We start from the raw sequence: 57,671 nt of genomic DNA, 5'->3' as shown, positions 1-57,671 counted from the left end.
GCCTCACTCGAACCGGCTGCGGGCGTTCTGGGCACGTCACAAAAGTCCAAACACGGTCGGGCCGTGTTGAAGTCAGCGCTCGACCTGTTCGGTCGACGGCCACAGGGCGGGGACCTGACCGCCTTCATCGACCTGTTGGAAGAGTTCCCCGAGGACGCCAGCGAGATGCGCGATGCGGTGCGCATCGCGGCCGGACTGGCCGAGAATCTCAAGGCCGCCGCCGCGAACGATCCGATGTTCGCGGGAGCGGGTACCCCGGTCGATCCCGCTGTTCTGCTGACTCCGGCAGAGGGCAAGAAGGCCAGGGTCTCGGTGATCAACCTCGCCGGCCTGACCACCGACGAGCAGAAACAGAGCTTCGTCAACCAGCTGCAGATGGGTTTGTTCGCCTGGATAAAGAAGAACCCTGCGGGCGACCGGCCGCTGGGTGGGCTGTTCGTGATGGACGAGGCGCAGAACTTCGCGCCCTCGGACAGGACGACCGCTGCGACACACAGCACTCTCGCTCTGGCATCGCAGGCACGCAAGTACGGGCTCGGTCTGGTGTTCGCCACCCAGGCCCCGAAAGGCCTGCACAATCGAATCGCCGGCAATGCGTCCACTCAGTTCTACGGCCTGCTCAACAGTCCCTCGCAGGTCGAGGCAGCCAAAGAGATGGCGCGGGTGAAGGGTGGCTCGGTTCCCGACGTCGGACGCCTGCCTGCCGGTCAGTTCTACGCGGCCGTGGAGGGCGCAGAGTTTCGTCGTACGGCCACCCCGCTGTGCCTGTCCTACCATCCGAAGAGTCCGCCGACCGAGGAAGAGGTCATCGAGCTGGCGCGCCAGTCGTGACGCCCTCGACAGTGGCACACTGGATTCGATGAAAACCCTCGCACGCGGGGAGAACTGCCCCGCTCCTGCCGGTCCCCTGACGGTGACGCTCGCGGCGTCGACCTCGGTCGATGTCTCCGCGCTGCTTCTGGGGCCGGACGGGCGGGTGCGTTCGGACGCGGACCTGGTGTTCTACAACCAGCCATCAGCCCCCGGTGTCGAGTATCGCCGTGCATCGACCGGGCACCTGCTGATGTTCGACGCCACCGCCGTCCCCGCCGGCGTCGATACCGTGGCCGTGGCGGCGTCTCTCGACGGAACGGGGCCGGCCACATTCGCGGCTGCGGGACCGACGGCGGTGACGGTGTCCGATGCGTCGAACACAGCGCTGGTGGCATTCGCTGCCGATGCACTCGGAGACGAGAGCGCGCTGGTGTGTCTCGAGTTCTACCGCCGCGGCGAGCAGTGGAAGATCCGTGCCGTCGGCCAGGGTTATGCAGATGGCCTGGCGGGGTTGGCCACGGCCTTCGGCATCAGCATCGAAACGGACGAGCGACCGGTGCCCGCCGAGCCGTCCTCACCCATCACCGATCCCACAGTGAATTCACCTGCTCGACAAGGAGTCCTGGCCATGAGAAGTGAATTGTTCACGCCCGCCCACGCCGAGGTTCCCGGCTCGGGCATACAGAAGCAGGGCAGCAAAATGTGCCGAATCGGGATGAACGGTGACGTGATGGCCCGGGCCGGTTCGATGGTCGCGTACCAGGGCGATCTCCGGTTCGAGGCGAAGGGCTCGGGTGGTATCGGCCGGGCGCTCAAGCAGGCGCTCTCGGGCGAGGGTGTCCCTCTGATGAAAGTCACAGGCCGGGGCGACCTCTTTCTCGCCAACGCAGCTCAGGACGTCCATCTGATCGACCTGGACGGGTCCGACGGTCTGACCATCAACGGTGCCAACGTTCTGGCTTTCGAGTCCACGCTGAGCTACGACGTCAAGCGTGTGCAGGGCGCTGCGGCAGGCGGTAACGCGGGCTTCTTCAACTGTGTTTTCACCGGCCGCGGACGGATCGCCATCACGACGGACGGCATTCCGGTGGTGCTGAACGTCGATCAGCCCACATTCGCCGATCCGCAGGCTGCGGTTGCGTGGTCGTCCTCGTTGCAGACGAGAGTCAAGAAGAACGATTCGTTCGGTCTCGGCACGCTGATCGGTCGATCGACCGGTGAGCGGTTCACCCTCGAGTTCGCGGGCCAAGGGTTTGTCGTCGTACAGCCGTCGGAGCAGCCGCCGGGCGGGATGATCGGTGGCAGCGGCAGTGGTGAGCAGGCCGGTGTGGGCGGCGCGCTCGGCGGCTTGTTGGGCAGATAGGCTGCGCGGCCGGAACACAGAAATGCCCGCTCCCAGGAAGGGAGCGGGCATTTGTGTGCAGGTACTACTTGGCCTTTTCGAGAACCTCGACCAGTCGCCAGTGCTTCGTGGCGGACAGCGGACGGGTCTCCATGAGCTGAACGCGATCGCCTACGCCGGCATCGCCCTTCTCGTCATGTGCCTTGACCTTGGTGGTGCGACGGATGATCTTGCTGTAGAGGGGGTGCTTGACCCTGTCCTCGAGCTCGACCACGATCGTCTTTTCCATCTTGTCGGATACGACGTAGCCGATCCGAACCTTACGGTTGTTGCGCTCTTCAGTCACAGTGTTTTCCTCGCTCATGCTGCGTCACCTGCTGTGTCCTCGGAAGGACCAGAGGCCAAGCCGAGCTCACGTTCACGAAGCACCGTGTAGATACGCGCGATTTCGTGGCGCACCACGCGCAGTCGACGGTTGTTGTCCAACTGGCCGGTAGCCATCTGGAAACGAAGGTTGAACAGCTCTTCCTTCGACTCACGCAGCTTGGTGACCAGCTCTTCACCGGTGAGCTCGCGGAGCTCTGCGGCTGGGGTTCCGGTAGCCATCAGAACTGCTCCTCCCTGGTGATGATGCGTGCCTTGATGGGCAGCTTGTGGATGGCGCGAGTCAGTGCCTCACGCGCGATGGTCTCGTCGGGGTACGACAGCTCGAAGAGCACACGACCCGGCTTGACGTTGGCGATCCACCACTCGGGCGAACCCTTACCGGAACCCATGCGGGTCTCGGCAGGCTTCTTGGTGAGCGGGCGGTCCGGGAAGATGTTGATCCAGACCTTGCCGCCACGCTTGATGTGGCGAGTGATCGCGATACGAGCGGACTCGATCTGACGGTTGGTGATGTAGGCGGGCTCGAGAGCCTGGATGCCGTAGTCACCGAATGTCACCTGAGTTCCGCCCTTGGCGGCACCCGAACGCTTCGGGTGGTGCTGCTTGCGGTGCTTGACCCGGCGGGGGATCAACATGCGTCAGCCCTCCTGAGTGGGCTCGGTCGAGGCCGGAGCCTCGGTTGCGGATGCCGCGCGGCCGGCCTCGGTGCTGGTCGCCGTGGTGCCCGAGGCACCGCTGCGACGCGGACGAGTGGGACGCTCACGACGGGGACGGTCTGCACCGGCGGCCGGAGCCGCAGCGGCAGCGAGTTCACGCCGTCCGCCGACGATGTCGCCCTTGTAGATCCAGACCTTCACGCCGATGCGGCCGAAGGTGGTCTTGGCCTCGTACAGTCCGTAGTCGATGTCGGCACGGAGGGTGTGCAGGGGAACGCGTCCCTCGCGGTAGAACTCCGAGCGCGACATTTCGGCGCCACCGAGACGGCCGGAGCACTGAACACGAATGCCCTTGACGTTCGGCTGACGCATGGCCGACTGGATGGCCTTACGCATTGCGCGACGGAATGCGACGCGGTTGCTGAGCTGCTCGGCAACACCCTGGGCCACGAGCTGAGCCTCGGACTCGGCGTTCTTGACCTCGAGGATGTTGAGCTGAACCTGCTTGCCGGTCAGCTTCTCGAGAGCTCCGCGGATGCGGTCGGCCTCGGCGCCACGACGACCGATGACGATGCCCGGACGTGCCGTGTGGATGTCCACGCGAACACGGTCACGGGTGCGCTCGATCTCGACCTTCGCGATGCCTGCGCGCTCCATGCCGGTGGCAAGAAGCTTGCGGATCTCGACGTCTTCCTTGACGTACTCCGAGTACTGCTTGTCTGCGTACCAGCGCGACTTCCAGTCAGTGGTGATACCCAAGCGGAAGCCGTGCGGGTTGATTTTCTGACCCACTACTGAGCCCCTTCCTTGGACGCCTGGCCCTTACGACGGTTGCGAGACGTTCCGCCGGTCTTGGGCAGGCTTTCGACGATCACCGTGATGTGGCTGGTGCGCTTGCGGATCCGGAATGCCCGGCCCTGAGCGCGCGGCTGGAATCGCTTGAGGGTTGCACCCTCGTCGACGAATGCAGTGGCGACGATCAGTGTGCTGGGATCGAGATCCAGGTTGTTCTCGGCGTTGGCCGCTGCGGAGGCGATCACCTTGGCGACCGGCTCGCTTGCTGCCTGCGGCGCGAACTTGAGGATGTTGAGCGCGTCCTCGACGGAGCGCCCGCGAACCAGATCCACGACGCGACGTGCCTTCATCGGCGTGACGCGAACGTGCTTCGCTACGGCCTTGGCAGTCGGATTGGCGGTGGGGGTGAAGTTGGTCATCGCCTCTTCGCCTTCCGGTCGTCCTTGATGTGACCCTTGAACGTGCGGGTCGGTGCGAATTCCCCGAGCTTGTGGCCGACCATGGAGTCGGACACGAACACCGGCACGTGCTTGCGACCGTCGTGGACGGCGAAAGTGTGACCGATGAAGTCGGGCAGGATTGTCGATCGACGGGACCAGGTCTTGATGACCTGCTTGGTTCCCTTGTCGTTCTGGACGTCAACCTTCGCGAGGAGGTGATCGTCTACGAACGGGCCTTTCTTCAGGCTGCGTGGCATTCTGAACTCCCTCCTAGCGCTTGTTCTTGCCGGTACGACGACGACGGACAATCAGCTTGTCGCTCGCCTTGTTCTTGCGGGTACGGCCTTCCGGCTGTCCCCAGGGGCTGACCGGGTGGCGTCCACCGGAGGTCTTGCCCTCGCCGCCACCGTGCGGGTGGTCGACCGGGTTCATCACGACACCACGAACGGTCGGGCGCTTGCCCTTCCAGCGCATGCGGCCGGCCTTGCCCCAGTTGATGTTCGACTGCTCGGCGTTGCCGACCTCGCCGACGGTAGCGCGGCAGCGCACGTCGACGCGACGGATTTCACCGGACGGCATACGCAGCGTGGCGTAGGGGCCTTCCTTACCGAGGAGCTGGATGCTCGCTCCGGCGGAGCGGGCCATCTTGGCGCCACCACCCGGACGGAGCTCGACCGCGTGGATGGTCGTACCCGTCGGGATGTTGCGCAGGGGCAGGTTGTTGCCGGGCTTGATGTCGGCATTGGCACCCTGCTCGATCGGCGAGCCCTGGGCGATGCCCTTGGGTGCGACGATGTAGCGCTTCTCGCCGTCTGCGAAGTGCAGCAGTGCGATGTTCGCGGTGCGGTTGGGGTCGTACTCGATGTGAGCGACCTTGGCCGGCACGCCGTCCTTGTCGTTGCGACGGAAGTCGATGAGACGGTACGCACGCTTGTGACCGCCACCCTTGTGTCGGGTGGTGATACGACCGTGTGCGTTACGTCCACCGCGACCGTGCAGCGGGCGGATCAGCGACTTCTCGGGGGTCGAACGCGTGATCTCAGCGAAATCGGAAACGCTGGAGCCACGACGGCCCGGGGTTGTCGGCTTGTATTTACGGATTGCCATGAGTCTTCTCGTCCTCTATATCCGAAGAGTCCCAGTCGCTTACGCGACCGGACCTCCGAAGATCTCGATGGGCTTGCTGTCGGCGGAGAGCGTTACGAGCGCGCGCTTGGTGTCCTTGCGCTTGCCGTAACCGAACCGGGTCCGCTTACGCTTGCCCTGACGGTTCATCGTGTTGACGCTGGTCACGGTGACGTCGAAGATCTTCTCGACGGCAATCTTGATCTGCGTCTTGTTCGAGTCCGGGTGCACCAGGAACGTGTAGGTGCCTTCTTCGATCAGTCCGTAGGACTTCTCGGAGATGACCGGTGCCAGCAAGATGTCGCGGGGATCGGCGATCGTGGTCACTTGCTTGCCTCCTCGTTCTTTGCAGGCCCAGCGATGAAGGTGTTCAGCGCTTCCACGCTGAAAACGACATCATCGGCGTTGAGCACGTCGTAGGTGTTGAGCTGGTCGGGTGCAATAGGGTGCACGCCGTCCAGGTTCTGAACGCTCTTCCAGGCTGCGATGTCCTCGCGGCCGACGACGAGCAGGACCTTCTTGCGGTCCGAGATCTCGGCGAGGAACGTCTTCGCACCCTTGGTGGACGGAACCTGTCCGGCAACCAGTTCGGTGATGACGTGCAGACGCTCGCTGCGGGCCCGATCGGAGAGGGCTCCGCGCAATGCGGCGGCCTTCATCTTCTTGGGGGTCCGCTGGCTGTAGTCGCGCGGCTGCGGTCCGTGGACCGTGCCACCGCCGACGAACTGAGGAGCGCGGGTCGAACCCTGACGGGCGCGACCGGTGCCCTTCTGCCGGTACGGCTTCTTGCCGCCGCCGCGAACCTCGCCACGAGTCTTCGTGGAGTGGGTTCCCTGACGAGCAGCTGCAAGCTGTGCGATGACGACCTGGTGCAGCAGCGCGATGTTCGCCGGAGCGTCGAAGATCTCCGCGGGGAGATCGACGGTGCCGTTGGTCTTGCCGCCGGCTTCCTTGACATCGAGCGTCAGCTTGGTCTCGGTGTTCTTCTCGAGGCTGGTCATGCCCGTGCACCACCCTTCAATGCAGACTTGACGATCACGACGTTGCCGCGACGGCCCGGGATCGCTCCCTTGATCAGCAGCAGACCGTTCTCGCTGTCCACCTTGTGGACCGAGAGGTTCTGCGTCGTGACGCGGTCGCCACCCATACGTCCGGACATGCGCATCCCCTTGAAGACGCGACCGGGCGTTGCGCAGCCACCGATGGATCCGGGACGACGGTGCACGGCCTGTGCGCCGTGGCTCGCGCCCTGACCCTTGAAGCCGTGACGCTTCATGGTTCCGGCGAAGCCCTTGCCCTTGCTGGTGCCGGTGACGTCGACGTATGCGCCGTCCTCGAACACTGCAGCGGTGAGCTCCTGGCCGACCTCGAACTGCGAGGCGTCGGCAACGCGAATCTCCACGATGTGGCGACGCGGCGTGACACCTGCCTTCTCGAACTGGCCGGTGGTGGGCTTGTTCACCTTGCGCGGGTCGATCGCACCGAATGCGACCTGGACGGCGCTGTAGCCGTCACGTTCCTGGGTGCGGATCTGGGTGACCACGTTGGGGCCTGCCTTGATCACGGTCACCGGAACGACGCGGTTGTTCTCGTCGAAGACCTGGGTCATTCCGAGCTTGGTGCCCAGAATTCCTGTTGCAGGCCGGTTCTTGTTATCAGTCATCGTTGTCTCCGCGCTCACTGGATGTTGACGTCGACACTGGCCGGGAGGTCGATGCGCATGAGCGCGTCCACCGTCTTCGGTGTCGGGTCGAGGATGTCAATGAGCCGCTTGTGAGTACGCATCTCGAAGTGTTCGCGCGAGTCCTTGTACTTGTGCGGCGAACGGATGACGCAGTACACGTTCTTTTCTGTCGGCAACGGCACCGGTCCGACGACGCGGGCACCCGTACGGGTGACCGTTTCGACGATCTTGCGCGCTGACGCGTCGATCGCCTCATGGTCGTAGGCCTTGAGCCTGATGCGGATCTTTTGTCCCGCCACGCTTAGTGTCCTTTTCTTGCCGCTTGGTCGTAGAACGGGCCGTTCGGCCTGCTCCACCTCGTCTGCACAGTCCCCGAGCCGTGGGAAACCCACCGACTCGAACTGCCTTCGTGCACACACGACAGTGAAAAACGTTGACGACCAGGCGTGACCTGATTCCGTTGCCGCTCTTCATCTGTCATGGTTCTCCGGTCCACGCGGTCGGGCGTGTCGCGATTCCGCTCATTCTTCTGCGCTGAAACTTTCGCCTCAACCATCCGAATCGAACGAAATCCGCACCGATCGAGCTGGTGTTCCGGACGCGCTCACGTGGAGCGCTGGTCTCATGTTCTTGCTCAGTCGGCTTTTCGGCCGACTCACCTGTTTCAGGCCGCACGCATGCGCGTCCCGTGTCCAGGCAACCCGACCAGTATGCCGCAGACCGGGCATCAGATCAACTCGGGGCCGATCGATTGCCATCGCACTACCTTACCGAGCAGTAAGGTAGCGCCATGACCACCGTCGAGAACACTACCGGCGCGACCTATCGCGCCTGGTCGAAGCTACCGAACAACACTGTCGGCTCCACGCTCTTCTCCGTAGGTATGTGCCTACGGGTTCCGTACTTCGCATCCGTGCTGCCCCGTGTCGTCGCGCTCGAGCCGGGGCGCTGCGAGGTCACTGCCCCCAAGTGGTTCGGCATTCGAAACCACCTGGGCACCTTCCACGCCATCGCGGCCTGCAACCTCGCCGAGGTCGCGATGGGCATGCTCGCCGAGGCGACCGTCCCCACCTCGCACCGATGGATCCCCAAATCGATGACGGTCCAGTATCTGACGAAGGCCACCACATCGCTGCGCGCGGTCGCCGCACTCGACGAGGTCCCCGACTTCGGGACGGTCACCGATGGCATCGACATCGTCGTGCCGGTCGCGATCCGCGACACCGCCGGCATGGAGGTGGTGCACGCGGACATCACCATCTGGGTCTCCGCCGCATCGCGTTGACATACTCGACCGATGAACTCGGTGACACGGTCGGAGCCCGACAACTCCGTGATTGTGGTCGGAGGTTCGGGAGCGGTCGGACGTCTGATGGTCGACCTGCTGCGCGGTGACGGCGCTTCGGTCACCGTCGTCGACATCCACGACGGTCCCGACGCCTTTCCCGTCACGGTCGGTGACATCACCGCGCCCGACGAACAGCTCGCCGCAGTGCTGGCACGTGCGGCGACGGTCATTCTGGCGGTGCCCGAATCCGTGGCCCTGGCGGCGGACCTGTCTGCTCTGCGGCCCGACGCTCTGCTGGTGGAGACCCTGTCGGTCAAGTCCGGCTTCTCGCGCCATGTGCAGGGCGCACGTCCGATCGGTGCCGTGATGGGAATCAATCCCATGTTCGCCCCGTCGCTCGGAATGGCCGGACGTCCCGTCGCCGCCGTCGTGCACCGACCCGGCCCGCCGGTGGATCTCTTCCTCGAAGGAATCTCGCGATGGGGCGGTCGAGTAGTGCTCCTCGACGCTGCACGCCATGATCGCCTCGCCGCCGCGACGCAGGCCCTGACACACGCCAGTGTGCTGGCGTTCGGCCTGGCTCTGGCCGAATTGGACCTTCCCTTCGACGACATCGACGCCGTTGCGCCTCCCCCACACGCGACGATGCTTGCGGTGCTGGCGCGCATCACCGGCGGTGAACCCGAGGTCTACTGGGACGTACAGGCAGGCAATCCGCACGCCGCCGATGCCAGGGCGGCGCTGCAACGCGCGACGCAGACGGTGAGCGAGACCGTCGATTCCGGCTCCGAGGCCGACTTCGCTCGCCTGTTGACGCAGGCCGAAGCCGCTCTGGGCGGGAACGGAGATCAGTATCGAGCATTGTGTGCGGAGATGTTCGGTATCGTTCGAGGCAGCGGCGGTAACCGATAGCCGCAGTCGGACGAGCGGAAAGCGGAGGCACGCGATGCTGGAGCAACCGTCGTTGCCGGAATTCGACTCCGCCGATGTCGTGGAGAGCGCCGTCGTCGCGCGGTTGGCGAAGAACTGGTCACAACGCGCGACGGTCAAGAAGCCCGAACCCGAGCTGGACGATCTGTTCGACGTCGCCAAGCAGGATTTTCCCGACGCTCTGATCCCGTTCGGTGAACACGACACCTTCACCGGTGCCACTCCCCAGCAACAGAATCGACTTCGGGCATGGGGCTGGATCGCGTTCAACAAGAACGTGATGGACGTCGAGCAGCATGTCGTTCATCCCGGTTTCGCACTGTTGGCGCAAGACGTGTTCGAGACCGGGATGGGTGACACCCTCGCAGTTGCGGTGACCCAGGCCATGGTGGACGAGCAGTACCACACCCTGATGCACCTCAACGCGAGCGCAGCCACCAGACGCGGACGCGGTTGGTCTCTGTCGGAACGCTCTCTGCCGTTCAGCTCCACCGTGCGCCGGCAACGCGCGGCACAGGCGAACAGTGACGACCCATGGTCGGCAGCGATCAGCTCCCTCGCGTTCATGACGGTTGCAGAGATCTCCATCACGTCGTACCTGGACCTGATCGAGGACGACGACGTCATTCAGCCCATCAATCGGGCAACGGTCAAGCTGCACAACCGCGACGAGTACTGCCATGCGTCCATCGCCGACGACATGGCCGCGATCGTCTTCGAGCGACTCGGTCCCGACGACCGGCAGAAGTTCCTGGACGGCCTCGTCGATGGCATGGACGCGTTCTCGAGCAGCGACTTCTCCACCTGGGGACGCATTCTCGAGCTCGAAGGCGTGCTGGGAGCCGAGGCGATGCTCGCCGATGTCGAGCAGGACAAGAGCCGGCGCGCGTTGGTTCAGGACTACAGCGGGTTGCGGTCTCTGTGCCGAAAACTCGACGTCGAGAACAGTATCGATATCGACTGGGGCTGACTGCGGAACTCACGCAACGACGCCCCTCCACGTAACATCCACGGCGAATTTCGCTATCAAGTAGTGGCCCTCGACTCCACAGGGTCCGGTCCCACCACTCCCCCCGACAGCTCGGAGATTCGATGTCGTCAGCTCAACACGCAGCCGTACACGTGGAGGACGTACACAAGTCCTTCGGCGATGTGCAAGCGTTGCGCGGCATCAGCTTCTCCGCGGAGCGGGGAACAGTTCTGGGCATTCTCGGCCCGAACGGTGCAGGCAAGACGACGACCGTGAAGGTGCTCTCCACCCTGATCGCACCCGACAGCGGCAGAGCCTTCGTGGCGGGTCACGATGTCGCAACCGACGCTCCGGCAGTACGCCGCTCGATCATGATGACCGGGCAGTACGCGGCGCTCGACGACACACTGTCCGGCCGCGAGAACATCGAGCTCTTCGGTCGTCTGATGGGTCTGGACAAGAAGGCCGCGAAGGCCCGCGCCAAGGCGCTGCTCGACGAGTTCGACCTCTCCGATACCGGCAAGCGCCCCGTGCGCGGCTACTCGGGTGGTATGCGTCGCCGCATCGACATCGCCTGTGGCCTCGTCGTGCGGCCGGAGGTCGTGTTCCTGGACGAGCCGACCACCGGACTCGACCCACGCAGCCGGCAGGGTGTCTGGTCGCTGGTCGAGGCGCTCAAGGCGCAGGGCATCACCGTTCTGTTGACGACGCAGTACCTCGAAGAAGCAGACGTTCTGAGCGACAACATCATCGTCATCGACAAGGGCACGGTCATCGCAGAGGGCACGTCGGACCATCTCAAGGCCATGACCGGCGGCAGCTACTGCGAGGTCGTTCCCCTCGATCCCGGCCAACTCCGTGCGGCCGCCGAAGCCCTGGGCGACATGGTCCCCGCGGCAGTTCACGCCGAGATCACCGCGGCCTCGGACCGGCTCTCCGTTCCTGCACCCGACGGCGCGGCGACTCTGTCGGAGATTCTGCGCCGTATCGATGCGAGGGGAATCGTGCTCGCCGACATTGCTCTGCGCCGCCCGTCGCTCGACGACGTGTTCCTCACCCTCACCGGGCACTCCCAGACGAGCACCACACCGTGACGGCCACTACGCGAGGCGTCGCCGATTCGAAGGCCAGAGCCGTCCGACGGACCGATGTCGGTTCGACGGCTCAGCAGCCGAAACGGCGGTCGAGGACGAAGCCGTCGGGATTCGTGCAGTGGCAGGCCCTCACCGGCCGTGCCCTGTGGACCATGCTGACCAAGGGCGAGTTGCTGGTCGCAGTCATCGCCCCGCTCATCTTCACCGTCGGCTTCTATCTGCCTCTCAAGTTCGTCATGGGCTTGCAGGGCATCGACTACGCCCAGTTCCTGATGCCGATCATCGTGCTGCAGGCCATGGCGTTCACCGCGATCTCGGCGGCACAGCGTGCCTCGGCCGAGGCGATGAGTGGCCTGAACTCACGGTTGAAGACCATGCCCGTCGTGCGGGGTGTGCCACTCGTGGCACGAATCTCGAGCGGTGTCGTCCGCTCGTTGGTCTCTCTCGTATCCGCCCTCGGTTTCGGTTACGTGATCGGTTTTCGCTTCACGGCAGGGTTCGGTCAGGCCCTGTTGTTCTGCGCACTCGCCATGCTGATCAGCACCACGTTGTCGATCGGGGCCGATGCGATCGGAACTCTGTCGAAGAGTCCCGAAGCGACCAGCCAGGTACTGACCCTCCCCCAGCTCATTCTCGGTATGGCGTCGTGCGGGTTCGTCCCGGAGAGTGGATTCCCGGAACTCATCCGACCGTTCGTACGCAACCAGCCGATCTCGCAGTTCTCCTTCGCAATGCGCGATATGGCCGAAGGCGGAGTCACCTTCCAGGTGTTGTGGCCGTCGCTCGCGTGGGTGACCGGCTTGATCCTGTTCTTCGTACCGCTCGCCATCTGGGCGAGCTCCAGGCCAGAGTGAAGAGTCCGACATGACGATGTCCGAAGCGTCGGTGAACACGACCCGCGTATCCAGCTTGACCTTCCCCGAACCCAACATGGTGCTGGGCGAAAGGTCTGTCCGTGCTCTCTGGACCCACAGTCTGATCCAGGCCAAGCGACTGTTGACGCGATGGATGCGCGATCCGTCGACGATGATTCAGGCGTTGCTGTACCCCGCCTTGATGCTGGTCATGTTCCGTGTCGTGCTCGGAAACTCGATTTCCGCGGCCACCGGAGCTCCGGCGATCTACGGCCAGGTGCCGATGATCGCTCTCGTCGGAGCGATGTTCGGATCGATCGTCAGCGCGGTCGGCCTCAAGGGCGAACGTAAATCGGGTTTGCTGTCGCGCTTCTGGACGACACCGACGCATCGTGCCGCCGGTCTGCTGGGCAGGATGATCGCCGAAGCAGTTCGAGTACTCGTCACCACCATCGTCATCACTTTGGCGGGTGTCGCGATGGGGTTCCGATTCACTCAGGGAATTCCGGCCGGCATCTTGTTGATTCTGGTGCCGATCGTGTTCGGTATCGGGTTCGCGGTCATGGTGACATTCCTGGCCACCGTCGCCGGCGACGCACCCCTGGTCGAAGTCGTGTCGATCTTCGCCACACTTCTGATGTTCTTCAACGCCGGCTTCGTACCCGTGCTGGCCTACCCACCTTGGCTTCAACCGGTCGTCGCGGCGCAGCCGATGTCGGTCGCGGTGGATGCAATGCGAAACCTGGCAATGGGTGGTCCGGTCCTGACACCGGTGTTGCAAACTCTTGCATGGTCACTCGGAATGGCAGTCGTGTTTCTGATCCCCGCAATCCGCGGCTACAAGAAGGCATCTTCGGAAGGCTGACCGAAGTGGCTCCGGTCAACCCACGGCCCCGATCGGAAGTGACGTCGTGAACGATGCGTACACCGCACATCCGTCGATTTCGGTGATCATTCCTGTGGGCTCGCTCGATCCCCTGCTCGACGCCCAGTTGCAGGCGTTGGCGGAGCAAGATGTCGACTATCCGTTCGACGTGCTGATTTCGGACAATGCCGGCGACGGACGAGTCAGCGATCACGTCGCTTCACATCCCCTACGAGATCGACTGCAGTTGACCTGCGTAGACGCGTCACAGCAGGTCGGGGCGGCGCACGCACGCAATCGCGGTGCCGAGAGCGCCTCCGGCGACCTGTTGATGTTCTGCGACGCGGACGACGTGGTGCACCCATCGTGGCTACGAACGCTCGCCGAGCTCGCTCGGACGTTCGACGTGGCGGGTACCGCAGTGGAGACGCACACGCTGAACAGTGCGCGAGCGTTGTCCTGGACTCCGACCACACCGCCCGAGAACCAGGGCCGTACGGATTTCCTGCCGTTCGCGATCGGGGCCAGCATGGCCTGTTGGGCGTCGGTCTATCGCGATGTCGGTGGCATGGACAACCGGTTCAGGGCCAGCCAGGACGTCGAATTCTGCTGGCGCGCGCAACTGTCCGGCTACACCCTCGGTTTCAGTACCGACACTGTCGTGGCCTACAGACTGCGCGCCGAGCTCCGACCCATGCTGCGCCAGTCGTTCCGGCTCGGATTCGGCTTCGCCAAGCTGCGGGGAATCTATCGGCCCCAGGGGTGCCCGGCCATGAAAGTTCGTACGGTCCTGTCGTGGTGGACAGCCCTGTTGGTTCGCAATCCGCTGCTACCGACGGCATGGACCGGGCTGGCCCGTGGTCACTGGTCGAGGGCCCTCTTCATCCGGGTCGGCGAAATTCGCGGGGGCATCGCCTATCGCGCGTTCAGCTGGTGACGTCGGACACACCCACTGGCTCACCGACCCACCCGGCCTGCAGTCTTGATCCGCGCGACTGTAACGGATGGATGACCGATGTTACGGTCGACAACACAGGCCTGCCGAAACCGGCGGCGCGTCCCACGCCTTCACACGAGATCGAGGCCATGTCGAACACGCTTTCCCGAGTGCTGCCCACGGCGGTTGCTGCCGCCGTCGCCGGTGCCCTGTGCCTGACCGGGGCGGGAACGGCGACTGCAGCACCCTCCCCCACCGGCACCTCGGTATCGGCCACCCCCGCACTCGAGGGTGCCAACGACTTCGGCTGTGTTCCCAGCGCGGCCCATCCCCGTCCGGTTGTGCTCGTCCACGGAACCAAGATGGATGCGTCCACGTGGAAGATCCTGGCACCGCAGTTGAAGAGCGAGGGCTACTGCGTCTTCGCCCCCAACTACGGCGGCGTCTCGCTCCTCCTCGACCCGGGCACGACCATCTGGGGCTCCGGCGACATCGCTGAGTCAGGCCGACAGATCGGCCGTTTCGTCGACGAAGTACTCGCGGCAACCGGTGCCGAGCAAGTCGACATGGTCGGCCATTCGCAGGGCGGCACCGCCACTCGGCAGTACATGAAGTTCGATGGCGGCACCGATGCGCAGGACCCAGCCCGCAACAAGGTTCACACGCTGGTCACCCTCGGTGCCACCAATCACGGCACGACCTTCGGTGGTCTGCAGCAACTCTCCGAATTGCTCACCTCCCTCGGTCTGCCCGGCGACGCACTCACCCCCCTGACATACAACATGGCGGGTGCCCAGCAACTCGTCGGTTCGACGACGCTTACCAGCTTGAACGAGGGCGGAGACGTCGAACCCGGGGTGGAGTACACCGTCATCGCCACGCGCAACGACACCGTCTCGACGCCGCCCGCGAACACCTTCCTCAAGTCCGGCGACCCGGCGATGGTGCACAACGTCTGGGTTCAGGACGTGTGCCCCGCGGCGACGACGTCCCACGTCGGTCTCGTCACCGACCCGGCGCCTCTGTACATGGTCAAGTCGGCGCTCGATCCCGAGTACGCAGCGACGACGGCTGCACCCTGCTGACACAGCGCGAACCGTCACCACCGGGGCCTCACGACATCGCGTCGTGAGGCCCCGGTCGTGTTCGACGGTCTACCGGTCCAACTCGGACTGCAACACCGGTCCGATTTCGGCGAGCGCAGACTGCGACGCCATCTGCCAGTGGGTGGAATGCACGGGCAACACGTTCACGCCCCCGTCGACCGCGTCCTCCCACGTCGACGCGGCAACGGTTCCGGTCGGATCGTCGACGACCGACGCAAAGAGGATCGACCGCCCGACGAATGTCCGTGGCACGTACGAGTCGATCAGCTCCGCCGAGCGGGCGATCCCGTCCAGTATCCTGGCTATCCGATCGCGGGATATCGCGTCGAACGGAGCAGGCATCGATGCCAACAGTTCCGCCACAGAATCGACCGTGAGCTCTTCGATCTCGATATCGGTGTCCGCTCCGAGGCCCAGGCCGCCGAGCATCTCTCCGGCAGACACGGGTCGGTCCACGAGGTGCTCGGTCCTGCCCGCGACGAACGAGTCCATCATCGCCAGTGTTGCTACCGACTCGCCTTCGTGCTGCAGTTGCACAGCCATGGCGTGCGCGATCGATCCGCCCATCGACCAACCGAGCAGGTGGTACGGGCCGGACGGCTGCACGCTGCGAATCTTGTTCACGAACAGGGCGGCCCACTGTTCGATGGATTCCGGCAGGGGTTCGGCACCGGAGAGGGCAGGTGACTGCAACCCGTAGATCGGACGGTCCTCGCCCAGGTACGCCGACAATCCACCGAAGGCCCAGGAGAGCCCCACGATGGGATGGATGCAGAACAGCGGTGACTCGGAACCACCGACTCGAAGGGGAATCAATGTCTCCAGCCCGCTGGATTCGGCCTCCTCGATCGGCGACGTCGTCGCTGCCGTGATCCGCGCGGCGAGCGAGGCCACGGAGGCGTCGACGAACAACCAGTTCAGCGGTATCGGTCCGCCGCCCACGGCCGCTCCGAGCTTGGACACCAACTTGACCGCCAGCAGCGAGTTGCCACCCAACGCGAAGAAGTCGTCGTCCAACCCGACACGCTCGACACCCAGGACGTCCGAGTACACCGCCGCGATCGATTCCTCGACCGGTGTCCGCGGAGCCCGGAACTCGCGGATCTCGAATTCCGGGACGGGCAACGCCCGACGGTCCAACTTGCCCGCCGCGTTGAGCGGCAAAGCGTCGAGCACCACGAACGCGGACGGCACCATGTACGACGGCACCGCCGACCCCAACTCCGACCGGACCGCCTCGACCTCGATGTCGGCTCCGACCGCGGGCACCACGTACGCCGCCAGCGACTCCCCCACCGATAGCTGCGCAACCACCACAACGGCCTGACTCACCGCCGGAGACGCCGTCAAGGCAGTCTCGATCTCCCCCAACTCGATTCGCTGCCCACGGAACTTGACCTGGAAGTCCGTCCGACCGATGTACTCGAGCCGCCCGACATCCATCGACCACCGAACCAGATCGCCGGTGCGATACATTCGCGCCCCAGCATCGCCGAACGGGTTCGCAACGAAACGCTCGGAAGACAAGTCCGGCCGCGCAACGTAACCCCGAGCCAACTGCACCCCGGCGAGGTAGAGCTCGCCCGGCACACCCGCAGGCACCGGATGCAACCGCGAATCGAGAACGTGGACAGAGGTATTCCACTCCGGCACCCCGATGGAGACCGAACCATCCACCGCGACGTCCTCGGAGACATCGCGATAGGTGACACTCACCGCCGCCTCGGTGGGTCCGTACAAGTTGTGCACCCGAGCATCCGACACCGCGCGGCACGCATCCACGGTCCGCGCGGGCAACGCCTCACCGATCACGAAGATGTGCCGAAGCGAAGAGATGGACTGCGCAGCAACCGATTCGGCGAACACCGTGAGCATCGACGGCACGAAATCCGTCACCGTCACACCATGACGGGCGATATCGGCCGCCACGGCCTCCACATCACGCTGCGCGCCCGGGGCCGCCACGATCAGCCGACCCCCGGTACGCAGCGGCAGGAAGAACCCCCACAACGACACGTCGAACGTCGTGGCCGTCTTCTGCAAGTAGACGTCCGAGGCGTCGAGACCGTACTCCTGCGCCATCCACGCCATCTGGTTGACGATGGCGCGATGCTCGACGGCCACCCCCTTGGGCCGACCGGTCGACCCGGACGTGAACAGCACGTACGCCAGATCGGCACCGGAGGGACGGGGGAATGCCACCGACCCGACCGGCGGCGGATCCGTGATGTCGAGAACCGGAATCGCTGTCGCCGTGGCGAAGTCGTCTCGCGCCGTCGACAGAACGACAACCGGCGACGCCGTGTCTAGAATGTAGTCGTTGCGCTCGGACGGCTGATCCGGATCCACCGGAACGTACGCCGCACCGGACCGCAGCACGGCATACATGCCGACCACAAGCTCGATCGACCGACGCATGGCCAACCCCACCGACACACCCGGCCCGGCACCGTGCTCCTGCAACAACCACGCAGTCGCATCCACCCGGTCCGAGAACTCCCGATACGTCAACGACTGTTCGCCGAACACCAACGCCACCACATCAGGCGACTCGGCCACCACCCGGTCGAAACCATCCAGCAGCACCTCGTCCGGATCGACAGCCACCGCGATGCCGTGGCCCCGCAACGAGAGTTGTTCACGCTCAGCCAAATCGAGAACGTCGATGTCACCGACCGCGAGTTCGGGTCGAGCGGTCACGGAGTCGAGAACGGCCACCAGCCGGTGCCCGAAGGCCGTCACGGTCGGCTCGTCGAACAGATCCGTGGCGTACATCAACTCGACGGCGAGCCCTGCGCCGTCGCCCCGCTCGGTGAACGTCACCTGGAGGTCGAACTTGGCCGATGCCACGCCGGACCCGAACGCCTCGACGGCGAGATCGGGCAGCTCGAACGAACCCTGCGAGAAGTTCTGGAAGAACAGCGCAACCTGCACCAGTGGGTGTCGTCCTTGCGAACGCACCGGATCGAGTACCTCGACCAGACGCTCGAAGGGAACGTCGACGTTGTCGAACGCCTCGAGGTCGGCCGTACGTACCGTGTCGAGAACCTCGACGAACGAGGCATCCGAGGCAACAGGGGTTCGAAGCACCACCGTATTGACGAACATGCCCACCAGATCGTCCAGCCGCGCGTCACCACGGCCACCCACCGGTGCTCCGACGGCGATGTCGGCCGTACCCGACAGTGTCGCCAGCAACACGGCCAACGCGGCGTGCACCACCATGAACGGGGTCGACTCGTTGGCCCGGGCGCATTCGACCACTCGGGTGTGCAGCTCGGGATCGATATCGAACGACACCACCGCCCCTCGTCCCGACGCGACTCGTGGACGCGGCCGGTCGGCGGGTAACTCCAGTTGTTCGGGTAGGCCGTCGAGCGCGTGCTGCCAGTACTGAATCTGCTTGCTGGCGACGGATTTCGGGTCCGACTCCGAACCCAGCATGTCGAGTTGCCACAGCGTGTAGTCGACGTACTGAACCGGCAGCGGCGTCCACTGCGGTGCCGATCCACTGCGTCGCGCGAGATATGCCGTCATGACGTCCCGAGACAGCGGAGCCATCGACAGCCCGTCGGCCGAGATGTGGTGTGCCACGAACGCCAATACGTACTCCGGCATCGGACCGGCGGGGTCGGTGACCTCGAACAGCCGAACGCGGAACGGAATTTCGACCGTCACGTCGAACCCACGGCTGAAGAATTCGGTGACGTCGGCCAAGGCGCCGTCACGGGTGACGGTGACCACGGCCGTGTCGACCTGCGCATCGGCCTCGTCGAGCACCTGCTGATAGCCGCTGCCGTCGATGTCGGGATAGATGGTGCGCAACGATTCGTGGCGACCGACCACATCGAGGACGGCGGCCTGCAGTGCATCGATGTCGAGGGAACCGCGCAGCAGCAGAGCAACCGGCACGTTGTTGATCGCCGACGCGGTGTCGAGTCGGTTCAGGAACCACATGCGTTGCTGAGCGGACGAGAGCGGAATGTGTTGCGGCCGAGCCCTGGAGGCGTCGAGCTGGGCCCGGATCGGAGCGTCGACCGAGTCGGCTGCGTTCGCGAGCGCCTCGACGGTGGACGACTCGAACACCGAACGCGCAGGCACGTGCACGCCGAGTGCCGAACCCAGCCGCGCAGCGAGTTTGGTGGCGATCAGCGAATTGCCGCCGAGCGCGAAGAAATCGTCGTCGAGACCGACTCGCTCGACCCCGAGCAACTCGACGAAGATGTCGGCTACCGCCTGCTCGGTAGGGGTCGCCGGGGCGCGGAACTCGGCGACCTCGAACACCGGCTCCGGCAACGCATCTCGGTCGAGTTTGCCGGTGGGAGTCAGGGGAATCGTATCGATCCGCGTGATCACCGAGGGCACCATGTGCGCGGGCAGACTCCGCCCGGCCTCGTCCAGCACCCGGTCCAGGTCGACGTCCGTCCCTGCCACCGGCAGTACGTAGGCTGCGAGAACGGTTGCGCCAGTAGGACTGCGGTGACCGAGCGTCACAGCGAAATCGACCCCGTCCTGCGCTGTGAGAACGGCGTCGATTTCACCGAGTTCGATTCTGAAGCCTCGGATCTGGACCTGAAAGTCGTTGCGGCCCAGATATTCGATGGCACGTCCGGACGCCACTTCCCGCCACCGCACCAGGTCACCGGTGCGGTAGAGCCTGGCTTGATTCGGATCACTCTCGGCTGCATAGGGATTGGCTACGAATCGCGCCGCGGTCAGCGCAAATCTTCGATGGTAACCCCGCGCAAGGCCGGCACCGGTCAGATACAGCTCCCCCGGCACCCCTGCGGGTACCTGCCGCAACCGGTCGTCGAGCACGTGGTAGCCCATGTCTTTGGTGGACGGCCCGAGCAGCACGGCTTCGCCGGCGTTCAACGGCGGCGAGATATTGCACACCATCGACGCTTCGGTGGGGCCGTAGACGTTGTGAAAACGTCTGCCCGGTGCCCACTTCGACATCAGCTCCGAGGTGAAGGCCTCGCCGCCGATCGCAAGCACCCGCATGTCGGGCACCTCAGCCGGGTCGAGCGAGGCCAGCGCTGCCGGGGTGACGAACGCATGGCTGACGCGGTGGCGGCGGAGCATGTCAGCCAGATCGGCACCGCCGTAGACGCCGGGTGGGACGATGACCATCGTCGAGCCTGCGCCCACGGCCATCAGTAGCTCCAGCACGGATGCATCGAAGCTGGGGGACGCGAAATGCAGTGTGCGCGAATCGGAGTCCAACCCGTAGGTCTCGACCTGAGTGGAGGTCAGCGGAGCCAGTCCGGCGTGGGAGACGGCGACGCCTTTCGGCAGACCGGTCGAGCCGGAGGTGTAGATGACGTACGCGAGCGTGGACGGGCGAATCGGTGCCCGTCGGTCTTCCGCTACGACGGGATCGTCGGACAACCCCTGAAGTGCGCCTTCGGTGTCGGACGAGTCGAGGCTGATCCACGACACCGACGTCGGCATCGTGTCCTCGAATTGTGTTGCAGTGACACCCATTCGCACGCCGGAGTCGTTCACCATGTGCGTGATGCGGGCGGCCGGGTAATTCGGGTCGATGGGGACGAATGCAGCACCGGTCTTCGCCACGGCCCACACGGCCGTGACCGATTCGATCGAACGGGTCAGTGCCAGAGCCACGAAATCCTCGGGACCTACCCCGCGTTCGATGAGCAGCCGGGCGAGCCTGGACGACCGGGAGTCGATCTCCCGATAGGTGAGCGACCGGGTGTCGAACTCCACCGCGGTACCGTCCGGGTTCTTTTCCACCGCCGCGGCGAGCAGAGTCGGCAGCGCGACCGTACGGGCCGGTCGCTGTCGGGTGGGTCGTGCACGGGTAGGCCTGGGGCGGCTCGACCGTCCACCCACTCGGCCGCCCGACTCGGACGGTGTGCCGGTCGATCCATCCGAACTCATCTGAACTATGACTCCTCACCAGTGTTGCCCCGCGCTCGGTCGTGGACGACGCGTCGGCCGATCCGACCGTTCATCGTCCGCGACGCGGCGAGCGTTGCAGTTCGCTTCACCCTATCGGTCGGCGGTTCCCAACGACCCGGGCAGACGATGCACCGGAATGTCGACACCGCTCATCTCGACACCGTCACCGTCACCGTCACCGTCGACCGACACGATCGCAACGAGGTCCTCGATGTCCTCGGGTTGCAGTCGATCGACTGCGGCGATGTCTGCTGCGGCGAGGAACGCATGGGTCACCCATTCTGCGGACACGATGTCTGCGGCGTCTTCGGCGGACTCCCCCCGGTCGGTCACCAGCGCTGCACCTGCCGTCACGGCGACCACGCCGGCCAGAACTGCTGCAGCGGAATCGAACCGGGTGGGAACGGCCAGCCGTGAATCGAACGCCACTGCCCACTCCGTCACTGCGCTCGTCGCCAGTGCGGCGAGTGTTCCGTGGTCGATCACGGTGCCGTCGTCGACCGAGACCAACGCTGGGCTATCGGGTCCCAGAACCGCCGTTCGGTCCGAATACGTCACCGGCCGCGCAGAACTCGCGGCAATGGCGTCGACCACGTCCGGTTGCCCGAGGTGGACGGTCGTGGCGGGCCCGGCCGAGCTCGGCGCATCGTCACCGTCCAGAACGAGGACGGACGCGCCTGCCCGCTCCAGAACGTCGGAGGAGTTCGATGTGCTGATCGGTGCCACAGCTCCGCCTGCCTTGGCCACCGCCCACCGCGTCACGACGGCCGCGACCTCGCCGGTGACGGAGACACCGACCACGACTCCGGGCCGGACGCCACGCTCGATCAGGACCCGAGCCATCCTCGACGACTGCTCGTCGAGCTGACGATAGGTGGTCTCGACTCCGTCCGACGACAACGCGGGCGCATCGGGATCTGCGTCCACCGCCGAGGTGAGTACCTGCGGCAAGGTCAGGTCCGACCGGACCGGTGCCACATAGGAGTCGGCGGCCTGCGGGGACTCGGTCGATGCGGCCCGCTCGGCGGCGTCGAGCACGTCGATGTCGCCGACGACGACAGCTGGTGTTGCCGCTACCGCACCGGCGATACGAGCGAATCGTTCCGCCAAGGAGGCGACCGTGGACTCGTCGAACAGGTCGGCGGCATACACCCATTCGACGTTCAGGGTTCCGGTGCCGCTGTTCCCGTCGGCGTGCTGGGTCTCCACCGTGACCTGCAGGTCGAATTTCGCCGTCGGCTCGAAGCCGCTGACGGGTTCGACCACCAGGTTCGGCAATTCGAACCGCGCCTCGCCGTGGGGCTCCACCGACAGAACCGTCTGGAACAGCGGGGTGTACCCGGCGTTCCGGTCCGGTGCGATGGTGTCGACGACCCGCTCGAACGGCACGTCCGAATTCGCGAAGGCCCGCAGGTCGGTCTCGCGGACAGCGGTCAGCAGCTCTGCGAACGTCGCGTCCGGGTCCACGTCCGTGCGCAGCGCCAGCGTGTTGACGAACATGCCGACCAATCCGTCGAGCGCCTCGTGCCCGCGGCCGGCGATAGGCGTGCCGACGGCGAAGCTGCGGGAGCCACTCATCCGCGACAAAAGCACCCCGAGTACCGCGTGCAACACCATGAACAGAGTCGCGTTGTTCTCGCGCGCGATCGCCGCGAGCCCGGTGTGTACCGACTCGTCCAGCTCGACACTCACACTGGCTCCGCGCAGGTTGGCGGTAGCCGCACGCGGCCGATCCCACGGCAACGACACGACCGGGGTGATCCCGCTGAGCTCGTCCGCCCAGAAGGCCAACTGCTGCGACAGAATCGACGTGGGGTCGCTGTCCGAGCCCAGCACCTGCCGCTGCCAGACCGCGAAGTCCGCGTACTGCACCGTCAGCGGTTCGGGCGTGTAGTCGGTTCCCGACGCGGCAGCGAGGTACGCGGTCATGACGTCACGAGCCAGTGGTGCCATCGATGCACCGTCTCCGCTGATGTGGTGCATCACGATGACGAAGACGTACTCGTCCGGACCGAACCGGAACAGTGCGCCCCGGACCGGGGGTGCGACGGTGACGTCGAAACCCTGGTAGACGAGTGCGCGAATCCGTTCGGCGGTGTCGGAGTCGTCGGTCGCGTCGATCGGAGTCAGATCGGGTACGACCGATCCGGCGTCGATGAACTCCTGATACGGCGAACCGTTCGCATCTTCCGGGTAGCGCGTGCGCAGTGCCTCGTGGCGTTCCACGGTGCCGGACACGGCGGTCTGCAGTGCCGCGACATCCAGCTCGCCTCGCAGACGGAGCGCCAGCGGCATGTTGTAGGCCCCGGACTCGGGGTCGAGTCGGTTGAGTACCCACATGCGCTGTTGCGCGAGCGACAACGGCACGGTCTGGCCGGCCGGTCGGCGGCGCAGCGGCACATCGTTCGCGTCGTCGATCCGCGACTCGGCACGAGCTGCGAGCGCGGCAACGGTCGACGCCTCGAACAGATCTCGAACACCGACCTTCTTGCCGAGCGCCGCCGACACCCGTGCCGCCACTCGCGTGGCGATCAGCGAGTTACCACCGAGATCGAAGAAGTCGTCGTCCGATCCGACACGCTGGACGCCGAGCATCTCGGCGTAGATCTCCGCCACGATCTCCTCGACCGGCGTAGCCGGAGCACGGAACTCGCGAACCTCGAACACCGGCTCCGGCAGTGCTTTTCGGTCCAGCTTGCCGCTGGTGTTCAGAGGGAATTCGGCGAGCACCATCACCGTCGCCGGCACCATGTACTTCGGCAGTGCGCCGCCGACGAAGGTGCGTACCTCGGCCGGGTCCAGTGTGCTGCCCGGTGCAGGCACCACGTATCCGACGAGCTGGTCGCCGGCACCGGTGGTCGCCACCACGGCCGTGGCTTGGTTGACGTCGGGATGGGCCAACAGCGCGGTCTCGATCTCACCGAGCTCGATCCGCTGGCCACGGAACTTGACCTGGAAGTCGGTGCGCCCGATGTACTCGAGTACCCCCACAGCGTCGGGGCCCGACCGCCATCGGACGAGGTCTCCGGTGCGATACATGCGCTCGCCGGCAGCCGAGAACGGGTTCGCGACAAAGCGGTCCATCGTCAGGTCGACGCGGCCGAGATATCCGTCGGCGAGCTGGGTACCCGCCAGATACAGCTCACCCGCGGTCCCTGCGGCCACTGGATGCAGCCTGCCGTCGAGGACGTAGGCCTGGGTGTTCCATTCCGGCGCACCGATCGGAACCGTCGATACATCTTCCGGCTCGGTCTCCCAGAACGTCACTGTCACAGCAGCTTCGGTGGGTCCGTACAGGTTGTGGATCCCAGCAGAGGTGATCGCACGGAAGTCGGTCACCGTTTCCGGCGGAAGCGCTTCACCGACCACGAACACATGCCGAAGCGAACGGCACTGGTCCTCGGTGGCGTACGCGGCGAACACCGTGAGCATCGACGGTACGAAGTCCGTGACGGTCACCTTGTGCCGAGCGATCCGATCGGCGACGTACGCCGGGTCGCGGTGGCCGTCGGGGGTGGCGAGAACGACGCTCGCACCGACCTGGAGTGGGAGGAAGAAGCCCCACAGCGACACGTCGAATGTCGTGGCGGTCTTCTGCAAGTAGACGTCGTTCTCGTCGAGCGAGTACTGGTGCACCATCCAGGCCATCTCGTTGACGACGGCACGGTGTGACACGGCCACGCCCTTGGGGCGTCCCGTCGAGCCCGAGGTGAAGATGACGTAGGCGGTGTTTCCAGGACGCACCGGTGCCAGTCGATCTGCGTCGGTCAAGACACCGTTCGGGTACCCGGTGAGATCGACGGTGTCGAGTTCGAGAATCGGGAAACGCTCCGGTAGACCTTCCCGATCGTGACCGGTGGAGAGCACAACCACCGGCTCGGCTGTGTCGAGGATGTATTCGATGCGATCCGCGGGGTGGTCCGGATCGATGGGCACATAGGCACCACCGGCTTCGAGGACGGCGTACATGCCGACCATGAGGTCGATTCCGCGCCGCATCCCGAGTGCGACGAGCGACTGCGGCCCCACACCGAGAGACACCAGGTGTCGCGCGAGGCAATTCACTCGGTCCGAGAACTCCGCATACGTGACGGTCGCGTCCTCGAACACCACTGCCGGAGCATCCGGGTTCGCGGCCACTCGCGCCCGGAACTGCCCGGTCAGCATGACGCCTGCGTCGACATCGTGTGCGGTGTCGTTCCACGTCTCGATCACTCGAGTTCGTTCTGCCGAGCCGAGCAGATCGATATCGCCGACCGCCGCAGTGGTGTCGGAGACGAAGGTCTCGAGAACACCGACCAGCCGGGACAGAATGGAGTCGACGTACGCAGCGTCGAACAGATCGCTGATGTACTTGAGCGTGAACGAGATTCGATCCTCGGCCACGACCAGCAACGTCAGCGGATAGTGGGTGTTGTCGTTGGAGCTCACGCCCTCGACGGTCATGCCGTCGATGGCCGCGGCCTGTTGTGTCAGTTGTGCTTCGTCCACCGGGTAGGACTCGAAGATGGTCAGGGTGTCGAACAGATTGCCGACGCCGATCGCCCGCTGGATGTCGACCAGTCCCACGTGGTGGTGGTCGAGAAGATCTGCTTGTTCACCCTGGATCCGGACCAGGTAGTTCTCCACCGTGTCGGCGGGATCGAAGCGCACCCGCACCGGGATGGTGTTGATGAACAGCCCGATCATCGACTCGACGCCGGGAAGGGCAGCGGGACGACCGGAGACCGTGGCACCGAACACGACATCGGTGCGGCCGGTGATGTGTGCGATCAACAGTCCGTATGCCGCTTGCACCAGCGTGTTGACGGTGACGCCGAGCCGGCCACCGAGCGCAACGAGCGACGCGGTGGTCTCGGCATCGACGAATCGCTCCGCCTCGGCCGATCTGGACGAGATTTCTCGTCCGACGCTCGGCTGAGCGACGAAGGTCGGTTCCTCGACACCGTCCAGTGCCCGGGTCCACGCGCTCAGCGATACGGCCGGATCCTGTCGATCGAGCCACGCCAGATACGAGCGGTACGACCGCACGCGAGGCATCGACGCCGTGGAGCTCTGCGCCGCATACAGGTACAGCAGTTCCTTCATCACCAGCGGCAACGACCATCCGTCGAGCAACACGTGATGATTGGTCATCGCGAGCTTGTACGTGGTCGGCGTGATCCTGACGAGCAGGAACCGCAGCAGGGGTGCCGTGGACACGTCGAAGTGTCGTCGCTGATCCGCGGCCAGTGCGTCGGCTACGGCAGCGTCGCGTTCGAGCCCGTCGAGCTGAGACAGATCGAGTGTGTTCCAGGGCAGACGAACGTTCTGCTGGACGATCTGCACAGTCTCGCCGCCCGCAGTCGCGGTGAACGAGGTACGCAGATTCTCGTACCGATCCAGCAGTGTCTGCGCTGCGCGGTGCAGCCGTTCGGCGTCCACCTCGCCGGCCAGGTCGAGTACGACCTGCATGGTGTAGACGTCGATCGACGCGTCCGCGAACAGTGCGTGAAAGAGCAATCCCTGCTGCAGCGGCGACAGCGACCAGATGTCCGTCAGCTCCGGGTACCGCGCCTCGAACGACGAGATGTCGGGCTGTGAGAGCCGCACGAGCGGAACGTCGGACGGGGTCAAGCCACCCGAGCCGGGTGCCTCGGCGTACGTGGCCAGTGCCGACAATGCATCGGACCACAGCCCGGCGAGACGTTCGACCGTGTCCGCGGACACGGCGCCGGTGGGGAATGCGACGCTCGCGCTCAGGACCCCACCCTCGTCGGTGTCGAGCACGATCGCGTTGATGTCGATCGTCTTGTTCGCGGCCATGTCGGCATCACCGGGCGCGGAGAGCTCACCGTGGGCGGCAGGCAACCAGCCGAGCGACTTCATCTCGTCCGGGACCTCGCCGGTGTCGACGCGACCCAGGTAGTTGAAGCTGATCTGTCCGGTCCCGAGTTCCGCAAGTTCCGCAGCTGTCTCGGAGTTCAGGTAACGGAGCAGTCCCCAACCCATGCCTCGATCTGGCAGCGCCAGCATCTGTTCCTTGACGGCCTTGACGGCGTCGCCGAGCTGCGGTCCACCCGCGAACGCAGCGTCGACGTCGATTCCGGTCAGGTCGAGGCGGACGGGGAACAGGCTGGTCAGCCAGCCGACGGTGCGTCCCAGATCGGCTCCGGGAACCACCGCTTCCTCACGGCCGTGGCCTTCGAGCTGCACCAGTGTCGCCGGTGCGGTGACGCCGCGCTCGGATCGCAGTCTCGTGACGGCCAGAGCGAGTCCGGCCAGCAACCCGTCGCCCACACCGCCGCGGAAGATCTCCGGAACCGTGGTCAGCAAGGTGCGCGTGACGTCGGGTGCCAGCTCGATGTTCACCCGTTCGAGCGTCGCGACGACGTCGACCGCGGGGTCGAAAGGTCGGTCGCCCAGCACGGGATCCTCGGTGTCGGCGATCGAGCGCCACAACGGCAACTCGGCCAGCCGCGCTTCGCTCGCTGCCGCGTCGACCAATGCATGGGTCCACCGCCGCATCGAGGTTCCGACCTCGGGCAGGCTCGGGTCCACTCCCCCGGACACCTGAGCCCAGGCGGAGACGAAGTCGGGGACCAGAATTCGCCACGACACTCCGTCGATCACGAGGTGGTGCGCGGCGACGGTCAGCGTGCCCGCTTCCTCGGGTCCTCGATCGACCCAGACGAGGGCGAGCATGCGCCCGGCCGTGGGGTCGAGCGTTCCGACTGCACCGTCGAATACTGTTGCAGCCGAATCGGTATCGGCCCGGACGAGCAACGCATCCACGTCGACGGCACCGGCGCCCGCAACATCCAGACCCCAGCCCCGGTCGTCGTGCACCAGGGTCGAGCGCAGCACGTCGTGTCGATCGACCACTGCGTTGACCGTGGCGAGAATCCCCGCTCGGTCGATGCCGAGCGGCAGCTCCAGTGTGACGGCCTGATGGAACCGCGACCAGCCTCCGCCGCGCTCGATCATCGCCACACCGAACGGGGGTAGCGGCATCCAGCCGACGCCGGCGCCGTCGAGTTCCTCGAGCACGACCGCGTCACTGCCCTCACCGACGATGACAGCCACCTCGGCCAGCCCGGCAACGGTCTTGCGCTCGAACACATCTCGTGGGCCGAACTGGATTCCTCTCGCCTTGGCGCGAGAGACCAACTGAATGGAGACGATGCTGTCGCCGCCGAGCGCGAAGAACGAATCGTCGACGCCCACGGTGTCGAGGCCGAGAACGTCTGCGAAGACCTCGGCAATGACGCGTTCGGTGTCGGTTGTCGCCGTACGGAATTCGGCATCGCTGCCGAATTCCGGTTCGGGTAGCGCTCTGCGGTCCAGCTTGCCGTTCGGCCCGAGGGGGAGGGCATCGAGCACTATGAGCCCGGCCGGCACCATGTACTCCGGAACCAGGGTGGCAACCGAGGTGGTGACCGCTGCGGTGTCGATCGTCTCCCCGGCGACAGGAACGACGTACCCGACCAGTAGTTCACCTGCCGACGGCGTCCTGCGCACGAGAACCACGGCTTGGTCGACCGACGGATCTGCGGTCAACGCGGCTTCGATTTCGCCGAGCTCGATCCGCAGGCCTCGCAGTTTGACCTGGAAGTCGGTGCGGCCGAGGTACTCGAGCTCGCCGTCTGCGTTCCAGCGAACCAGGTCTCCGGTGCGATACATCCGCGAACCGGCACTGCCGTGCGGGTCGGCGACGAACCGGTCGGCGGTGAGGTCCGGACGGCCGAGGTATCCGCGGGCCAGTTGCCGCCCTGCGAGATACAGCTCCCCGGGTACCCCGACCGGAACCGGGTGCAGGCGTGCATCGAGCACGGTGACTCGGGTGTTCCAGACCGGAGCACCGATGGGGACCGACGCGATGTCGGTCGGCTTGACGCGGTGGTAGGTGACGTCGACTGCGGCCTCGGTCGGTCCGTACAGGTTGTGCAGTTCGGTTGCGGGCAGAGCAGTACGCAGGGCAGCCGCCACCGATGCGGGCAGCGCCTCACCGGACGCGAACACCGCACGCAGGCCGGTGCAGTTCGAGACACCGTCCGCGGCGGCGAACACGGCCAACAGCGACGGGACGAAGTGCGCGACCGTGATGCCGCGTTCGGCGACGGTGCTCACCAGGTATGCCGGGTCTCGGTGGCCGTCGGGCACCGCGATGACGAGTTCGGCTCCGATCTGCAACGGCCAGAACAGTTCCCAGACCGATACGTCGAACGTGACCGGCGTCTTCTGCAACACCTTGTCCTGCTCGGTGAGACGGTATTCGTCCTGCATCCACAGCAGACGGTTGACGATGGCCTCGTGGCTGACCGCAACGCCTTTGGGGCGACCGGTGGAGCCGGAGGTGAAGATGACGTACGCGGTGTCCGCCGGCCGCAGCGGTGCGGTTCGCTCGGCATCGGTCACCGGTGCCGTGGACAGACCTGTCGTGTCGACGGTGTCGACCAGGATCCTGGCGGCGTCGGTCTCGAGAGATGTGCCGTCGTGCTCGGTCGTGAGCAACACCACCGGTGCCGCCGTGTCCAGGATGTAGCCGATCCGTTCGGCCGGCAGATCCGGGTCGACCGGGACGTAGGCACCACCGGCGGCGAGCACGGCGTAGATACCCGTCAGCATGTCGATCGAGCGGCGCATGGCCGTGGCCACCACGGTTTCCGGGCCGACTCCCTCGGCGATGAGCAGACGCGCGAGCGCGTTGACCCGCTCGGCGAATTCGCGGTACGTCACTCGATCGTCGGCGAAGCTCGTGGCGATGTTGTCCGGAGACGCCGCAACTCGGGCCTCGAACAGCGACACCAGAGTTGCGCCGGGATCCACCTCGTGCGCGGTGGCGTTCCATTCCTCGAGGACGCGAGTGCGTTCGCCCTCCTCGAGGATGTCGATGTCGCCGACGACTGCGTCCGGTGCCTCGGTGAGCGCGTGCAGAACCCGGACGAGCCGTCGCCCGAGAGACGCCATGCTGGACTCGTCGAAAAGATCGGTGGCGTAGTCGAATTGGACGTCGATGCCGGCTGGAGCGCCGGATCGGTCGACGTTCTCCCACAGCGTCACCTGCAGGTCGAACTTTGCGAAGGCGCTGCCGAGATCGATTCCCTCGACGCTCAGACCGGGCAGGGCCAACGTCTGACGGTTCAGGTTCTGGAACGTCAACATGACCTGGAAGATCGGGTGACGAGCCTGAGAGCGGTCCGGGGCCAGCTCGTCGACGAGCCGCTCGAACGGCACGTCGGCGTGCCCGAAGGCACCCAGGTCGGCCTCACGAACCGCGGCGAGTTGCTCGCGCAACGTTGCCGCGGGGTTCATCGCGGTACGGAGGGCGAGCGTGTTGACGAACATGCCGACGAGCTCGTCCAGATCTGCGTCACCGCGGCCGGCGACCGGGGTTCCGATCGTCACGTCGTCGGTTCCCGCCATCGCTCCGAGGAGCACCGCGAGCGCGGTGTGCACCACCATGAAATTCGTGGCGTTTCCGGCCCGGGCGGCCCGAGCGATGTTCGACTGCAGGGTCGAGTCGATCGAGAAGTTGTATGCCGCACCGCGATACGACGCCACCGCCGGGCGCGGCCGGTCGGTCGCGAGGTCGAGCTGCGCCGGGGCACCGGCCAGAGCCGATGTCCAGTAGGCGAGCTGCTTCGCCAACGGCGAATCGGAGTCGTCCTCGGAACCGAGTACCTCGCGTTGCCAGAGCGCGTAGTCCGCGTACTGCACCGGAAGTGGAGCCCACTGGGGGCTCTCCCCCGCGGCACGGGCGGTGTAGGCCACCATGACGTCGCGCGTCAGGGGTCCCATCGAGAACCCGTCCGCGGCGATGTGGTGGGCGACGAATGCCAATACGTGCTCGGTCTCGCTGACCCGCAGGATCCGGATTCGCACCGGAACCCCTCGGGTCACATCGAATCCCGTGGACACGAATTCGCGCAGGGACTGCTCGATCGAACTCTCGTCCACGTCGTCGACGACAACCGTCACGCCGGACTCCGCGGTACCGAGCACAACCTGCTGGCCTCGCCCGTCGACCTCCGGGTACACGGTGCGCAGAATTTCGTGGCGCGCCAGCACGTCGTGCACGGCGCTGACGAGTGCATCGACATCGACGCTGCCGAACAACCGAATTGCGACCGGGATGTTGTTCACGGCGGACGTCGGATCGAACTGGCTCAGGAACCACATGCGCTGCTGGGCCATCGACAGCGGCACCGTGTCCGGTCGTGTTCGAGCCGTCAGTGCCCGGCGCGCACCGGTACCCACCTCGGACTCGATGGCGCGTGCGAGCGTCTGCACCGTCGGAGACTCGAAGATCGAGCGAACCGGCACCTGCGTATCGAGCGCCGCACCCAGCCGGGAGACCACCTGGGTGGCGATCAAAGAGTTACCGCCGAGCGCGAAGAAGTCGTCGTCCAGACCGACCCGCTCCACCGAGAGCACCTCGGCGAACACCGCCGCGACGGCCTCTTCCACCGGGTTGGTCGGTGCGCGGAACTCGGCTGTCTCGAACTGCGGTTCCGGCAACGCCTGTCGGTCCAGCTTCCCGTTCGTGTTGCGGGGCAACGCATCGAGAATCACGAAAGCCGACGGAACCATGTACGACGGCAGCAGACCCAAGAGAGCTGTGCGCAAGGTGTCGGCGTCCACCGTGGCACCGACTGTCGGCACGACGTAGGCCACGAGCCGTGCGCCCGATCCTGTGTCCGCGAGAGCGATCACGGCGACGTCACGAATCTCGTCGAGCGTTCCGAGAGCGGCATCGATGTCGCCGAGTTCGATACGGAAACCGCGAATCTTGACCTGGAAGTCGGTACGGCCGACGTACTCCAGTTCGCCGTCGGCGCGCCAGGACACGAGGTCACCGGTGCGGTACAGGCGGCCACCTGGGGTGAACGGGTCCGCGACGAAACGCTCGGCGCTCAGATCCGGCCGCGCGAAGTAACCGTCGGCCAGCTGCGCACCCGCGAGGTAGAGCTCGCCGGCGACGCCGACCGGAACGGGAGCCAGACGCGAGTCCAGCACGTAGACACGGGTATTCCACTCCGGGCCGCCGATGGGAACAGTGGTGCCGTCGACGGTCGTCACTCGATGCGCGGTCACCGAGACCGCTGCCTCGGTCGGTCCGTACAAGTTGTCCAGTCGCGCAGCAGAACTGCGTAGAGCGCGCTCGGCCGTCGCGACCGGCAGCGCCTCGCCGATCGCCAGGATCCGTGTCAGATTCCGGGGTAGGACTCCCGCCGACGCCGTGACCAATGCGTCGAGCACGGACGGCACGGTGTGCAGTGTCGTCACCGATTCCCGGTTCATCAGATCGACCAGATAGGCGGGATCGCGGTGGCCCTCGGCGTCGGCGACCACGATCGCACCACCGGAGACGGTGGCGACCCAGAACTCCCACACGGACAGGTCGAAGGTGGCGGCGGTCTTGAGCAGTACCCGGTCCGTGTTACCCAGCCCGTAATGGGCGCTCTGCCACAGCAGCTGGTTGACGATGGCAGCGTGACCGACCGCGACGCCCTTGGGGCGACCGGTGGATCCGGACGTGAAGATGACGTACGCGGTGTTCGCAGGCCGCAGCGGCGAGGTGCGCTCGCTGTCGGTGACGGGCGCGTCCGAGACCTCGGCACCCAGCAGTCGAGGATCGGTGTCGACCAGCAGAACCGGAATCGACTCGACGTCGACATCGTCACGCGACGTGCTCAAAATCAGAGCGGGAGCGGCCACCTCGAGAATGTAGGCGTTGCGGTCCGCCGGCTGATCCGGGTCGATGGGTACGTACGCCCCGCCTGCCTTGGCGACGGCGTACATCGCCACGAGCAGATCCACCGAGCGCCTGATCGCCAGGGCAACCGTCACCTGCGGGCCGACGCCTGCACCGATCAGGACGCGAGCCAACCGGTTGATTCGACGATCGAACTCGGCGTACGACAGCGATTCTCCCGCATGGACCACCGCGATGGCGTCGGGCTGCGCCTGCACCTGTCGGTCGAACAGCGATACCAGGGTCTGCGACGCATCGACATCGTGATCGGTGTCGTTCCACGTGCGCACGATCCTGGTGTGCTCCTCGGGCGAGAGCAGGGCGAGATCGCCGATGACGGCCGAGGGATCCTCGGCCACTGCGGCAAGGAGGCGAACGAACCGATCGGCAAAAGTCTCCACCGTGGCGCGATCGAAGAGATCGGTGGCGTAACTGAACTCGGCCGACAGTTCCGCAGGCGAGCCGTCCTGGTCGTAACGATCCGAGATCGACAGTTGCAGATCGGTTTTCGCTGTCACTGCGACCGCCTCGACGGCGCTCACCGTCAGACCCGGCAACTCGAACGTCGACTCGGCGAGGTTCTGGAAGGACAGGCCCACCTGGAACAAGGGGTTGCGCGCCGTGGACCGTACCGGGTTCAGCACCTCCACGAGACGCTCGAACGGAACGTCGGAGTGCGCGAATGCGGCCAGGTCCCGCTCACGGGCCTGGGCGAGCAACTGGCGGAAGGTCATCGACGATTCGACGGTCGACCGGAAGACGAGAGTGTTGACGAACATCCCGATCATCGAATCGAGAGCCCGCTCGCCACGCCCGGCGATGGGCGTTCCGACGGCGATGTCCTCGGAACCGGACAAGCGCGCGAGCAATACCGCGAATGCCGAGTGCACCACCATGAACAACGTTGCCTGCTCGGTACGTCCGAGTTCGGCGAGAGCGGCGTGCGTGTCGGCGTCGACGGTGAACCGCACGGCGTCGCCGCGGAAACTCTGCGCAGGCGGGCGGGGGCGATCGGTAGGCAGTACCAGTTGATCCGGCAGCTCGGCGAGCGCATCTTTCCAGAACGACACCTGCTGCGCTGCCACCGAATCGGGATCCGATTCGGAACCGAGGACGGTTCGCTGCCACAACGCGAAGTCGACGTACTGCACGTCGAGCGGCTCCCAGTCCGGCGCCGACCCTGCAGATCTCGCGGTGTACGCGGTCATGACGTCGACGGCCAGCGGGCCCATCGACGCTCCGTCGGCCGACACGTGGTGGACGACGAAGGCCAAGACGTGCTCGTTCTCCTCGACGCGGAACACACGCGCGTCGACCGGTACCTCGACGGTGACATCGAAGCCGCGCCCGAAGAACTCCGTAACTGCCGCAACGACATTCGTACCAGCCACGTCGCGGACGGCGAGGCCCATCGGCACCTCGGACGCCGGGAGCACCTGCTGGAACGGACCCTGCGCCGAGTCCGGGTACCGGGTACGAAGAGACTCGTGGCGTTCGACGACGTCGCGTACCGCCGACTGCAGCGCAGCGACGTCGAGCTCGCCGGACAACCGCACGGCGAACGGAATGTTGTCCACCGACGACGTCGTGTCGAACTGGTTGAGGAACCAGTACCGCTGCTGCGCCGGCGAGAGCGGCGGGCGCTCGGGACGCGGACCCGCCACGAGTGCAGCTCGACCGCCCGAACCGACAGCGCTCTCCACGTGCGCCACCAGCGCGGCGACGGTCGAGCTCTCGAACAGCGCGCGCACCGGCACGACGGTGTCCAGGGCCGCGCCGAGTCGCGAGACCACCTGGGTTGCGATCAACGAATTACCGCCGAGGGCGAAGAAGTCGTCGTCCAGTCCCACTCGATCGATGTGCAGGACGTCGGCGAACACTCCGGCGACGATCTCTTCGACCGCGGTGGTGGGTGCTCGGAATTCACGGGCCTCGAACACCGGTGCGGGAAGTGCGGCGCGATCCAACTTGCCGACAGGGGTCAGCGGAACGGTGTCGAGCACGATGATCGACGACGGAATCATGTAGGCCGGCAGTGATTTTCCGACGAATGCGGTCAACTCGTCGACGTCGACGACGGAACCGCGCGTCGGCAGAACGTACGACACGAGGGTCGTGACGCCCGAGGGCAGTTCGTGACCTACGGTGACGGCGAAGTCGACCTCGGGAACGGCGGTGAGCGCGGAATCGATCTCGCCGAGCTCGATACGGAAGCCGCGCACCTTGACCTGAAAGTCGGTGCGGCCGACGAACTGCAGCTGTAGGTCGTCGGTCCATCGCACCACGTCGCCGGTGCGGTACATCCGTGCGCCGTCGATGCCGTACGGGTTGGCCACGAAGCGCTCGGACGACAGACCGGGCCTACCGAGATAGCCGCGAGCGAGCGCACCACCCGACAGATAGAGGTCACCCGCGACACCGGTCGGAACCGGTTCGAGTCGGGAATCGAGGATGAGCACGGACATGCCGTGAATCGGTCTACCGATGGTGATCGGTTCGCCCGGCGTCAACTCGGCGAAGCTGGAGATGATCGTCGTCTCGGTCGGTCCGTACCCGTTGAAGTACTTCCGATCCCCTGCCCATCGGGCCAGCAGTTCGGGAGTGGTCACGTCGCCGCCCACCGAGAGGACCTCGAGCGAATCGATCCCGTGGGGATCCATCGTGCCGAGTACCGCAGGCGTGATGATCGTATGAGTGACCCTCTCCGCCTTCAGCAGTTCGGCCAGTTCGGTGCCGCCGAGAATCGATGCCGGTACGACGACCAACGTCGCGCCGACGGAGAACGCCGCCATCCACTCCAGAACCGACGGATCGAAGTTCGGCGAGCAGACGTGCAGGAACCTCGAGGCCGGTTTCAGGTGATAAAGATCGGTTGCTGCGTCGAGGACGCCGCCGAGTCCGGCGTGCGTGACGACGACGCCCTTCGGCTTGCCCGTCGAGCCCGAGGTGTAGATGACGTAGGCGGGGTTCTGGAACGTGACGGGTCGCAGGCGGTCGGCGTCGGTGACCGGCTCGGCAGAGCGGGTGCGGACCTCGGCCACGAACTCCTCGTCGTCGACGCTCAGCCAGACCGGATCCTGCTGTCCGCCGGCGAGCCGATCCGAATGCGCCCGGGCGGTCAGCCCGAGTACGGCCTCGGAGTCCGAGACCATGTGAGCGATGCGATCCTGCGGGTACGTCGGGTCGACGGGTAGGTGCGCAGCCCCGGATTTGGCCACTGCCCAGACCGCGAGCACCATGAAGTAGGAGCGCTGGAATCCCAGCGCCACAACGGATTCGGGTCCGGCCCCGCGCTCGATGAGCACCCGGGCGAGCTGCGAGGACGTCGCATCAAGTTCGGCGTACGAGATCGAGCGGCCCTCGTAGCGTATCGCGGTCGCCGACGGGTCGAGTGCGGCTCCGGCAGCGAAGATCTCGGCCAGAGTGCCGCCGGCCAACACGTCGTCGCCGTGGACGTGGGTGAGCCGGTCGTACTCGTCGTCGTAGAGGATGGACAGATCGCCCACCGGGGTGTTCGGTGTCGCCACGATCGCTTCGAGCAGCCAACGGAAACGACGCGAGAAGACCTCGATCGTGTTCTCGTCGAACAGGTCTCGCGCGTAGAGGAAACCGGCGGACAGACCGGTGCCGTCGGACTTCTCGTGCAGCGTCAACGACAGGTCGAACTTGGCGGTGTCGACCTCGACGTCGACCGCCGAGACCGTCAGACCGGGTAGCTGGAATTCGCTCGGTGGCAGGTTCTCGAACGCGATCGCCACCTGGAACAGCGGATGTCTGGCCGTCGTGCGCTCGGGTTCGAGCAGATCGACGAGCCGCTCGAAGGGGATGTCCGCGTGTGCGAACGCATCGAGGTCGACGTCCCGAACGTGGCCGAGGAGGTCGGTGAATCCCTTGCTTCGATCGACCGAGGTGCGGAGCACCAGGGTGTTGACGAACATGCCGATCACGTCGTCCAGGACGGCCTCGCCGCGGCCTGCGACGGCGGTACCCACCGCGACGTCGTCCGAGGTGGACATGCGAGCCAGGAACAGCGCGAGCGCACCGTGGAGCACCATGAACAATGTGGTTCCGGTCGACCGGGCCAGATCGTCGAGCGAGGCGCGCAGATCCGCATCGATGTCGAACTGGAATCGCCCGCCCGAGTACGACTGGACCGCAGGACGCGGCCGGTCGTACGGCAGGGTCAGCTCACTGGGCAGGTCCGCCAGGGCCGAACGCCAGTAGTTCGCCTGTGCTGCCATCAGGCTGCTCGGGTCCGCGTCGTCGCCGAGCACGGCGCGCTGCCACAGCGCGAAGTCGGCGTACTGAACCGACAGCGGCGTCCACTGCGGAGCCTCGCCGGCCACACGAGCGAGGTAAGCCGTCATCACGTCGCGGGTCAGCGGCCCCATGGACCACCCGTCCGCACTGATGTGGTGAACCACGACGACCAGCACGTACTCGTCGTCGGTGACCCGGAACAATTTGGCGCGCAGGGGAATCGACTGGGTGACGTCGAATCCCTCGGAGGCGAAAGCGATCAGGTCGGCCACCGCACCGTAGGCGGACGGTGTGGTGGGCGTCAGGTCCGGTGCCACCGATTCGGCAGGCAGGATCACCTGGTGCCCCGCTCCGTCCACACTCGGGTATACGGTGCGCAGTGCTTCGTGCCGGTCGAGAACGTCGACGACCGCCGCGTTCAGGGCCGCGGTGTCGAGTGCTCCGGTGAGCCGGATCGCCACGGGGATGTTGTTGACCGCCGATTCGGGCTCGAATCGGTTGAGGAACCACATACGCTGCTGGGCGAGAGAGAGCGGAATGCGTTCGGGGCGTTCCTGCGCCACCAGAGGCGCGGATGCTCCGTGGCCGACGTGGCTTTCCAACGCAGCAGCCAAGGCTGCCACCGTGCCTGCCTCGAACATCGTTCGGACGGGCACCGTGGTACCCAGTTCGGCACCGAGTCGTGCGGCGACCTGAGTGGCGACCAGTGAGTTGCCGCCGAGGGCGAAGAAATCGTCGTCCACACCGACTCGGTCGAGTCCGAGGACGGCTCCGAACACCGTCGCGACGATCTCTTCGACCGGATTGCTCGGTGCTCGGTAGGGCGTCGCCTCGAATTCCGGATCGGGCAGTGCTTTTCGATCGAGCTTGCCGCTTCCGCCGAGCGGAAACTCGGTCAGTTCCACCACGGTGGACGGCACCATGTACTCGGCCAGACGTCCACGTAGCGCGGTGCGTATCCGGTCCACCTCGACCGGGCCATCGGTGGGGACGACGTAGGCGACCAGTTGCTCTCGTCGCACGAGCACCACGGCCTGAGCGATCTCGGACAGATCCAACAGAGCCGATTCGATTTCGCCGAGTTCGATACGCAGGCCACGCAACTTCACCTGGAAGTCGGACCGGCCCACGTACTCCAGTTCACCGGCGGGCAGCCACCGCACCACGTCGCCGGTTCGGTACATCCGCTCACCGTCGACTGCGAACGGATCGGCGACGAAGCGATCCGCGGTCAGATCGGGTCGGCTCACGTATCCCCTGGCGAGCTGGACACCCGAGAGATAGAGCTCTCCCGACACCCCGACCGGAACCGGCCGCAACGACGAATCGAGAACGCGCACAGCGGTATTCCACACCGGTGAGCCGATCGGCACCACCGCGGTGTCCGCGTCGGAGACCGCGTGATAGGTCACGTCGACGGCAGCTTCGGTCGGGCCGTACAGGTTGTGCACCGACACCTGTGGGAGCGCGCGGCGCAACGAATGTGCAGTAGCGGGCGCAAGTGCCTCCCCCGAGGCGAACACCGTACGCAGCGACTCTCCCGCCTCCGGCCTGCGCTGTGCCTCGGGTGCGAACACCGACATCATCGACGGCACGAAGTGCACCACCGAAACATGTTCGCGTGCAATGACATCGAGCAGGTACGACGGATCCCGATGACCCTCGGGAACCGCGACGACCACCGATGCGCCGACCTGGAACGCCCAGAAGAACTCCCACACCGACACGTCGAACGTCGCAGGCGTCTTCTGCACCACCACATCCTGCGGACCGAGCGGATACTCGTGCTGCATCCACGACAAGCGGTTGACGATCGCCGCGTGCGATACGCCGACGCCCTTCGGGCGACCCGTCGAACCCGAGGTGAAGATGACGTATGCGAGGTTCTCTGCCCGCAGCGGTGCCGTCCGCTCCGCATCGGTCACCGGTGCCGACGAGGATTCCGACACGTCCACGGTGTCGATGTCCACCGTCTCCACACCCGGGAACTCGACGTGGTCTCGAGTGCTCGAGAGCACCCGCACCGGCGAGGCCGTGCTCACGATGTACTCGTTGCGCTCCGACGGCTGACTCGGGTCGATGGGTACGTACGCGGCACCGGCCTTGACGATCGCGTACATGCCGACCAGCAACTCGATACTGCGACCGACCGCGAGGCCGACCGTCGAATCGGTGCCGACGCCCACGGACAACAGGTATCGCGCCAGGCGATTCGCGCGCGCGTCGAGCTCGGCGTACGTCAGCCGCATGTCCTCGAACACCAGGGCCTGAGCGTCGGGGGTCTGCTCGACGCGAGCGTCGAACTGCCCCACCAATGTTGTCCCGCCGGGGATCTCGTGCGCCGGCCCCGCACCGAACGCCAGCACCGACGTGCGCTCGACCGAGTCGAGCAGGTCGATCTCGCCGACGGCTGCGGCGGGCGCTGCGGTGATCGCACGAAGAACACGAACGAACCGTTCTCCGAATCGGGCCATCGTCGATTTGTCGAAGAGGTCCGCGGCATAGGTCAGGGCGACGGTCAGGCCCGCGGGCTCGGAGCCGGCCGGAGCCGAATCCCACAGCGTCACCTGCAGATCGAACTTCGCCAGGTCTGCCTCGTAGTCGACCGCCGCGATGGTCAGGCCGGGGAGTTCCACCGAGGTTCGGTCCAGGTTCTGGAACGTCAACATCACCTGGAACAGCGGGTGCCGTGCCTGCGAGCGCACCGGGGCCAACACGTCCACCAGACGCTCGAACGGCACCTCGGCGTGCGAGAACGCGGCGAGATCCACCTCACGGATCTCGCGCAGCAGATCGTCGAACGACGTCCGTGGATCGACTTCGGTGCGCAGCACCAGTGTGTTGACGAACATCCCGACGACGTCGTCGAGGGCCGCATCACCACGGCCGGCGACCGGAGTACCGATACTGATGTCGTCGGCGGCCGCGAGCTTGGCCAACAGCACGGCCAGTGCGGCGTGCACGACCATGAACGTGGTTGCGTTGTGGTCTCTTCCGAGATTCTCCAGCTCGCGGACGAGTTCGGCGTCGATCTCGAACGTGTGTGTACCGCCGTTGGTCGTGGCGACGGCCGGGCGTGGACGATCGGTGGGTAGCTCCAATTGGTCGGGAGCACCACCGAGTTGGTGCCGCCAGTAGTTCTCCTGCGCCGAGATCAATGAATCCGGATCGTCCTGGCCACCGAGGACGGCCCTCTGCCACAGCGTGAAGTCGGCGTACTGCACCTCGAGCGGAGTCCATTGTGGTTCCTGCCCGTTGGTGCGGGCAACGTAGGCCGCCACCACGTCTCGGGTCAGCGGGCCCATCGAGAATCCGTCGGCCGCGATGTGGTGTACCACGAACGCGAGCACGTGCTCGGTCTCGGACGTCTCGAGAAGCACTGCGCGGAACGGCAGCTGTATCGCCAGATCGAAGGGCCTGAGTGCGAACTCGAGCAGCACGGCGGGCACGTCGGCCTCGGTTGCCGTCGCTCGCTCCAGTTCTACTGCCACCGAATCGGATTCGAGTACTTGCTGGAAGCCGACACCGTCGTGGTCTGGGTAGACCGTCCGCAGTGACTCGTGCCGATCCAACACGTCGACCAAGGCCGACTGCAGGGCCGTGAAGTCGAGTTCTCCACTCAACGCGATGGCGACCGGGATGTTGTTGACAGCCGAGTCCGGCTCGAATCGGTTGAGGAACCACATCCGTTGTTGGGCAAGCGACAGCGGCACACGTTCGGGCCGCTGCTGCGCAACCAACGCCGGTCGCGCGTGCGTCGAGCCTGCGGCGTCGACTGCGGCGGCCAGTTCGGCGACGGTCGGTGCGTCGAAGAACGACCGCACATCCACCGCAGTGCCCAGCTCGGCGTTGACCCGCGCGATCACGCGGGTGGCGTTGAGCGAGTTGCCGCCGAGTGCGAAGAAGTCGTCGTCGACGCCGATGCGGTCGAGGCCGAGCACGGTCTCGAAGATCGCGACCAATGCCGACTCGGTCTCCGTGCTCGGTGCGCGGTATTCCCGCGCCAGGGACGCGAAATCGGGCGCGGGCAACGCTTTTCGGTCGAGCTTTCCGCTGGCGTTCAGCGGAAACTCGTCCAGGACGACGAACACCGACGGCACCATGTACTCGGGCATGCGGCGTCTCACCGCGTCCGCGAGGCCGTCGTGGTCGAGATCGGGATCGGTACTGACGACGTAGCCGACGAGCTGTTGTTCCGACTGCTCCGACGAATGAAGCAGTACAGCCGCCTGGGTCACCTCAGGCTCGGCGAGCAGGGCCGATTCGATTTCGCCCAGCTCGATACGCAGACCGCGCAGCTTGACCTGGAAGTCGGTGCGCCCGATGTACTCGATGAGGCCGTCGCCGCGTCGACGCACCAGGTCGCCGGTGCGGTACATGCGGTCACCCGGCTCACCGAAGGGGTCGGCCACGAACCGATCGGCTGTCAGGTCGGTGCGTCCGAGGTATCCGCGAGCGAGCTGCACGCCCGCCAGATAGAGCTCACCCTCGACTCCACGGGGCGATCGCCGCAGTCCTTCGTCGAGCACGTACAGATCGGTGTCGTCGACTGCAGCGCCGATGGGAACCGAGGCTTCTTCCACCTGCTGGGTTCGGTAGTACGTGACGTCGACGGCCGCTTCGGTGGGACCGTACAGGTTGTGCAGTTCCGCGTTCGAGATCTCGTGGAACGCGTTGACGGTGCGCGCCGGGAGCGCCTCGCCGGAGGCGAACACCATCCGAAGCGAATCAGCCTGCACAGCAGTGGGTTCGGCGACGTACACCGAGAGCATGGAGGGCACGAAGTGTGTCACGCTCACGCCCCGCTCGCCGATGACGCGGGCGAGGTAGGCGGGGTCGCGGTGCCCCTCGGGCTCGGCGATCACGAGCGTGGCACCGATCTGCAACGGCCAGAAGAACTCCCACACCGATACGTCGAACGTGAACGGAGTCTTCTGCAACACGACGTCGGCAGCACTCATCGCGTACTCCCGCTGCCGCCAGGAGATGTTGGCGACGATGGCCCGGTGGCTCACCGCGACACCCTTCGGACGTCCCGTCGAACCGGAGGTGAAGATGACGTAGGCGAGATCGTCCTCGGTCAGGGCGGAGAGCCGATCCGCATCGGTGATCCGTCCTTCCGGCACATCGGTCAGGTCGAGCTCGTCGACGAGAACGGTGGCGGTGCCGTCGGGCAACTGCGGTAGGTCGTTCGTGGTCGTCAGGACCAGGACAGGTGTCGCGATGTCGAGAACGTAGCCGAGTCGGTCGACCGGATGATCCGGGTCCAACGGCACGTAGGCTCCGCCTGCTGCGGAGACGGCGTACATACCCACCAGCAGATCGAACGATCGGCGGATCGACAGTCCCACCGCTGAATCGGGGCCGACTCCCCGTGCGATCAGCACGCGGGCGAGACGCTCCACCGAGGCGGCGAACTCGGCGTAGGTTCGCGTGTCGTCGCCGAAGACGAGGGCAGGTGCGTCCGGGGTGCGCTCGGCCTGATCGGCGAACAGCGCGTACAGCGTGGCGGCTTCGGGATGGGCGGAGCTCGACGTCGACTCGTCGTCGCCGAGAACCGACACCGCATCCGCGACGACGGTGGACACGACCGCGTCCAGACCACCCTCGGTGGCCTCGATGAGGCCTGCAAGCGTGTTGGACAACACGACCGGAACCAGCGCGTCGGGGCCGAGGACGCCCCCCATGGCCGCATCGAGGGTGGTGATCTCCTCGTCCAGGCGGGCGTAGGTCAGTTCCGTACCGAGGTGCGTGAGCGCTACGCGGTCGGGTTCGACCGCTGCGACGCTCCGAACCAAGCGCGGAAGGTCCTCGACCGTCAGAGCTGCATCGCTTCGACGTCCTACCGCCATCTACCTTTTCCTCCTGATCGATCCACGTGCACAACCGGCGAGCTCGGCATTCGTCACGACGACGCGATCACCGACTCCGCCCGTTCGATCAACGATGCCAGAGCGGTGTTCAGCCCCTCCGCACCGAGGGCGGGCAAGATCCCCGGAACCAGTGCCGACAGAGTGACCGTCACCAGAGCCTGCGGCTTCATCGCCGAGCCCATCGTTGCCGACATCTGAGCCAGTTTGGCGTGCAGAGCAGCGAAATCGACCGTCGTCGACTCGTGTTCGAGGGCCACCGCATCGGGTGCGACGGCCGCTGCGCGGGCAATCAGATCCGGCAGATCGTCTACCGTCTTGGGCTTGGTTCGCGGTGCGAACTCCGCTTTCTCCTCCTCGGAGAGGATGTCGATGGACCGCAGCACCACATCCGGATCCGAGACCACGGCATTCAGAATCCGCAGCAGCCGATCTGCGAACGTCGCGATCGACGACTCGTCGAGGATCGCCGTCGCGTAGGTGAACGTCGCCTCGATGTCGCGCAGTGCTCCGGTGTCGTCGAATCGTTCGACGGCGGTCAGCTGCAGATCGAACTTGGCCTGGTCGTCGCCCGCGGGCAAGGCCTGCACGTGCAGACCCGGCAACTCGAACGATCCGGTCACGTGGTTCTGGAACGTCAGCATCGCCTGGAACAGCGGAGTGTAGGCACTCGACCGCGCCCGGCCCAGTGCGTCGACGAGCCGCTCGAACGGGACGTCGGCGTGGCCGAACGCTGCCAGATCCTTGTCCTTGGCCTGCTGCAGCAGCTCGGCGAACGTGCCGCCCTGATCGAGTCGAGTTCGCAGCACGAGCGTGTTGACGAACATGCCGACGAGCTCGTCGAGTTGCTGTTCACCGCGACCGGCAGTGGGTGTGCCGATGCTGATGTCGGAGGAGTTGCTCAGCCTCGAGAGCAGCACGGCGAAGGCACTGTGCACCACCATGAACGTCGTCGCGGAGTGTTCGCGAGCGATCTTCTCGATCGCCGATGCGATGTCGGTGCCGAACGAGAATTCGTACGAGGCACCGTGCATCGTCGGGCGAGGCGGTCGCGGCCGATCCAGCGGAAGTGCCAACTGTTCCGGCGCTCCTGCCAACTCGGTCGTCCAATACGCCAGTTGCTTCGCGAGTGGACTCTCGGGATCGTTCTCGCTGCCGAGCACGTCACGCTGCCACAGCGCGAAGTCGGCGTACTGGACCGGCAGCGACGTCCATGCCGGCATCTCCCCCGCAATCCGAGCGGTGTACGCCACCATGACATCACGGATCAGCGGACCCATCGAGAAACCGTCGGCAGCAATGTGGTGTGCCACCACGGCGAGCACATGCTCGTTGTCGGCGACCTGCAGCAACGCAGCGCGCACCGGCACCGACTTCGTGACGTCGAACCCGGCACCGAGGGTCTCGGTCAGGCGGGAGATCACTGCATCCGGTTCCACCCGCTCGGGCGTCAGATCGACCCCTACCTCGGAGACGGAAACGATCTGCTGCACCGGCCCGTCCACAGAATCGGGGTACGCCGTGCGCAGAATTTCGTGGCGCCCCAGAACGTCGTCGAATGCCCCACGCAGGGAGTCGACGTCGAGTGCGCCGGTCAGACGGACCGCGACAGGAATGTTGTACGCCGAGGAACCGGGGTCGATCCGGTTGATCGTCCACATTCTTTCCTGAGCGATCGAGAGTGGAAGCAGATCGGGCCGCTCACGAACGGTCAGTTCTCGGCGCGCACCGCCCCCGACGAGCGGGGCGATGTGGGCGGCCAGGCCTGCGACGGTCGAGGCCGCGAACACAGCTCGCACCGGGATCTGGGCGTCGAGAGCCTGGCCCAGCCGCGAGACCAATTGCGTTGCGACCAAAGAGTTTCCGCCGAGCGCGAAGAAATCGTCGTCGAGTCCGGCACGGTCCAGACCGAGCAGTTCCGCCACGGTGGCCGCGACGATCTCTTCGACCGGAGTGACCGGGGCGCGGAACTCGGCAACCTCGAACTGCGGTGCCGGAAGTGCCCGTCGATCCAGTTTGCCGTTGGCGTTGAGCGGAAGGGCATCGAGGACGACGAACGCTGCCGGAACCATGTACGACGGCACGGCGCGGGCGAGTTCGGCTTCGACACTCGCCACGTCGAGTACTGCTCCGGACGTACCGACGACGTAGGCGACCAACTGGTCCCCCATCGATTCGCCGGAGTGCACCACGACGGCGGTGTCGGCCACCGTCGCCTGTGTGCGCAGGGCTGCCTCGATCTCACCGAGTTCGATGCGGAAGCCGCGAATCTTGACCTGGAAATCGGCACGCTCGATGTATTCGAGGCGGGCCGCCGCGGGTGCGTCGTCGACGAGCGGAATCCGCCAGCGCACGAGGTCGCCCGTGCGATACATCCGCGTTCCGTTCGCGTCGAACGGATTCGCGACGAACCGTTCGGCGGTCAGGTCTGCTCGGCCGAAATATCCTCGCGCCAGCTGCGCACCGGCGAGATAGAGCTCTCCCGTGACTCCGGCAGGAACCGGATGAAGGCGCGAGTCCAGCACGAACACGGCGGTGTTTGCCTCGGGCACGCCGATCGGCACGGTGACGGTGTCGGCATCGGTGACCGGATGCGAGGTCACCGACACCGCAGCCTCGGTCGGGCCGTAGAGGTTGAACAGCTCGGTGGAACCGTTGTGCCGCCGGAAGTCCTGTGCCACCGCTGCGGGTAGTGCTTCACCGATGGCCAGGACACGTCGCAGATCGGGTGACAGCTCGCCCGCGGCAACGGTGCCGAGCATCGACAACATCGACGGCACCAGATGCAACGTCGTCACCGCGTGCCGACGGATCAGCGTGAGCAGGTAGTCGGGATCGCGATGACCCTCCGGGTTCGCGATGACGAGTCGCCCACCCGAGGTCAGTTGCGACCAGAACTCCCACACCGACAGGTCGAACGTCGCTGCGGTCTTGAGCAGAGACGCATCGGTTCCGTCGAGGCCGTACTCCGCGCGCAGCCAGTTCAACTGGTTGACCACTGCGCCGTGCGAGACCGCCACGCCCTTGGGCCGGCCGGTGGAGCCGGACGTGAAGATGACGTAGGCCGTGGTGTCGGCGGAGAGTTCACCGCAGCGCTCGGAGGTCTCGACCGGCGCGGACGAGTAGCCCTCGAGATCGAGTTGCGCCAGATCGACGACCGTTGCTGCAGAGGAGATCTCCGGGCCGACAGCACCGGATGTCAGTACGCACAGCGGAGCTGCGGTCTCCAACACGAGCGCGTTGCGCTCGGCCGGCTGATCCGGATCGATCGGAACATAGGCACCTCCGGCCACGGAGACGGCGTACATGCCGACGAGCAGATCCACCGAACGCCGAATGGCAAGCCCCACCGGCACTTCGGGTCCGACACTTAGACCGATCAGATGACGGGCCAGACGCGACACCCGCTCGGAGAACTCGCCGTACGTCAGTGTGCCGTCGTCGTGCACGAGTGCAACGGCGTCACCGTTGCGCGCTGCCGAGCCCGCGAACAGATCGGCGAGCGTGGTGCCATCTGCCGAATCGAACTCGCGGTCGGTGTCGTTCCATTCCTCGACAATGGCGGGCAGCTCACCGTCGAGGAACAGATCGAGATCGCCGATCGGGGTCGACGGTGCCGCTGTGACAGCGTCGAGCACGGCCTCGAACCGGGCTACGAGCGAACGCGCGGTGCGCTCGTCGAACAGGTCGGTCGCGTAGGTCAACAACGCATCGGCCCCGCCCGACGCCTCGTCGCCGCTCGATGCGTCGGAGACGATCAGATGCAGGTCGAACTGCGACGTTCCGGTCTCGGTGTCCAGGGCCGAGATATCCAGTCCGTCGAGCTCGAATTCTCGGCGCGCGAAGTTCTGGAACGAGAAGCCGACCTGGAACAGCGGGTGACGCGCCGTCGACCGGGTGGGGTTGACGACCTCGACGAGCCGCTCGAACGGTATGTCGGAGTTGGCGAAAGCCTGCAGATCGGTTTCCCGAGCCGCGTCGAGGAGGTCCTCGAAGCTCGCACCGCCCGCCACGTCGAGCCGCAGCACCAACGTGTTCACGAACATCCCGACGAGGTTCTCGATCTCCGCTTCGCCGCGACCCGCGATCGGAGTTCCGACGACGATGTCCGACGATCCCGACATGCGCGAGAGCAGCACGGCGAACGCCGCGTGCACGGCCATGAACACCGTCGCGTTGTGTGCGCGTGCCAGTTCGGTCAGTCGAGCGTGCGCGGCTGCGTCGATCCGGAAGTCGACGCGGCTGCCCCGGAAGGTCTGCTCGGCGGGTCGCGGGCGATCGAGCGGTAGTTCGATCTGCTCGGGCAGCTCGGCCAGAGCGCTTTCCCAGTACCGAATCTGCTGCGCAGCAATCGATTCCGAATCCTCCTCGGATCCGAGACCCTGCCGTTGCCACAGCGCGTAGTCGGCGTACTGCACCGGCAACGGTGCCCACGTCGGATCGGAACCACGGGTGCGCGCGGCGTATGCGGTCATGACGTCGGTGGACAGCGGCATCACCGACAGACCGTCGGCGCTGATGTGGTGGATGACCATGCCGAGTACGAATTCGGTGTTCGAGACTCGGAAGAGTGCGGTCTTCAGCGGAACCTGGGTGGTGACGTCGAACGTCGCCGACAGGAGCTCCAGAACCTGCGCGGTCACCGACTCCGCGTCGGTGTCGATCACCTCGAGGGTGGTGGCCACCTGGGACATCGGCACGATCACCTGATGCGGGCCTTCGGGTGAATCCGGGTAGACCGATCGCAGAGTCTCGTGACGCTCGATCACGTCGGAGACGGCACGCCGCAACGCGTCGACGTCGAGACGCCCGCTGAGCCGAAGCGCGAACGGGATGTTGTACGCCGTGGACTCGGAATCGAAGCGGTTGAGGAACCACATCCGCTGCTGCGCGAGCGAGAGCGGTACTCGGCTCGGTCGCGTCGATGCCACCAGCGCCGGACGCGCGCCTGCGCCCGAACCCTGCTCGACCCGCGCTGCCAGAGCCGCGACGGTCGGGGCCTCGAACAGTGCGCGGACGGGGACAGTGGTGTCCGCTGCGGCACCCAGCCTGGACACCACTTGCGTTGCCACCAGCGAATTGCCGCCGAGCTCGAAGAAGTCGTCGTCCAGACCGACGCGCTCCACTCCGAGAACGTCGGCGAAGACGTCGGCGACCATCTCCTCCACCGGAGTGGTCGGTGGCCGGAACTCACGCGTGCGCGCAGCCGGTTCGGGCAGCGCTCGTCGGTCCAGTTTTCCGTTGCCGGTCAACGGAATCGCATCGAGAACCACGAACGCCGAGGGCACCATGTACTCGGGAAGGTGCTCCCCGATCGCTGCCCTGACGACGTCGATGTCGATGGTCGACTCGGCCGCGGGCACGACGTAGGCAACCAGGCGTGCGGCACCGGGAGTGTCCTCGCGCACGATCACTGCGGCCTGCCCGACGGCAGGAGCGGACGCGACGGCGGATTCGACCTCGCCCAGCTCGATTCGGAAACCGCGGATCTTGACCTGATCGTCGGCGCGACCGACGAATTCGAGTTCGCCGTCGGTCGACCACCGTGCCACGTCGCCGGTGCGGTACAGGACCGATCCGTCGCCTGCGAAAGGATCGGCGACAAACCTCGTTGCGCTCAAACCGGCTCGGCCGAGATACCCGCGCGCAACCTGACCACCGGAGACGTACATCTCCCCCGGCACGCCCGCTGGCACCAGGGACAGTCGCGAATCCAGTACGTACACCGAGAGCCCCGAGATGGCGCGTCCCACCAGAGATCCCGAAGCCTGCGCTGCGGACTGCGCGTCCACGACGCGATGCGAGACGTGGACGGTGGTTTCGGTGATGCCGTACATGTTGACCAGTTGCGGGGATTCGTCGCCGTGACGATCGAACCAACCGGCCAGTCGTCGCAGTTCCAGCGCCTCGCCACCGAACACGATGTACCGCAACGAATAGTCGCCTGTCGAGCCTGCGGTCCGATCGACCTGATCGAGCTGGTAGAACGCGGACGGAGTCTGGTTGAGAACGGTGACGCGCTCACGAACGAGCAGCTCTCGCAACGCTTCCGGCGACCTGGAGGTGAAGTAGTCGACCACCACGACGCTGCCGCCGGTGGTGAGCGGGCCCCACAGTTCCCACACCGAGAAGTCGAACGCGAACGAGTGGAACAGCGTCCACACGTCGCCTCGACCGAAGTCGAAGTGCCGCTCGGTGTTCGCCAACAGCCGTACGACGTTCCGATGCGGAACGAGTACGCCCTTGGGCTTGCCCGTCGAGCCCGAGGTGTAGATCACGTACGCCGTCGCAGCCGCGGTGGCCGGAATCGGCTCGGCCACCGACACGTCGCCCACCGTCGAGGCGGTGTCGATATCGATCCGGGGAAGCGCTGCGGGGAGCTCCACGTCCACACCGGTCCACGTCAGGACGGCCACCGGACGAGAATCGGTGAGTACGAACTCGATACGGTCGGCCGGGTAGGACGGATCGATCGGAACGTAGGCACCGCCGGCTTTGAGCACCGCGAGCAGTGCGACGACGAGATCGGCGGTACGCGGCAGCACGACGGCCACCAGCGACTCCGGCCCGACCCCCTGGCCGGCGAGAATTCTCGCCAGTGCCGTCGAGGACTCGTCGATCTCTCGGTAGCTCCTGGAGGCACCCTCGAACACCACTGCGGGAGCGTCCGGGTCCTCGGCCACCCGAGCGGCGAAGAGATCGACGATCGTGTCGAGCGAATCGGCAACGGCAGGCGCGTCCTGGGCGAGTGCGAGAACACGGCCGCGTTCGGCGTCGTCCATCACGGGGACGTCACCGATTCGCTGACCCGGATCGCTTGCCACGGACTCGAGGACGCGGATCAGGCGTTCCCCGATCACACGCGCTGTGCTGTCGTCGTAGAGATCGCGAGCGAAGGTGACGTCGACGGTCATGCCGCCGTCGACGTGGTTCTCGGTGAACGTGAACTGAACGTCGAACTTGGCCGTCTCGACGTCGAGATCGACTCCGCGCACGCTCAGGCCGGGGAGTTCGAGCTCGGTCTGCTCCATGTTCTGCACGGTGAGCATCACCTGGACGAGCGGGTGCCGAGCCGCCGACCGCGGTGGGTCGAGTACCTCGACGAGCCGCTCGAACGGCACCTCGGCGTGGGCGAACGCCGACAGGTCGGTCTCGCGTGCCCGAGCCAGCAGCTCGGTGAACGCGCCGCCGTGATCGATGTCGGTCCGCAGCACCAGCGTGTTGACGAACATTCCGATGACGTCGTCGAGCGCGGCCTCACCGCGCCCTGCGACCGGAGTACCGATCGCGATGTCGGTCTCACCGGACAGCCGGGCCAACAGCACGGCGAGCGAGGAGTGCAGCACCATGAACAGTGAGCTCTGGTTGGCGCGGGCCACGTCGCCGAGGCGTCCGTGCGTGGCTGCGTCGAGGGCCAGCGTGATGTTGCCGCCGCGATACGACGACCTGTCCGGGCGGGCGCGATCGCCGGGGAAGGTGACCTCGTCCGGCAGCGACGCCAATGCCCTCGTCCAGTGCCGAATCTGGTTCGAGACCGGTGACGACGGATCGTCCTCGGAACCGAGAACGGCCTGCTGCCAGAGGGTGTAGTCGACGTAGCGGACGGCGAGCGGAGCCCAACCGGGCTCGGTGCCCGCGCTCCGGGCCGCGTACGCGACCATGAGATCCCGAGTCATGGGGCCGATCGAGAAGCCGTCTGCAGCGATGTGGTGGGTGACGAACGCCAGAACGTGGCGGTCCGAGCCCAGCTCGAACAGCGCAGCACGCAACGGCGGCTCCGCGGTGACGTCGAACCCGCCCATGGCCAGCGCCGCCAGCGCCGCCGGCAGTTCGGCTGTGGTGGTCGCAGTCGGCATCAGATCGGGAACCACCCGCTCCGCCGGAACGATCACCTGGGAGGCCACACCGTCGACCTCGGGGTAGACCGTTCGCAGCGACTCGTGCCGCTCGATCACGTCGGCCACTGCCGCGCGCAGAGCGGGGATGTCGAGATTGCCACTGAGCTCGATGGCGACGGGGAGGTTCTCCGTCGCGGACTCCGGGTCGAACCGGTTGAGGAACCACATCCGGCGCTGCGCGAGCGAGAGCGGCACCAGATCCGGCAAGTCGGTGCGCACCAGCGGAATTCGACGGCCCGAACCCGAGAGCTCGTCGAGCCTGGCCGCCAGGGCGGACACGGTCGATGCCTCGAATATCGTCCGCACGGTCACCGTGGTGTCGAGTGCCGCGCCGATTCTCGACGCCACTCTCGTGGCCACGAGGGAATTGCCGCCGAGCGCGAAGAACTCGTCGTCGGCACCGACCACATCGATACCGAGAACATCGCGGAAGACCTCGGCTACAACGGTTTCCGACGTCGTTGTCGGTGCACGGAACACACGCTGCTCGATATTCGGCTCCGGCAGAGCGCGACGATCGAGCTTGCCGTTGGGCGTCAATGGCAGCGCGTCGAGCACGACGGTCGCGGCCGGGACCATGTAGCTCGCGAGCGAACGCGACGCGAACTCCGTCAGTTCGGCGACGTCGACGGTCCCGCCGACCGTCGGTACGACGTAGGCGACCAGCTGATCGCCCGCGGCGACGGTCTGCCGAACCAGTACGACGGCGGATTCCACGGACGGATGCTTGCGCAGCACGGTCTCGATCTCGCCGAGTTCGATGCGCAGTCCTCGAAGCTTGACCTGGAAGTCGGTGCGGCCCAGATACTCCAACCGTCCCGAACCGGGGGACGCCGCGCGCCAGCGCACCAGGTCACCGGTGCGGTACATGCGCGAGCCCGGTTCTCCGAACGGGTCGGGAAGGAATCGATCGGCCGTCAGGTCCGTTCGTCCGAGATATCCGCGGGCCAGTTGAACTCCGGCGAGGTACAGCTCGCCGGCAACCCCAGGAGCGACCGGAGACAGTCGAGCGTCGAGGACGTACGTTCTGGTGTTCCACACGGGGACACCGATCGGGACGAGGTCGACGTCCGCCTCCGTCACTGCGTGGTAGGTGACGTCGACGGCCGCCTCGGTGGGGCCGTAGAGGTTGTGCAGAGCCACGCCCGGCAGGACGCGACGGAGCCTATCGCCGACCTCGGCGGGCAGCGCCTCTCCTGATGCGAACAGCGTCCGCAGAGAGCCGGCCGCAGGCGACGGCGCAGCTGCCACGACGGAGACGAAGACCTCGAGCAACGAGGGTACGAAGTGCGCCGTGGTGACCGACTGTGCCTCGATCGTCTCGAGCAGGTACTGAGGGTCACGATGGCCGTCGGGCTTGGCGATGACCAACGTGGCTCCGATCTGCAACGGCCAGAACAGTTCCCACACCGACACGTCGAACGTGACGGGGGTCTTCTGCAGCACCACGTCATCGGGGCTCAGCTCGTACTCCGACTGCATCCACAGCAGGCGGTTGACGATCGCCTCGTGTGAGACGGCCACGCCCTTGGGCTGCCCGGTCGAACCCGAGGTGAAGATGACGTAGGCGGTGTTGGACGGTGCGAGCGCACTGATTCGGTCCGCGTCGGTGATCGGTGCATCGGAGAAGCCGGACAGATCGAGGGTGTCGATATCGAGCACCTCGTAGCCGTCGGCTTCCACCGCGTCACGTGAGGTGGTCAGCACGCAGACCGGTTCCGCGGTTCCGAGAATGTGTGCGATCCGCTCGGTCGGCTGGTCCGGATCGATCGGTACGTACGCACCGCCGGCGGCGATGATCGCGTGAATGCCGACGAGGAGTTCCACCGAGCGACGGGCAGCGATGCCCACCGCGCTTTCGGGTCCGACACCGCGGGCGATCAGGAACCGCGCCAGACGGGAGACCCGTTCCTGGAATTCGCCGTAGCCGAGCGTGTCGCCCTCGAAAATCAGTGCGGCGGAGGTCGAGTCGACCTGTCCGGCGAGCGAGGCCAACGTCTGTGCCCGGTCGAGCTCGTGCGCGGTGTCGTTCCACTCCACCAGCACCCGACTGCGTTCGACGGGCTCGAGCAGCTCGATGTCGCCGACCACGGTCGAGAGGTTGTCGGCGACGGCTTCGAGAACAGTGATCAACCGATCGCCAAGCGTGACAACCGTGGCTTCGTCGAAGAGATCGGTGGCGTAGGTGACGTCGACGGTCATGCCCTGCGGAGCACCGCTCGGTCCGATCGACTCGACGAACGTGAACTGCAGATCGAACAGTGCGACCAGCGTCTCGAAATCGACACCGGAGACCGACAGTCCCGGCAGTTCGAGATCCTTCTGTCCCAGGTTCTGGAACGCGAGTACCACCTGCACGAGGGGATGCCGAGCCGTGGATCGGGCGGGGTTGAGAATTTCGACCAGCCGCTCGAACGGTACGTCCACGTGGGCCAGAGCCGACAGGTCGGTCTCGCGGGTATCGGCGAGAACCTGGTCGAATCGCCGTGACGTGTCGATCTCGGTGCGCAACACCAGCGTGTTGACGAACATGCCGATCAAGTCGTCGAGGGCGGCCTCACCGCGACCGGCGACCGGGGTGCCGATCGCGATGTCGGCCTCGCCGGACAACCGCGACAGCAGTACGGCCAACGAGGTGTGCACCACCATGAACAGCGAGGCGTTCTCTGCTCTGGCGGCATCGATCAGCGCGCGGTGCAGATCTTCGTCGATGGAGAAGCGTACGAGCGCGCCACGGTTCGACGCCACGACAGGCCTCGGTCGGTCGGACGGCACGTCGAGCTGATCCGGAAGGCCGGCCAGCGTGGCTGTCCAGTAGTCGATCTGCTGCGAGACGACCGACTGCGGGTCGTCCTCGGAACCGAGTACTTCGCGCTGCCAGAGGCTGTAATCGGCGTAGTCGACGGGCAGCGGAGACCAGAAGGGCTCCTGGTTCAGCGAGCGAGCCGCGTACGCGTTCATCACGTCTCGGGTGAGCGGGCCCAGTGAGAACCCGTCGGCCGCGATGTGGTGGACGACGAACACCAGCAGGTGCTCGGTGGGGCTGACCTCGAAGAGCCTGGTTCGGAAGGGCAGGTCCTTCGACAGGTCGAATCCGGTGGTCGCCAGTTCTCGCAACGCATCCGCGACCTCGTGCGCGGCGATGTCGACGGGCGTCAGATCCGGTGTGGCCGTGGCTGCGTCGACGATCACCTGATGTGCGGTTCCGTCGGTCTCCGGGAACACCGTGCGCAGGGACTCCTGCCGAGCCACGACGTCCGCGACCGCGATCTGCATTGCGCGACGGTCCAGCAGACCGGACAGTCGCACGGCGATCGGGATGTTGTTGGCTGCGGATTCGACGTCGAACTTGTTCAGGAACCACATCCGCTGCTGCGCGAGCGACAACGGAATGTGTTGCGGCCGTTGCTGAGGCACCAGCGGCGGACGGCTTCCGGTGGCGACGAGTGTGCCCAACCGCGCGGCCAGATCGGCCACCGTGGAGGTGTCGAACAGCTCTCGGACCGCAATTCGAGTGTCCATGGCGACGCCCAGTCGTGACACCAGTTGTGTTGCGATGAGGGAGTTTCCGCCGAGCTCGAAGAAGTCGTCGTCGAGACCGACGCGCTCGACTCCGAGGACCTGGGCGAAGACCTCCGCAACGGTGCGTTCGATGTCGTTGGTCGGTTCCCGGTACTCGGTCACCTCGAAAGCGGGATCGGGCAGAGCCTTGCGGTCGAGCTTTCCGCTGGCACCGAGCGGAAACTCCTCGAGCACGATCAGCGTCGACGGCACCATGTACTCCGCGAGTCGAGAGCGCAGGGCACCGAGGACGGCTCCGGTCTCCACCGAGGCACCGGACGGTACGACGTACCCGACGAGTTGGTCGTTGCGGACCACGACGACTGCCTGAGAGATGGAGCGTTGTGCCAGCAATGCGGATTCGATCTCGCCGAGTTCGATGCGCAGGCCGCGCAGCTTCACCTGGAAATCCGAACGACCCACGTACTCCAGCTCGCCGTCACGGTTCCACCGCACCACGTCGCCGGTCCGATAGAGGCGCTGCCCGCCCGTTGCGAACGGATGTGCCACGAAGCGATCCGCGGTCAGGTCGGGGCGGCTCACGTAGCCGCGAGCCAGCTGTGTACCTGCGAGATAGAGCTCACCTGCGACACCGACGGGAGTGGGATTCAGCCGCGAGTCGAGCACGTACACGGCGGTGTTCCACACCGGCGCACCGATCGGCATCACGTCCGAATCCTCGTCCGTGACAGCGTGATAGGTGACGTCGACGGCAGCCTCCGTCGGACCGTAGAGGTTGTGCAGCTCGACTCCCTTCACCGCTCGGCGTAGTGCACGAGCCGTGGTGGGAGCCAGTGCCTCGCCGGATGCGAACACCAGCCGCAGTGTGGCACCCGATGCTCGGCGTCGCTCCACCTCGGGGACGAAGACGGACATCATCGACGGTACGAAGTGCACCACCGAGACATGTTCGCGCGCAATGACGTCGAGCAGATACATCGCGTCGCGGTGACCGTCCGGAACAGCGATGGCGACCGATGCGCCGTTCTGCAGAGCCCAGAAGAACTCCCACACCGAGACGTCGAAGGTCGACGGAGTCTTCTGCAGCACCACATCGTCGGCGTTCAGCCGATACTCGTGCTGCATCCACAGCAGGCGGTTGACGATCGCCTCGTGCGAGACCCCGACACCCTTGGGGCGACCTGTCGATCCCGACGTGAAGATCACGTAGGCGATGTTCGAGGGCCGCAGCGGGGCTGCACGGTCGGCGTCGGTCAACGGCGTCGAGGACATGTCGGACACGTCGAGTGTGTCGATGTCGATCGTCTCGACCCCGGCGAACTCCACGTGATCTCGCGTGGTGGACAGCACTCGGACCGGTGCGGCCGTGGCCACGATGTATTCGTTGCGATCGGCCGGCTGTGTCGGATCGATCGGAACGTACCCGGCTCCGGCCTTGACGATCGCGTACATACCCACGAACAGGTCGAGGCTGCGTCCGATGGCGAGCCCCACGAGGGAGTCGGGCCCGACACCGGTCGACACCAGATGTCGCGCAAGACGATTGGCTCTCGCAGCGAACTCCGCATACGTCAGCCGCTCCACCTCGAACACCAGAGCCGGTGCATCGGGGGTCCGGTCGACCTGACGGTCGAACAGGTCGACCAACGTCACCTGCTTCGGCACGTCGTGTTCGGTCCGGTTCCACGCCGTGACGACGCGCTCGCGCTCGCCGTCGTCGAGTAGGTCGATGTCTCCCACCGACAGCGAGGGATCTGCGACCACGGCCGTGAGCATCCGCACGAAGCGTTCCGCAAATCCTCGGACCGTCGCGGCGTCGAAAAGATCGGTCGCGTAGGTCAACTCGGCTGCCATGCCCTGTCCGCGACCGTCCACTCCGATGGACTCGGTGACGGTCAGCTGCAGGTCGAACTTCGCCACCTCGGCATCGAGGGCGACGCTGTCCACCGACAGTCCGGGTAGGTCCACGTGCGTACGAGTGAGGTTCTCGAACGAGAGCATCACCTGGAACAGCGGGTGCCGCGCCTGCGACCGGGACGGGTTCAGCACCTCGACCAAGCGCTCGAACGGCAGATCGGCGTGCCCGAACGCACCGAGCGCGACCTCGCGGGCGCGGCCGATCTGCTCCGAGAACGTGCGACCCGACTCGATGTCGGTGCGCAGCACGAGGGTGTTGACGAACATGCCGACCACGTCGTCCAGGGCTGCGTCGCCGCGGCCTGCGACCGGGGTACCGATCGCGATGTCCTCGGTGCCGGACAGGCGCGCGAGCAGTACCGCCAGAGCGGCGTGCACGACCATGAACAGCGATGCGTTGTGCGTGTGGGCCAGCGAGGACAGGCCTCGGTGGACCTCGGCCGGTACCTCGAATCGGATCGACGATCCCTGGTACGACTGACGGTTCGGGCGCGGCCGATCGGTCGGCAGGTCCAGCTGGTCGGGCAGACCGGCAAGCATGTCGGCCCAGTAGTCGACCTGACCGGAGATCAGCGAGTGCGGATCGTCCTCGGAGCCGAGAACCGAACGCTGCCACAGGCTGTAGTCGGCGTACTGCACCTCGAGCGGCATCCACGCCGGGTTCTCCCACGCGGTGCGTGAGGCGTACGCGATCATGAGGTCGCGGGCCAGTGGACCCATCGACCAGCCGTCGGCCGAGATGTGGTGCACCACCATGGCGATGACGTGCTCGCGGGGACCGATCTCGAAGAGGCGAGCCTGAATCGGAACGTTGACCGTCACGTCGAACGTCGTCGACGCGAGCGTGAAGACCTGCCGCTGGATATCGGTCGCGGACGTCGGAACGGGCATCAGGTTCGGCACCGTCTGCGCGGCGTCGAGGATGGTCTGCTGCGGGCCGGCCGCGGTGTCGGGATAGACCGTGCGCAGCGATTCGTGACGGTCGATGACGTCCATGATCGCCACCTGCAACGCGGCGACGTCGAGTTCGCCGGTCAGTCTCAGTGCGAACGGAATGTTGTACGCGGTCGAATCGGCGTCGAATCGATTGAGGAACCACATTCGCTGCTGCGCGAGCGAGAGCGGAATGCGCTCGGGCCGCACGGTTGCGACGAGCGCGACGCGGCCGCCCTCCCCTGCGGCCTGCTCCACCCGTACCGCGAGCAGCGCTACGGTCGATGCCTCGAACAGCATGCGCACCGGCACGGTCGCATCGA

General features: G+C 65.8%; 24 protein-coding genes (2 of these 24 running past the window's edge). 10 read left to right on the top strand and 14 right to left on the bottom strand.

The genetic code is table 11. The features are described 5' to 3' along the window. Together CH283_RS05585 and CH283_RS05580 are read left to right on the top strand one after the other, a co-directional pair. A protein-coding gene (locus CH283_RS05585) for an ATP-binding protein (RefSeq protein ID WP_094639185.1) crosses the window boundary here: on the top strand, positions 1–831 show its end. Its footprint begins 2,295 nt before the window's first position; 831 of the gene's 3,126 nt are visible here — the last part of the coding sequence; its start codon lies beyond the left edge, outside the window; it ends in the stop codon at positions 829–831. Positions 832–859: 28 nt separating this feature from the next. Beyond that, entirely contained in the window at positions 860–2,176 is a 1,317-nt protein-coding gene (locus CH283_RS05580) for an AIM24 family protein (RefSeq protein WP_094639126.1), read from the top strand. Between the two features lie 64 nt (positions 2,177–2,240). Here the strand turns inward: CH283_RS05580 and rpsQ are convergent, their stop codons facing one another. From rpsQ to rpsJ, 11 genes are read right to left on the bottom strand one after another with little or no spacing between them, the layout of a single operon-like run. Then, complete coding sequence (gene rpsQ / locus CH283_RS05575) at positions 2,241–2,519, bottom strand: 30S ribosomal protein S17 (protein WP_032376635.1); 279 nt, start codon at positions 2,517–2,519, stop codon at positions 2,241–2,243. After that, positions 2,516–2,761, bottom strand: a complete 246-nt coding sequence (gene rpmC, locus CH283_RS05570) for a 50S ribosomal protein L29 (RefSeq protein WP_032376634.1) — start codon at positions 2,759–2,761, stop codon at positions 2,516–2,518. The genes rpsQ and rpmC overlap by 4 nt, the downstream gene beginning before the upstream one ends. After that, a complete protein-coding gene (gene rplP / locus CH283_RS05565) occupies positions 2,761–3,177 on the bottom strand; it encodes a 50S ribosomal protein L16 (RefSeq protein ID WP_027496313.1) in 417 nt (138 codons plus the stop codon). The genes rpmC and rplP overlap by 1 nt, the downstream gene beginning before the upstream one ends. Before the next feature lie 3 nt (positions 3,178–3,180). Beyond that, positions 3,181–3,990: a 30S ribosomal protein S3 gene (gene rpsC, locus CH283_RS05560; RefSeq protein ID WP_027496312.1), complete on the bottom strand. Its 810-nt coding sequence runs from the start codon at positions 3,988–3,990 to the stop codon at positions 3,181–3,183. Next, on the bottom strand, positions 3,990–4,412 hold the full coding sequence (gene rplV / locus CH283_RS05555; RefSeq protein ID WP_037188319.1) for a 50S ribosomal protein L22: 423 nt from the start codon (positions 4,410–4,412) through the stop codon (positions 3,990–3,992). The genes rpsC and rplV overlap by 1 nt, the downstream gene beginning before the upstream one ends. Then, positions 4,409–4,690, bottom strand: a complete 282-nt coding sequence (gene rpsS, locus CH283_RS05550) for a 30S ribosomal protein S19 (protein ID WP_008718309.1) — start codon at positions 4,688–4,690, stop codon at positions 4,409–4,411. Before rpsS ends, rplV begins: the two co-directional genes overlap by 4 nt. A 13-nt stretch (positions 4,691–4,703) precedes the next feature. Continuing rightward, the gene (gene rplB / locus CH283_RS05545) at positions 4,704–5,540 is read right to left on the bottom strand and encodes a 50S ribosomal protein L2 (protein ID WP_008718311.1); all 837 of its coding nucleotides are present in this window, start codon (positions 5,538–5,540) and stop codon (positions 4,704–4,706) included. Between the two features lie 39 nt (positions 5,541–5,579). Continuing rightward, positions 5,580–5,885 carry a 50S ribosomal protein L23 gene (rplW, locus tag CH283_RS05540; RefSeq protein ID WP_027496310.1) on the bottom strand — a complete coding sequence of 102 codons (306 nt, stop codon included), beginning with the start codon at positions 5,883–5,885 and terminating at the stop codon, positions 5,580–5,582. Beyond that, positions 5,882–6,559 (bottom strand): 50S ribosomal protein L4, encoded by a 678-nt coding sequence (rplD, locus tag CH283_RS05535; RefSeq protein ID WP_008718317.1) that lies wholly within the window; start codon positions 6,557–6,559, stop codon positions 5,882–5,884. The genes rplW and rplD overlap by 4 nt, the downstream gene beginning before the upstream one ends. Next, the gene (gene rplC / locus CH283_RS05530; RefSeq protein ID WP_027496309.1) at positions 6,556–7,221 is read right to left on the bottom strand and encodes a 50S ribosomal protein L3; all 666 of its coding nucleotides are present in this window, start codon (positions 7,219–7,221) and stop codon (positions 6,556–6,558) included. The genes rplD and rplC overlap by 4 nt, the downstream gene beginning before the upstream one ends. Before the next feature lie 14 nt (positions 7,222–7,235). Then, on the bottom strand, positions 7,236–7,541 hold the full coding sequence (gene rpsJ / locus CH283_RS05525) for a 30S ribosomal protein S10 (RefSeq protein WP_003938093.1): 306 nt from the start codon (positions 7,539–7,541) through the stop codon (positions 7,236–7,238). A gap of 491 nt (positions 7,542–8,032) precedes the next feature. On the opposite strand from rpsJ, the gene CH283_RS05520 reads away from it, so the two are divergent. The 8 genes from CH283_RS05520 (at position 8,033) to CH283_RS05485 (ending at position 15,265) form a co-directional block, all read left to right on the top strand. Beyond that, positions 8,033–8,527 carry a hotdog fold domain-containing protein gene (locus CH283_RS05520; protein WP_068051390.1) on the top strand — a complete coding sequence of 165 codons (495 nt, stop codon included), beginning with the start codon at positions 8,033–8,035 and terminating at the stop codon, positions 8,525–8,527. Positions 8,528–8,539: 12 nt separating this feature from the next. Continuing rightward, on the top strand, positions 8,540–9,442 hold the full coding sequence (locus CH283_RS05515) for a prephenate dehydrogenase dimerization domain-containing protein (protein WP_068051392.1): 903 nt from the start codon (positions 8,540–8,542) through the stop codon (positions 9,440–9,442). Between the two features lie 34 nt (positions 9,443–9,476). Beyond that, on the top strand, positions 9,477–10,430 hold the full coding sequence (locus CH283_RS05510) for an AurF N-oxygenase family protein (RefSeq protein ID WP_068051394.1): 954 nt from the start codon (positions 9,477–9,479) through the stop codon (positions 10,428–10,430). 122 nt (positions 10,431–10,552) lie between these two features. Next, the gene (locus CH283_RS05505) at positions 10,553–11,524 is read left to right on the top strand and encodes a daunorubicin/doxorubicin resistance ABC transporter ATP-binding protein DrrA (protein ID WP_068051396.1); all 972 of its coding nucleotides are present in this window, start codon (positions 10,553–10,555) and stop codon (positions 11,522–11,524) included. Then, complete coding sequence (locus tag CH283_RS05500; protein ID WP_068051398.1) at positions 11,521–12,378, top strand: ABC transporter permease; 858 nt, start codon at positions 11,521–11,523, stop codon at positions 12,376–12,378. Before CH283_RS05505 ends, CH283_RS05500 begins: the two co-directional genes overlap by 4 nt. Before the next feature lie 10 nt (positions 12,379–12,388). Then, on the top strand, positions 12,389–13,243 hold the full coding sequence (locus tag CH283_RS05495) for an ABC transporter permease (RefSeq protein ID WP_068051400.1): 855 nt from the start codon (positions 12,389–12,391) through the stop codon (positions 13,241–13,243). Positions 13,244–13,289: 46 nt separating this feature from the next. Beyond that, positions 13,290–14,180 (top strand): glycosyltransferase, encoded by an 891-nt coding sequence (locus CH283_RS05490; RefSeq protein ID WP_068051402.1) that lies wholly within the window; start codon positions 13,290–13,292, stop codon positions 14,178–14,180. Between the two features lie 149 nt (positions 14,181–14,329). Further along, entirely contained in the window at positions 14,330–15,265 is a 936-nt protein-coding gene (locus tag CH283_RS05485; RefSeq protein WP_094639184.1) for an esterase/lipase family protein, read from the top strand. Between the two features lie 69 nt (positions 15,266–15,334). Here CH283_RS05485 and CH283_RS05480 read toward each other — a convergent pair whose 3' ends face one another. The 3 genes from CH283_RS05480 to CH283_RS05470 form a co-directional block, all read right to left on the bottom strand. Next, on the bottom strand, positions 15,335–21,190 hold the full coding sequence (locus CH283_RS05480) for an amino acid adenylation domain-containing protein (protein ID WP_094639125.1): 5,856 nt from the start codon (positions 21,188–21,190) through the stop codon (positions 15,335–15,337). Positions 21,191–21,301: 111 nt separating this feature from the next. After that, positions 21,302–43,060: a non-ribosomal peptide synthetase gene (locus tag CH283_RS05475; RefSeq protein ID WP_094639124.1), complete on the bottom strand. Its 21,759-nt coding sequence runs from the start codon at positions 43,058–43,060 to the stop codon at positions 21,302–21,304. 53 nt (positions 43,061–43,113) lie between these two features. Further along, positions 43,114–57,671, bottom strand: partial view of a non-ribosomal peptide synthase/polyketide synthase gene (locus CH283_RS05470; protein WP_255183097.1) — the 3' portion only. 6,313 nt of this gene lie beyond the right edge of the window; only the last 14,558 of its 20,871 coding nucleotides appear in the window; its start codon lies beyond the right edge, outside the window — the gene reads right to left on this strand; the stop codon is at positions 43,114–43,116.

This window comes from Rhodococcus sp. 05-2254-2 (assembly GCF_002259095.1).
In the GTDB taxonomy this organism is placed as follows: Bacteria; Actinomycetota; Actinomycetes; order Mycobacteriales; family Mycobacteriaceae; genus Rhodococcoides.
This window is presented reverse-complemented; position numbering and strand designations above follow the sequence as displayed.

Excerpts from the sequence above, each read along its gene's own strand:
- CH283_RS05520 (WP_068051390.1), top strand. The coding sequence starts at position 8,033 with ATGACCACCGTCGAGAACACTACCGGCGCGACCTATCGCGCCTGGTCG.
- rplD (WP_008718317.1), bottom strand. The coding sequence starts at position 6,559 with ATGACCAGCCTCGAGAAGAACACCGAGACCAAGCTGACGCTCGATGTC.
- CH283_RS05515 (WP_068051392.1), top strand. The coding sequence starts at position 8,540 with ATGAACTCGGTGACACGGTCGGAGCCCGACAACTCCGTGATTGTGGTC.
- CH283_RS05505 (WP_068051396.1), top strand. The coding sequence starts at position 10,553 with ATGTCGTCAGCTCAACACGCAGCCGTACACGTGGAGGACGTACACAAG.
- CH283_RS05475 (WP_094639124.1), bottom strand. The coding sequence starts at position 43,060 with ATGGCGGTAGGACGTCGAAGCGATGCAGCTCTGACGGTCGAGGACCTT.
- rplV (WP_037188319.1), bottom strand. The coding sequence starts at position 4,412 with ATGACCAACTTCACCCCCACCGCCAATCCGACTGCCAAGGCCGTAGCG.
- rplC (WP_027496309.1), bottom strand. The coding sequence starts at position 7,221 with ATGACTGATAACAAGAACCGGCCTGCAACAGGAATTCTGGGCACCAAG.
- CH283_RS05480 (WP_094639125.1), bottom strand. The coding sequence starts at position 21,190 with ATGAGTTCGGATGGATCGACCGGCACACCGTCCGAGTCGGGCGGCCGA.
- CH283_RS05485 (WP_094639184.1), top strand. The coding sequence starts at position 14,330 with ATGTCGAACACGCTTTCCCGAGTGCTGCCCACGGCGGTTGCTGCCGCC.
- CH283_RS05495 (WP_068051400.1), top strand. The coding sequence starts at position 12,389 with ATGACGATGTCCGAAGCGTCGGTGAACACGACCCGCGTATCCAGCTTG.
- rpsQ (WP_032376635.1), bottom strand. The coding sequence starts at position 2,519 with ATGAGCGAGGAAAACACTGTGACTGAAGAGCGCAACAACCGTAAGGTT.
- rplB (WP_008718311.1), bottom strand. The coding sequence starts at position 5,540 with ATGGCAATCCGTAAATACAAGCCGACAACCCCGGGCCGTCGTGGCTCC.
- CH283_RS05580 (WP_094639126.1), top strand. The coding sequence starts at position 860 with ATGAAAACCCTCGCACGCGGGGAGAACTGCCCCGCTCCTGCCGGTCCC.
- rplP (WP_027496313.1), bottom strand. The coding sequence starts at position 3,177 with ATGTTGATCCCCCGCCGGGTCAAGCACCGCAAGCAGCACCACCCGAAG.
- rpsS (WP_008718309.1), bottom strand. The coding sequence starts at position 4,690 with ATGCCACGCAGCCTGAAGAAAGGCCCGTTCGTAGACGATCACCTCCTC.
- rpmC (WP_032376634.1), bottom strand. The coding sequence starts at position 2,761 with ATGGCTACCGGAACCCCAGCCGCAGAGCTCCGCGAGCTCACCGGTGAA.
- CH283_RS05510 (WP_068051394.1), top strand. The coding sequence starts at position 9,477 with ATGCTGGAGCAACCGTCGTTGCCGGAATTCGACTCCGCCGATGTCGTG.